A 52,854-nucleotide genomic window follows, 5' to 3' on the forward strand; every position below is an offset into this window, starting at 1 on the left:
GTGTTGCAGCGTCTTACCCGGGGGAAAGCGGCATGAGCGCCGAACTGCCGTTTCTGCCCGAGACGACGATCAAGCCGCGCGTGCCGGCCAATATCATCCTCTGGATCATCGCCGCATTCTTCCTGATCTTCCTGGTCTGGGCCTGGCTGACCGAGATTGACCGGACCGTCCGTGCCGTCGGCAAGGTCATCCCCAGTTCGCAACTCCAGGTCATTTCCAATCTGGAGGGCGGGGTGGTCGAGTCGATCCTGGTCCGCACCGGGCAGGAGGTGAAGCGCAATGCGCCTCTGGTCCGCCTCAGTCCGGTCCAACCCGGCGCCGAACTGGAAAGCAACCGCGCCGGTAGCGATGCGCTTCAGTTCAAGATCGCCCGGCTGGAGGCGGAGATCGCTGGCCGCACGCCCATTTTCACGCAGGCGCGCAATCCCCTGATGGCCAGCCAGATTGCGGTGGAGCAGAGCCTTTACCGATCGCGCATGGCCGAACTGGCGAGCATCAACAATGTCGCTGCGGCTCGCGTTGCCCAGGCCCAGCGCGCCATCGCAGAGGCAAGTGCGGCCGAAGACGCGCGCATTTCGGCCCGCGAAACCGCACGCGCCGACCTCGACCTCATCCGACCATTGGTGCAGGAGGGGATCGAGCCGCGTCGATCGCTCCTCCAGGCACAGAACAGCTTCGCCGTGTCGAGCAGTGAGGCGGCGGGCGCTGCGGCGGCGCTTGGTCGGGCACGTTCGGTACTCGCAGAATCGCAGGCCAGCGCGCAGCAGCAGAAGCGCGACTGGCTGGCGCGCGCCGCCGATGACCTGACCGCCGCGCGCGCCGACATGTCGGTGCGTCAGGCGACGATGCCCGCCTATGAATATAAGCTCACCCGAACCGTGGTGCGTGCGCCGGTCGATGGGCGCATCAACCGCGTATTCGTGACGACCGTGGGCGGCAGTGTGCGTCCCGGTGATCCGCTGCTCGAAATGGTGCCCGGTCGCGACAGCCTGTTGATCGAAGCGGCCGTCGCCGCCAAGGACATCGCCTCGGTCAAGCTGGGGCAGAAGGCGAAGGTGCAGATCTCCGCCTATGACAGTGCAATCTATGGTTCGATGGAAGGCAATGTCGTAGCCATCTCACCCGACGCAGTCGTGAACGAGCGTACCGGCGACAGTCATTATCTCGTCCGGGTACGCACGAAGGCCGATGCCATCACGGACGATTCGGGACGACGATTGGCGATCGGTCCCGGCATGGGCGCCGATGTCAGCCTGCTAGGCGATAAGCGGTCGATCCTCGCCTATATCCTGACGCCCTTGACTCGCCTGAGCGAGACGGCGTTCCGGGAATAGATGCCCGGCAGGATCATAGTTTTCGTCATGTCGATGGCGAATATTGCCTCTGGCTCTGTCGAATCGTTAGGGGAGGCAATCATATATTCCGAGTATATGGTGAGTGATCCATGAACTGATCGAATATAAACTGGTTTATAATTTTAATTTAAACGAACGTTTTCAAATATATGGCGACATAGAATTTTCTGCGATATTGAAAATATTGCCGCATGTGGCGCTTGGCAGCCTGATGAAATGATGCCATTACATCGCCCATAGCGGTCGCCAAAGGCACAATGAACGTGTCATCCCAAGCTTAAAGCAGGAGGATGTATGCTCAAGGTCACAGGGGCTGGACCGACTAAGGTTCTGTTGAATCAGGACGACAATTCCCAATCCAACAACTCGCTTGCCTATTCGCTCGGCACCGCGTCCGATCTTTGGTCGCTCGTCGGCAATGCCCAGGTTCGCAGCGACATATTATTGCTTTATCCGCAGGACGTGATGACACCGCCGACGACGGGGGCGAGCGCGAGCCTGCCGCAGGACAATGGCAGCGCCTCGACCACCGCGGCGCAGGGTGGCACCGGCGATGCGAAGATCGATGGCATTTTGAGCGGCGTAAAATGGGCCGGCGCCATCACCTATGCCGACACCGACTCCCCCGCTGATTATCAGGCCGGCTATTTCTCCGACGGCGACGGCGACGGCGTCAGTGCGCAGAATGAAGGTTTTTCGCAGTTTTCCGCGTTGCAGATGCTGGCCATGCACACGGCGCTCAATCAGGCGGCTTACACGCAGCCCTTGGCAGCGACGGCCTTTTCGATCGAGGCGTTCACCAATCTCGACATTACCTATGCCGGCGCGGGCGTGAGTACGGCGACCATTCGCGGCGCCAATTCGGACGATCCCGGTACGGCCTACGCCTATTATCCCGACAACAGCATCTATGGCGGCGACACCTTCTTCGGCAATTATTATGATACCGTCCTGGGCGGTCTCTACTCGCTGAAGACGCCGGTGGCCGGCAACTATGCCTGGCACACGATGTTTCATGAACTGGGCCATTCGCTCGGCCTGAAGCATGGCCAGGAAACCGGTGGCCCCAGCAATGTCGCGCTACCCACGGCCTGGGATTCGATCGAATTTTCGGTCATGACCTATCGCAGCTATGTCGGTGCGCCGCTGAGCGGCTACAGCTATGAAGAATGGGGCGGTCCGCAGAGCTTCATGATGCTCGACATAGCGGCGCTGCAGACCATGTATGGCGCTGATTATTCGGTCAATGCCGGCGACACCACCTATATGTGGAGTCCGACAAGCGGCGAGACCTATATCGACGGAGCGCTGGCGATCGATCCGGGTGGCAACCGCATCTTCGCGACCATCTGGGACGGCGGCGGCGTCGATACCTATGACCTGTCCAACTATACGAGCAATCTGACGCTGGATCTCAACCCCGGCGGCTATTCGGTCTTCAGCACCGCTCAGTTGGCCTATCTCGGCAACAATGGCAGCGATGTCTATGCCCGGGGCAATATTTTCAATGCGCTGCTGTTCGGCGGCGATAGCGCATCGCTGATCGAAAATGCCACGGGTGGCACGGGTAGCGACACGATCACCGGCAATGACGCGAACAATGTGCTGCGCGGCAACGGCGGCAGTGACCTCATCAACGGCGGCTACGGCGACGACACGCTGTATGGCGGTGACGGCAATGACGTGCTGGACGGCGGCTACGGGACCGACACCATTTATGGCGGCAACGGAAACGACATCATCTATGGCAGCTGGACGACGGATACCGTCTATGGCGAGGGCGGCAATGATGTGTTCGTCATCCGCCAGGATGGTTCGGGCACGGAATTTGGCGACAATACAGATGGTGGCAGCGGGACGGACCGGCTCGACCTCAGCCTGATCGCTACCACCTATGGCGCGATCGTCGATCTGGCTGCCGGAACCTGGCAGTATAACCCCCTCTATGGTGGCCCGTGGACGATCACGGCGGTCGAGAATGTCGATGGTACCCAGCTTGCGGACGTCATCACCGGCAGCAACGCCAATAATGTGCTGAATGGCAATAGCGGCGACGATCTGATTCTCGGCGGGGCCGGCAACGACACGATCAACGGCGGCGACGGCAATGACCAGTTGCGTGGCGGCGCCGGCAATGATGTCTTCGACGGCGGCAGCGGCCAGGATCTCTTTTATGGGGAGGATGGCAATGACACGCTGAAGATCGTCAACGGCTGGAATGGCGGATATGGCGAGGTGTTCATTGGTGGCGCCGGCATCGATACGTTTGATTTCACGGGTACGTCTGGACTGAATGCCACGGTGAACCTTGCTGATGGACTGTTCGAGGACAGCAACTTTCCAGGCTATGGCATTTCGCTGGCCAGCGTGGAAAATGTGACGGCTGGTGCCGGGGCCGACAGCATTACCGGCTCCGGTGAGGTCAACGTTATTAACGGTAACAACGGCAATGATGCCCTTTACGGCCTTGCCGGAAATGATTCTCTGTTCGGCGGAGAAGGCAATGACGTGCTGGATGGCGGCGAAGGCGTCGACATCATGAACGGCGGCAACGGTAACGACGTCTATTACGTTAATACACAAAGTGACAATGTTGTGGAGAGTTCCTCCACCGGCGGCAATGACACGGTCTATTCGTCCGTGACCTATGGCTTGGGCGGCCGTAACGTCGAAACCCTGACGCTAACGGGTACGTCGAACTCCTCTGCGACTGGCAATGGTGTGGCGCAGACTTTGAATGGCAATAGCGGCAATAACAAACTGGTCGGTCTTCAAGGTAATGATGTGCTCAACGGCAACGATGGAGCGGATATTCTGCAAGGTGGTGCTGGCAACGATACGTTGAACGGGGGGGCAGGCGTTGATACGGCGGATTATACAGACGCGACAGCCGGCGTGACCGTCAGTCTGTCAGCCTCTGGCGCGCAGGCGACCGGAGGCTCGGGTAGCGATACGCTCAGCGGCATTGAAAATGTAACTGGGTCTGGCTTCAACGACGTGTTTACCGGCAGTTCTGCGAACAATGTGATGAAAAGCGGCGCTGGCAACGACAATCTGAATGGCGGTGGTGGTGACGATACGCTTGATGCTGGAGGCGGTAACGACTTCCTGAATGGCGGATCGGGATCAGACACTCTAACCGGTGGTCTGGGTAATGATATTTTCGCTTTCTTTAATGGATTGGGAGCGACGAACGTCGACACCATCGTTGATTATGCTGTCGCCAACGACGTGATCGAACTGGCCTCGGCTGCATTTGGTGGATTGCCGGTAGGTACGCTTGCCGCCGCGGCTTTCCAGATCGGCGCGGCCGCGGCGGATGCTAGCGACCGCATCATCTACAATAGCGCGACCGGCGCACTGCTGTTCGATGCGGACGGTACAGGCGCCACGGCCGCTGTGCAGTTCGCAAGCATCTCGACGGGTCTTGCGATGACCAATGCGGAATTTGTGATCGTCTAAAAGGGGAAGGGCGGTTTCCGTCCAGGAGAAGGCGCCCGGTACCCGCCGGGCGTCCTTTTCATGCCAGCCGCAATGCGACCTCGTTCATGAAGCGGGCGTCGTCATTCTTCGCCAGCCATTCCGCCTCCGCGCCGATTGCGCCCAGCATGTCGGCCAGTGCGTCCATTTCGGCTTTGGCGTAATTGCCCAGCACATAGCCATGGACCTTATCCTTGTGCCCCGGATGACCGATGCCGATCCGCACCCGACGGAAGGCCGCGCCGATATGTGCGTCGGTCGATCGCAGTCCATTGTGCCCCGCATTGCCCCCGCCGCGCTTCACCTTCACCTTCATCGGCGCGAGGTCGAGTTCGTCGTGGAAGACGGTCACATCCTGCGGCGTCAGCTTGTAGAAGCGCATGGCTTCGCCGATCGATCGGCCGCTTTCGTTCATGAAGGTCGCTGGCTTCACCAGCAGGATTTTCTCCGGCCCAATCCGGCCTTCCTGCACCCAGCCCTGAAACTGCTTCTTCGGCGGGGAGAAGCGATACATGTCGGCGATCAGGTCCGCGACCATGAAGCCGACATTGTGCCGGTGCATCGCATATTGCTGCCCCGGATTGCCCAGGCCGGCCCAGATCTGCATGAACATCCTCCAGAAACGCAAAACCCCGCCCGAGCGTGGCTCGAACGGGGTTGAGCAAAAACCTTGCGGCTGGAAAAGGCTTATTCGCCTTCGGCCGGGGTTTCGGTGTCGCCTTCGGCGCTCTTGAGAGCCGAGGGAGCAACGATGGTGGCGATGGTGAAGTCGCGATCGTCGATCGCGGTCTTCGCGCCCTTGGGCAGCGTCACCGCGCTGATGTGGATCGAATCGCCCACTTCGAAGCCCGACAGGTCGACAACGACGTCTTCGGGAATCTTGGCGGCGTCGACGACCAGTTCGATGTCGTGACGGACGACGTTCAGCACGCCACCCTTCTTCAGGCCCGGCGAAGCGTCTTCATTCTCGAAGCGCACGGGGACCGCGACGGTCACGGTGGCATGTTCCGAAACGCGCAGGAAGTCGGCGTGCAGCGGACGGTCGGAGACGGGGTGGAACGCCACGTCCTTGGCCAGAGTGCGGACGGTCTTGCCGCCGACTTCGACCATGATGACCGAATTGAAGAAGTGGCCGGTGCCGAGCTGCTTGTTGAGGAGCTTTTCCTCGACGTGGATCGACAGGGGTTCTTCATTGTTACCGTAGATGACGGCGGGTACGCGGCCCTCGCGGCGGAGAGCGCGGGAGGCTCCCTTGCCTGCCCGATCGCGTGCCTCGGCCGACAGCGTAAGCTGCTCGCTCATTGCGTGTCTCCAAAAGCAAATTGATACAAGTTTCCCGCCACGCCTCCAGGGATGACCATCGCGGGAAGGCGGCCCTTTACCAGAAAAGGACGGAAAGGCAAGGGGCAGGCTGTTCACTGCACCCGCGTGATCGTGAATCCCTGCGCCTTCAGCAGGTCGATCAGATTCTGCCGCCCGGTCAGATGGCCCGCGCCCACAGCGATGAAGGGCCGTCCCTTCATCGGCTCGATCGCCTTCGCCCAATCGCGGTTGCGCGCGACCAGCACGGCTTCCTCGACCACAGGGTCGGGCTGTTCGCCATTCTGGTCTTCCTTCGCGATCGCGTCCATGTCGCCATGGACCCAGGCCTTGAGGATGCGGTCATACAGCGCCTTCATATCCTTGGCCTCATGCACCGTCTGCACCAGCAGCTTGGCTTGCGCCGCCTCGGGCAGGGTGTCGAAGGCACTGAATTGCCGCTCCACCGTCTCCAGCCCTTCGATCGGCTTGCCTGCCTTCTTGAAGGTCGAGATCAGTACCGGTTCCACGCCGTCATCCTGGCTGACGCCCAGACCCTGCTGGTTCGCAGCGGACAGGAGCATCGCCGCCGCCCAGCTTTCATAGCCCGACAGCAGTTGCGAACTGGTCCCGCCGTCACTCAACGCCTTGAGCAGCGGGGCCTTCTCCGCCTCCGGCACGCGCGCTTCCAGCGGCGGCAGGTCCGGGCTGCGACCCATCTGCTCGAACAGGCCCAGCGTCTTCTGCTCGTCCTGCAAGTCCGCCGCCTCCAATACCAGCCGGTCGGCCTGTCCCATGGCGTCCTTGATCGCCGGCGTGTCCCAGGCGATGCCGCTCGGCAGGACATGGATCGTCCCGAACAGCCAGCCGTTCAACTCGCCGCGCTGCACCTGCCACAGGGCCGGGCCGCCCTGCGCCGGCGGCTGTTCAGGCGCTTTGCTACAGGCCGCGACCAGAGTAAGCGCGAAGAAGGCGAGGAAGCGCGTCATCAACCGCATCGCGTCACTCCTTCACCCGGCGCGACGCGACGCCCAGCGCCTTCAACTGATCCTGCACGCTGCCCTTGCCCGCCAGATGTCCCGCGCCCACCGCGACGAAGACGGTGCCCGGCTGGTCCAGCCGCGCCTTGATCCACTTGGCCCAATTGGCGTTGCGCCCGCTCAGCAGCACCTGCGCCAGCTCCAGCGTCGCCTCCAGCGATTCGTTCATGGATTTGGCCAGCTTGTCCGGCTGACCCGCCTTCCAATAGGTCAGCAGGTCGCCAAATTCCTTCTCCATCTCCGGCAGGCCGTTGACGGTCGCGTTCAGGAACTGCACCTGCTGCGCCATCGGCAGGCTGGCGAAGAAGCCCACCTGCTGCTCCACCGTCTCCAGCGCGTCGACCTTCTTGCCCGCGGCCGTCGCCGCGCTGCGCAGGATCTTCTCCGCGCCCAGATCATTCTTGTAGCCCAGCCGCTCCAGTGGCGCGACCGACAGGGCCATGCCCGCCATCCACGGGTTGAACATGTCGAAGGCCCGCCATGGCATGCCGTTGGCCTCCATCGCCGCCTGATAGGTCGTGCGCGCATCGGGGCTGAGCCGGTCGGACAGCTTCACCCCGTCCTTCGCCATCGCCATGCCCGCCATGGTCGCGCCCAGCTGGCTGGGATCGTCCGGCTCGATAATCTCCAGCACCAGCTGGTCGGACTTATCGAACGCCTTCTTCACGCCGCCGTTGAACCAGTCGATCCCCGGCTTCATTACATGGACCGTGCCGAACAGATAGATGGTCGTGTCCTCATCCTTCACCTGCCAGAGGGCAGGGGTGGCGGTGGTGCGGGCAGGCTGGGCGTTGCGGGCCTGCGCGGCCCCTCCGATCAGCAGCAGCGCGGCGGACAATGTGCGGAGCAGGGCAGGGATCATCTTCATGCCTCCCTCCATGGGGAGCGCGCGGCGCAAGGGCAAGCCGCTTAACCCTGTTTGCCGCCGCTTTTCCTTGACCGTTCCGGCCCCATGCGCCAAGGCGCGGACCACGTAAAACAGCTGTTTCCAGCTATTCGACAAGGGACCATCCGTGGCCGAAGGCAAAGTGCTTTCCTTCCAGGACCTGATCCTGACCCTCCATGCCTATTGGGGGAAACAGGGCTGCGTCATTCTCCAACCCTATGACATGGAAGTCGGCGCGGGCACCTTCCACCCGGCGACCACGCTGCGCAGCCTTGGTCCCAACGCCTGGAACGCCGCCTATGTGCAGCCCAGCCGCCGCCCGACCGATGGCCGCTATGGCGAGAACCCCAACCGGCTCCAGCATTATTACCAGTATCAGGTAATCATGAAGCCCAGCCCAGCGAACCTGCAGGAACTCTATCTGGGGTCGCTCAAGGAAATCGGCATCGATCCGCTGGTCCATGACATCCGCTTCGTCGAGGATGACTGGGAAAGCCCGACGCTGGGCGCCTGGGGGCTTGGCTGGGAAGTCTGGTGCGACGGCATGGAAGTCACCCAGTTCACCTATTTCCAGCAGATGGGCGGCTTCGACTGCAAGCCTGTCTCGGGCGAGCTGACCTACGGCCTCGAACGCCTCGCCATGTATATTCAGGGCGTCGACAGCGTCTACGACCTGAAGTTCAACGATGCCGGTGTCACCTATGGCGACGTCTTCCTCGAAAACGAGAAGCAGATGTCGAAATGGAATTTCGAGATCGCCGATACCGAAAAGCTGTTCCGCTGGTTCAGGGATGCCGAGGCCGAGTGCAAGGCGTCGCTGGAAGCGGGCGTCCCGCTCGCCGCCTATGACCAGGCGATCAAGGCCAGCCATGTGTTCAACCTGCTCCAGGCGCGTGGCGTCATCTCGGTGCAGGAACGCGCCAGCTATATCGGCCGCGTCCGCGACCTTGCTAAGGGCGCGTGTGAAAAGTGGATGGAAGTGAACGGGTGGGCCGCGTGATGCAACCGGCCGTCTCCCCACCGCCTTTCGTGTCGAGCGAAGTCGAGACACGTTCGCACCACCTGTCCTTCACGTCTCTCGACTTCGCTCGAGACGAACGGAATATTTGAGCATGACCGATTTCCTCCTCGAACTGCGCTGTGAAGAAATTCCGGCCCGGATGCAGCTCAAGGCCTCCGACGACCTCGCCCGCCTCTTCACCGAGGAACTGGCGAAGGCTGGCCTCAAGCCCGAAGCCATCGACAGCTTCGTCACGCCGCGCCGTCTGGCGCTGATCGCCCGCAACCTGCCGCTCGAAACGGCGGCGGTGAGCGAGGAGTTTAAAGGCCCGCGCACCAGCGCCCCCGCGCAGGCGCTTGACGGTTTTTTGCGCAAGACCGGCCTGACGCAGGACCAGCTGGAAGACCGCGACGGCGTGTGGTTCGCCGTCGTGAACAAGCCCGGCCGCGCCACCGCAGACGTGCTGGCCGAAGCCGTTCCCGCCGTGGTCCGCGCCTTCCCCTGGCCCAAGTCGATGCGTTGGGGCGTCGCCAGCCAGACGACCGAAAGCCTGCGCTGGGTCCGTCCGTTGCAGGGCATCGTCGCGATCCTGGGCGAAGATCTGGTAGACCTTGAGATTGAGGGTATCCGGTCGGGTTATGCCACGCTCGGCCACCGCTTCCATCATCCGGGTGAGATCACCATCGGCAGCGCACACGACTATGTCGAAAAGCTGCGCGCCTGCCATGTTATCGCCAGCCATCACGAACGCCAGTCGATCATCGAGGCGAAGGCCGCGCAGGCCGCCGCCGCGCAGGGCTATAGCGTGATCGAGGACAAGGGGCTGGTGGCGGAGAATGCGGGCCTCACCGAATGGCCGGTGCCGCTGCTCGGCGATTTCGACCCGGCCTTCCTGGAAGTGCCCCCCGAAGTCATCCAGCTGACGCTGCGCATCAACCAGAAATATTTCGTGCTGCGCGACGCGGCCGGAAAGCTGGCCCCCGCTTTCATCTGTACCGCCAATATCGAGGCGAAGGATGGCGGCGCGGCGATCATCGCGGGCAACCGCAAGGTGCTGGCCGCGCGCCTCAGCGACGCCCGTTTCTTCTGGGAACAGGACCGCAAGACCAGCCTAGCGGACCACGCGCAGAAGCTGGAACGCATCACCTTCCACGAAAAGCTGGGTACCGTCGCCGACAAGGTCGATCGCGTCGCGAAGCTGGCGCGTTGGCTGGTGGAAGAGGGAATCGTTGGCTCTGCCACAACCGTCACCCCAGCGAAGGCTGGGGTCTCAGGCGGCAGTGCGCCAACGCCTGAGATGCCAGCCTTCGCTGGCATGACGAAGGAAGAACTGGCCGATCTAGCCGAACAGTCCGCGCGCCTTGCCAAGGCCGACCTCGTCACCGAAATGGTCGGCGAGTTCCCCGAATTGCAGGGCGTGATGGGCGGCTATTATGCCCGCGCCGAAGGTTTACCCGATGCTGTCGCCGACGCCATTCGCGACCATTACAGGCCTGTCGGGCAGGGCGATGACGTGCCGACAGCGCCGGTGACGGTTGCCGTTTCGTTGGCAGATAAGCTGGATACGCTGGTTGGCTTTTTCGGAATTGAGCAGGGGCCAACTGGCTCCAAAGATCCGTTTGCCTTACGTAGGGCAGCATTAGCTATTTTGCGTTTATTGGACGCAAATGGATCGAGACTGAATTTGTTGAAACTCCATGCATTTGCTGTGGGTGATCACGTCTATCGCCATGTATTCGCCAATACAAAGCCGTTGGCTGACGTGGATGCGCAAACGCTGACAAAGTTTGGATTGGATTCTAAGAAGGTTACGGAAATTGAGTGGCACAAAGCCAACTTAGTTCGTCCTGTCATTAAGGATTTTGTTGGAGGATTTGCTTCCTCTGATCGCCCCTTTCTCGACTTCTTCGCCGACCGCCTCAAGGTCCAGCAGAAGGAAGCTGGCGTCCGTCACGACCTGATCGATGCGGTGTTCGCTCTCGGTGGCGAGGATGATCTCGTCCGCCTGCTCGCTCGCGTGAAAGCGCTTCAGTCCTTCGTCGCTACCGACGATGGCGCCAACCTGCTCGCCGGCTACAAGCGCGCCGCCAACATCCTCAAGAAGGAAGGCGTCGAAAAGGCTGAGAAGATTTCGCTTTCCTACGAACCGGAAAAGGCGGAATCTGACCTCCTCGTCGCGCTAGATGCGGCGGAACCGCGGGCGGCGCAGGCTGTGGCGGCGGAGGATTTCGAGGGGGCCATGGCCGCGCTCGCGACGCTCCGCGCGCCGATCGATGCCTTCTTTGATGCCGTCACGGTCAATGATGCCGATCCGGCCAAACGCACGACTCGCCTCGCGCTGCTGGCGCGGGTGCGTGACGCAGTGCACAATGTCGCCGACTTTTCGAAAATTACGGGATAGGGAAACGATATTCCAAAATTTACGGAAAATATGCGAAGCTAAGCGGGATATTTCCTATCCCATCAAGCATTAAGACGCTAATTGCGACAACATTGTTGCAACGCACAACTCGGCAATCAGTGCAGGGAGAGCCGGTACTATGGTAATGACGGAAGAGGCCCAGATGAGCAGCACTTCGACCCGCTATGTCTATCGTTTTGGCGGTGGCGTGAATGACGGGGGGAAGGGCGACAAGAACTTGCTGGGCGGCAAGGGCGCCAACCTCGATGGCATGGCCGCGATCGGCCTGCCGGTGCCTCCGGGTTTCACCATCACCACCGAAATGTGCACCCGCTATTATACCGATGGCGGCGTCTATCCCGAAAGCCTGAAGGCGCAGGTTGCGAACGGCATCGCCCATATCGAGGGCGTCACCGGCAAAAAATTCGGTGACAAGGCCGACCCGCTGCTGGTGTCGGTCCGGTCTGGCGCGCGCATCTCCATGCCGGGCATGATGGACACCGTCCTCAACCTCGGCCTCAACGACGAAACCGTGCTCGGCCTTGCCGCCGCGAGCGGTGACGAGCGTTTCGCCTGGGACAGCTATCGCCGCTTCATCCAGATGTATTCGGACGTTGTTCTGGAACTCGACCATGGCGCGTTCGAGGAAGCCCTTGAAATCGCCAAGGAAGATAATGGCTACACGCTCGACACCGAACTGAGCGCCGACGACTGGAAGGCGCTGGTCGGCGAATATAAGGCGCTCGTCCAGAAGCTCTGGAACAAGCCTTTCCCGCAGGACGTCCATGACCAGCTCTGGGGTGCGATCAGCGCCGTGTTCGGTTCCTGGCAGGCTGATCGCGCCAAGGTCTATCGTCGCCTGAACTCGATCCCGGGCGACTGGGGCACTGCCGTCAACGTGCAGGCGATGGTGTTCGGCAATATGGGCGACACCTCGGCCACGGGCGTCGCCTTCACCCGCGATCCCGCCACCGGCGAGAATGCCTATTATGGCGAATATCTGATCAACGCCCAGGGCGAGGACGTGGTCGCGGGCATCCGCACGCCGCAATATCTGACCAAGCAGGCGCGCGAGCGGGCAGGGGCCAAGCCGCTGTCGATGGAAGAGGCGATGCCTGAAACCTATGCCGAACTGGCGCGGGTGTTCGAAATCCTCGAAAAACATTATCGCGACATGCAGGACATCGAGTTCACTGTGCAGCAGGGCAAGCTCTGGATGCTCCAGACGCGATCGGGCAAGCGCACCGCCAAGGCCGCGCTCAAGATCGCGGTCGAAATGGCGAGCGAAGGCCTGATCTCGGAAGAAGAAGCCGTCGCCCGCGTCGATCCCGCCGCGCTCGATCAGCTGCTCCACCCGACCCTCGATCCCAAGGCGCCGCGCGACGTGCTGACCAAGGGCCTGCCCGCCTCGCCGGGCGCGGCCAGCGGCCTCATCGTCTTCGATGCCGACACGGCCGAGCGTCGCAACGAACTGGGCGATGCCGTCATCCTCGTTCGTGTCGAAACCAGCCCCGAAGACATTCACGGCATGCACGCGGCCAAGGGCATCCTGACCGCGAGGGGTGGCATGACCAGCCACGCCGCCGTGGTGGCGCGCGGCATGGGCCGTCCCTGCGTCTCCGGCGCGGGTAGCCTGTCGATCGACAATGCCAACAAGATCCTGCGCATCGGCAGCCGCGAACTGAAGGAAGGTGATATCCTGACCATCGACGGCGCCACCGGCGAAGTCATGGCAGGCGAGGTTCCGACCGTGCAGCCTGAACTGGCCGGCGACTTCGGCATCCTGATGGCCTGGGCCGACAAGGTTCGTCGCCTCAAGGTCCGTGCCAATGCCGAAACGCCACAGGACTGCAAGGTCGCGCGCGAATTCGGCGCCGAGGGCGTGGGTCTCTGCCGCACCGAACATATGTTCTTCGACGCTGCCCGCATCACCGCCGTGCGCGAAATGATCTTGGCCGACAGCGAGAAGGGCCGCCGCGCGGCGCTCGACAAGCTCCTGCCCGAACAGCGTGACGATTTCGCGCAGATCTTCATGGTGATGGCCGGCCTGCCCGTGACCATCCGCTTGCTCGATCCCCCGCTTCACGAATTCCTGCCGCATGGCGAAGCGGAGTTCGAGGAAGTGGCCAAGGGCGCGGGCGTCAGTGTCGACACGCTCAAGCGTCGCGCCGCTGAGCTACATGAATTCAACCCGATGCTCGGCCATCGCGGTTGCCGTCTGGGCGTCACCTATCCCGAAATCTACGAGATGCAGGCCCGCGCCATCTTCGAAGCCGCGCTGATCGTGAAAGAGCGGAGCGGTGAAGCGCCGATCCCCGAAGTCATGATCCCGCTCGTTGCCACGAAGAAGGAACTGGAACTGATGAAGGCGATCGTCGATCAGGTCGCCAAGGACGTCTTTGCGGAGAAGGGCGCATCGGTCGACTATCTGGTCGGCACCATGATCGAACTGCCCCGCGCGGCGCTGAAGGCGGGCGAGATCGCCGAAGTCGGCGAATTCTTCTCCTTCGGCACCAATGACCTGACCCAGACCACGATCGGCATCAGCCGCGACGACGCCGGTCGCTTCCTGACGCAATATGTCGACAAGGGCATCTTCGCCCGCGACCCGTTCGTCAGCATCGATGTGGAGGGCGTCGGCCAGCTCATCGAACTGGCTGCCGAACGTGGCCGTGCGAGCCGTCCCGGCATCAAACTCGGGATTTGCGGTGAGCATGGTGGCGATCCGGCCTCGATCGCCTTCTGCGAGCAGACTGGCCTCGATTATGTCTCGGCCTCGCCCTATCGCGTGCCGATCGCGCGTCTCGCTGCGGCGCAGGCCGCGTTGGCAAACAAATAAAAGGAAAGGGCGGGAGGCAACTCCCGCCCTTCTTCGTTTAGGGGTGTTTCGAGGTTTAGGCCGATCCGGGATTCAGTTCGATCCGGTCAGGCGGCTGAACAGGCCGGGCTTTTCGCCGCGATCCAGTTCCACCGCCTGCCCGCGCCAGTCCTCATGTGCGATGGTACCCGGCTTCAGCCCCAACCGCGCCTCCAGGGTCGCCTCCTGCTCGGCATTGATCGCGGCGATCTGCCCGAAGCGATGATAGCCTGCCTCGTTGAGCGCGACTTCCTGCGCCTGACTGACTCCTCTGATCCGGCTGAGGTCGTCCCGGCCATGCACCGCGCCCGCAACCGCCGTGGCGGTGCCGGGGCCGATCGGACCGGCCGACTGCCGCTCCAGTTCTGTGATCCGCGTGTTGGCCGCCTCGATTCGCGCATCGCGTTCCTTTATGGCGGTGCGATGGGCAATCTGCTCGTCGCGCCAGAGTTGCCGATATTTGCCGCGCCCGCTCATCATCAGGCCGAGCAGCCAGCCTACGGCCAGCGCAATCAGCAGCAGCGCCAGTTCGTTCATGGTGAAGCTCATATTTGGCATCCTTTCCTGCGTTCTGAACGGAGGAAAGGGGCAAAAGTTGCCGTGCGGACGGGGTGGTCAAATTAACCGTACGAAAAGTGTAAAAAGGGGCTTGCCCAATCCTCCGGTCGCTTCTATCAGCGCCACTCCAACGCACCCGTAGCTCAGCTGGATAGAGCATCAGACTACGAATCTGAGGGTCGGACGTTCGAATCGTTCCGGGTGCACCATTGGAAAAATATTGCAGGGTCAGGCTTCAAGCCGTTGCTCTTGCAGGAAACAAGCACCCGTAGCTCAGCTGGATAGAGCATCAGACTACGAATCTGAGGGTCGGACGTTCGAATCGTTCCGGGTGCACCATTTTTCAGAAACAGGCGGCTTTTCAGTCGCCTTTTTCTTTGCCTTCAACCCGTGGTCAGCGCGATCATGGCGTCGATGTCGGCATGGGTTTCCAGCAGCGCCGCGATCTCGTCGAGCGCATCCTCCACCGACCGATCATAATCTTCACCCGCCGATTGCCCACCCAGCCGCCGCAGCAGCGCGTCGCGCAACTCGGTGCTGGAGAGCAACCCATGGACATAACTGCCAATGACCCGGTCATCCCGGCTGATGGCGCCGTCGGGCCGCCCATCCAGCAGCGCGAAGGGGCGATCACAGTCCGGGCCATGGGTGCGCCCCATATGCATCTCATAGCCCCTGAAAGCCGTCTCCAGCGCTTGCCCGCGCACGGCCTCCAGCGTCTTGGCTCCGCTCAGGACCGTGTCCACGTCCAGCAGGCCCAGGCCGTCAATTGCACCGACCGGCCCTTCCACCCCATCCGGGTCGCTAATCGTCTTTCCAAGCATCTGATAACCACCGCAAATGCCCAGCACCGCGCCGCCACGCCGGTGATGCGCGCGGATGTCGATGTCCCATCCCTGCGCCACCATCGCCCGCATGTCGGCGATCGTCGCCTTGGAGCCGGGCAGAATGACCAGTAAGGCTTCGGCCGGGATCGGCTGGCCCGGCCCGATCATGCGCAGGTCGACGGTCGGTTCCAGCTTCAGCGGGTCGAGATCATCGAAGTTGGAGATGCGCGGCAGCACCGGGCAGGCGATCACAAGTGGCGCCTCGGCGGAGAAAGAACGCCGCTCCAGCACCACCGCATCCTCGCTCGGCAGCCGCGCCACGGCGTCAAGCCACGGCACCACGCCCATGCCGCGCCAGCCGGACAGCGATTCGATCTGGGCGTAGCCATCCGCGAACAGCGTGGGATCGCCGCGGAATTTGTTGATGAGGAAGCCCTGGATCATCGCGGCATCCTCCGGATCGATCACCGCCCGCGTGCCGACTACGGCCGCGATCACGCCGCCACGATCGATATCGCCGACCAGTATCACTGGGACATTGGCGGCGCGGGCAAAGCCCATATTGGCAATGTCGCCCGCGCGCAGGTTAATTTCGGCGGGCGACCCTGCGCCTTCGACGACGACGATGTCGCACTGCGCTTTGAGCCGCTCATAGCTTTCCAGCACGGCATCCAGCAATTGCGCCCGCGCCGTGCGATAATTGCCCGAACCGAGCGTGCCGCGTACCTTTCCATGGACGATGAGCTGCGAGGTCCGGTCGGCCTGCGGTTTCAGCAGTACCGGGTTCATGTCGGTATGGAGCGGCACGCCGCAAGCGATCGCTTGCAAGGCCTGCGCCCTCCCGATCTCGCCTCCGTCGGTCGTCACGGCGGCATTGTTGGACATATTCTGCGGCTTGAATGGCCTGACCCGATAGCCCCGCCGCACCAGCGCCCGGCACAATCCGGCGACCAGCACCGACTTGCCGACGTCCGACCCGGTTCCCTGCAACATGATAGCGCCCATGGCTCCCTCCTGCCGTCAGGCGGCAGGCAGGGCAAGGGCGTCGATGCGGTTCAGATGCCCCGTTTATATTCCAGCGCGTCGATGATCATCCCGCCCGCCATGAACACGGCTCCCGAACAGGCGAGCGCCAGTAACTGGCCGCCGGTACCGGGATATTGCTGCATATAGGCGACCCCGCGCTCCGCAGCGCCCAGAGCCAGGGCATAGATGACCAGAAACGCCTCGAATTTGGTCTTGATGATGAAGAGGCTCTTGATCCGTTCCATGGTCATCCCGTCCGGCTCCGGTCCCCTTACGCTCAGGGGGCAAGGTCGCCTGAAAGCTGCAAATGGTCAACAAGTGCTAACCATGATTGCTCGATCCGCGCAATCAGGCGGGTGTCGCTCAAATCGTCCGGCGCGATGGATTCTGGCCAATAATTGGACACTATGCCCGCAATGGCATCCAGCTTCGCCTCATCGACCAGGAAGCGCGGGTCGATGGTGGCGGGATCGGCCACGATTCGCAGGCGCAGGCAGGCGGGGCCGCCGCCATTGGCCATGGACTGGCGCACATCGACCGGCACCAGCCGACGGATCGGACCATTGCCCGCGACCATCTGTTGCAGCCAGGTCCAGACCGACGGCGTGTCCTGCGCTTCCGTCGGCAGAATCAGCGCCATGCCGCCATCGGGCAACGTCACCAGTTGCGCGTTGAACAGATAGCTCTTGATCGCATCGGACAGGCTGACTGCGCTCGCCGGGACTTCGACGATCTCGACGCAGGGCAGGGCGGCCCGCAGATCGGCGTAGAAACGGGCCTTGTCGGCAAAGGCAAGTTCATGGGTGAAGAGCACCCGTTCATTGGCCACGGCGACCACGTCATTGTGGAAGGCGCCGGCCGCGATCGCTTCTTCCGACTGCTGCACGAACAGAGCCTTGGCCGGATCGAGGCCATGGATGCGCGCGACCGCCTTGCTCGCCTCGACATGCTGGCGGGCGGGGAAGGGGCCGCCGGACTGGCCGTAGACGAACACCTCGACGCCGGGCAAGTCGTGCCGTTCGGTCAGGCGCATATGGTTGGCCGCGCCTTCGTCACCGAAGGGCGGGGGCACAGGATCATGCACCGCAAAGGCGCGCTCGTCCGAAAAGGCAATCCGCAACTGCGCCAGCGTCTGGGGCCATTCATGGCTGCGATGCGCCATAGTGACGAGGTTCGCGACGGTCAGGTGCGTCCGCCCATCCTGCGTATCGGCGGCCGGCGATACGGTGGCCGCATTGGCGGCCCACATGGAGGAGGCGGACATGGCGGCGGCGCGGATATGCGGCTCGGCTGCGCCGACATCCGTGCCCAGTCGCGTCAGCCATGCGCCATCGGGGCGCCATTGCGGCAGGAAGATGCCTTGCTTCAGCCCCAGCCGGATATTGCCGCGCATCTTCTCGATGCCCTGCAAGGCAGCTGCGCGTGGCTGTGACACCGCCCCCGCATTGCGAGCCGACGCCAGATTACCCAGGCTGAGGCCCGCATAATTATGGCTCGGCCCGATCAGCCCGTCGAAATTGATCTCGGTAACGTTCATGCCCGACCCGCCATCGTGAAAATGTCGCCAATCTCCAGTCCCAACCGCTTGGCGCTGGCCGCGTCCAGAGAGATTGCGCCGTCCGCACTTTCCTGCACGTGGCCCCAGGTGCAGCGATAATCGGCGAGGCGGCCGATGGCGATCAGCATCCGATCGCCGCCCTTGTCATGCGTGGCGGACAGGGCGACATCGCGCGCCGCTGCGATCGTCTTCAACTGGTCGATTTGCCCGACCATGGTAGGTCCGCCGTCGAAAATATCGACATAGCCGGCATTGTCGAAGCCCTCCGTCTCGAGCATCCGCATCGCCGCACGGCCGTTGGGATGGGGCAGGCCGATGACGGCGCGCGCGCTGTCGGTCAGCATCGCGGTGTAGATGGGCGTCTTGGGCATCAGGTCGGCGATGAACTGGTTGCCGTTCACCGCATTGAACTCGTCTGCCTCCTGAAAGCTCATGCCGAAGAAGCGCCCGGCAAGCCCGTCCCAGAAGGGTGATCCGCCCGCTTCGTCGATGACGCCGCGCAATTCCGCAATCACCCGGTCGCCGAAGCGCGCGCGATGATTGCGGATATAGAGATAGCGACTGCGCGCCAGCAGCAGGCCCAGTCCTTCGGCCCGCTCGCGCGGGTGGAGGAACAGCCCGCCGACCTCCACCGACCCTTCCAGGTCGGTGGTAAGCGACAGCATCTGCGCACGGAAGGTCCGTCCCAGTTCCCGGCTATGCTGGGTCAGCACGCCGAGGCGATAGGAATAGAAGGGCCAGCTTTGCCCCACGGTCGAGAAAATCTGGCAGGTGCCGCGCACTTGCCCGGTTTCGACATTCTCCAGCACCATGACGATCAGTTCGTCTTCAATGCCTTCGCCCGGACCTTCGTCCTGCCGCGCCAGCGCCTTTTCGGTGCGGTCCAGCTTTGCGGCGAGCGCCGTGCGGTCGGGCGGGAGGTTGGTGAAGCCCCCGCCTGTCAGCTTCGCCATTTCATACAGCGTCTGCAAATCGTCCGCGCGCGCGATGCGCATGATGAAGCTCAAGCGGTCATCCCCTTTCTTATATCCTGTCCCGGCTGAAATCGTCCCTGCGCGATCCGCCACAGGGCCAGCGCCGACAGCCGCGCGCGTTCGCCCAGGCTGTCGACCAGCAGAAATTCGGCATCGCTATGGATGCTGCCGCCGCGCACGCCCATCGTGTCGACCACGGGCACGCCGCAGGCGGCGATATTGTTGCCGTCGCATACGCCGCCAGTGTCACGCCAGCCGATGCTCAGGCCGAGATCAGCGCCACATTGCCGGACCAGTCCGAACAGTCGTTCAGCCTTCTCGTCCATCGGCTTTGGCGGGCGCCCGAAGCCGCCGTGCAGATGCAGGCTGACACCATGCTCCCGCGCGACGGCCGCCATCGCGGTGTCGATCAGGGCGCGCGCCGCCAGTTCATCTTCCGGCGTCCTGGGACGGAAATTGACGCGCAGCACGGCATGATCGGGCACAACATTGTTGGGGCCACCGCCATCGATCTTCGCCGGGTTGCAGGAAAAGCCGCCGCCGCTTCCTGCCTTTAACCGCAATGCAAGGTCCGCCGCCGCAAGCAGGGCGTTACGTCCATCATCCGGATTGCGCCCGGCATGTGCACTGAGGCCCGTCACGACGATCGAGAAATTGCCGCTGCCCGCTCGCGCCCCGGCGAGTGTGCCGTCGGGGAGGGCCGGTTCATAAGTGAAAGCCGCGATTTTCCCTTGCGCCGTTTCACGCAGAAGGACGGCGGAGGAGGGACTGCCGACCTCCTCGTCGCTATTGATGACGACATCATAGCCGAGCGTCGCGACGGCTTCCGTTGTCTCGATGGCGGCGAGCGCCGCCAGCATGACGGCAATGCCGCCCTTCATGTCAGCGACGCCAGGCCCATTGAGGATACCCGGCTCCAGCCAGCTTTGATGCTGAAACGCATGATCCGCAGGGAATACCGTGTCCATATGGCCGGTCAGCAGCAACCGGATTGGCGCGTCGGGGCGCACGGACAGATGCAGGTGCCGGCCATGCGATATCGTCTGTACCTTGCCGTCAGGCGCAACGCTCTCGACTGGCAGGGCGTCCACAAGCTTCAACTGCCCCGGCAAGTTGGAGAAGGCGTCAGCCAACCGATCGGCCATGTGGGTCAAGCCATCCAGATTGCGCGATCCGCTGTTGATCGACGCCCAATCCTGCACTTGATGCAGCATGGGGGCCGCCGCTGCGTGGTCCAGAAGCCTGTGTTCAGCCAGAGACAGATGGGTCATGGCAAAGGTCTATCAGACCCCGATGCGCGTCTCCACCCCCGCACGAAAATTGCGTCGGTCAGAAATCATATGTCAGGGTCAGGCGGCTGAGCGTATCGAAGTCCCGCGCCGACAGCATGGTTTCCGATTCATATTGGACATTATAGGAAAGGGCAGCCGACCAACGGGTTGCAACCTTTGTTTCCACTGATGTCAGAGAATTGAGCGTATAGACGTCGCTTTCGGCATAGCCGGCAGCGGTCTGCTTGAAGGTCAATGTGGGGGTGGCCCGCCATGCCAGCGCCATTGATCCGCGCGCGCCCAATTTGGTTTCGCGCTCTCCGGTCAGATATTTGGCGTGACGCACCGACGGACCGATATCCACCGACAGGTCGAGAGGCTTGCTCATGACCAACTTGTAGCCGACGCCCACCGATCCGGTATAGCGTTCGTCATAGCCGATCGACGTATCTCGCTCGAACTGAGCCAGGCCATAGGCGAAACCGCGCGGATCGAATTCGTAGCGCGGTTCGTAGCTGCCGAAATAGCGTTCGCGCGACGTCACGCCGTTGGCGCGGCGGTAATCGGCGCTTGCGGTCAGCTTGTGGTTCCATTGCAACCCGGTACGAGACACCGTCGCATTGGCGCTGATGCCGATTTCGCTGGTCGAACCGGTTGATCGGAAACCGCCGGCTTCGATCCGCCCCGTCCACAACTCGGTAAAGCGGGCCTCGCGTATCAATGTGTCGTGCGTCGCCTGTGTCCGTTCCTTCCAGCTTGTGACCATCCGCTGGATCTCGCCGGCTGATTCGGGATTGGTCTGGCGGGCGATCTTGGCAACGGTTGCGATCTCCGTCTCGTTGCCATTGGCAATCGCCGCTTCGAGCATTTCACGCACGGCTGGCGGCAGCAGGACGTCATCGGCAAAGGCCGGAGCAGGAATAATGAGGATGGGCAATAAGGCAAGAAAGGCGCGCATGTCGCCCTTCTACCCACCCCGCCGGGGATTTTAACCCCCCTTTTCAAAGGGGGCTTCAGATAAGCGCCCTGAACTCCTGCAAAATGTCACGGTAGAGCTTGCGCTTGAAGGGGACGATCAGTTCCGGCAGCGTTTCCGGCGCAGCCCATTTCCATTCGCGAAATTCGGGATCGTTGGTCTGGATATCGATGTCGCTATCCTGGCCGAGGAACCGGGCCAGATACCAGATCTGCTTCTGGCCACGATATTTCCCGCCCCACAGCTTACCGATCAGTTCGGTTGGCAGGTCGTAGAAATGCTCTTCCTTGGACGTGGCGATGATTTCGACATGGTCGCGGACGATGCCCGTCTCTTCGGATAGCTCGCGGAAAGCCGCAGCCTTGGGATCTTCACCTTCGTCAATCCCACCCTGCGGCATCTGCCAGGCCTCGACCTTGTTATCGAGCCGCTGGCCCACGAAAACCTTGCCATCCATGTTGACAAGCATGATGCCGACGCATGGCCGGTATCCCAATTCCTGATCGTTCGGCATTGAAGCCATGGGTCCCCTGATATTTGCTGTAGGCCGGTCCCCACCCCTGGAAACGGCTGGTGCCTAGCGCTGACGAAGGACAGAATAAGCGGCGGTGATCGCCACGTCCATTGATCGAATCGCAACTCGTCCGATTTGCTGTGGATGTTCGGCCATATGTCCCATTGGTCGGTTGGAATTTGCCGACGGGACGGGCATTGCGGGGGTATGACCGATCCCGTCCTGCTCTGGTTCCGCCAGGATCTCCGCCTTTCCGATCAGGCTGCCCTTGCCGCAGCAGTGGATCAGGGACCAGTCGTGCCCGTCTATATCCTGGACGACCACGGTCCTCGCCAATGGGCAATGGGTGGAGCTTCGCGCTGGTGGCTGCATCATAGCCTTTCCCGCTTGGACGAAAGCCTTCGGGCCAAGGGATCAAGGCTCATCCTGCGCCGCGGCAGGAGCGCGGACGTGCTGGAACAACTCGCAAGAGAGGTCGGCGCGAAATGCGTACATGCGCTTCACCATTATGAGCCCTGGTGGCGCAATGCCGAAAAAGCCGTGGCGAAACAGATCGATCTGATCCTGCATGACGGCGGCCTGTTGTTGCCGCCGGGCGCGGTCCGTACCGGAGCGGGCAGTCTGTATCGCATCTACACGCCGTTCGCGCGTGCCGTCATGGAGCATATGCCACCCGCCGCGCCGCATCCCGCGCCGGGCGCGATCGATGCGCCGCCCAAATGGCCTGTCAGCGATTCGCTCGCCGATTGGGCGTTGCTGCCGACCGAACCCGACTGGGCCAATGGCATCGCTGCGGACTGGACCCCGGGGGAGCCGGCGGCTCGGCACAATGTCGCGAACTTCATCGACGAAGTGGGCGATTATCCGACAGCGCGCAATCTGCCCTCGGTGGAAGGGACGTCGCGCCTTTCGCCACATCTCCATTTTGGGGAAGTGTCGCCTGCCTATGTCTGGCATCGGATCATCTCTTCTCGTCATGACGCAACAATCTTCCTCAAGGAATTGATCTGGCGTGATTATGCGCATGTGCAGATTTGCGAGTTTCCGGCTTACGGATCGGCCAATGCCCGCGATCCGTTCGACGCGCTGGGCTGGCGCGATTTGCGGGAGGCGGGGGCAGATTTCACCGCCTGGAAGAGGGGGCTGACCGGCTATCCCATCGTCGATGCCGGTATGCGGCAGCTCTGGGCGACAGGATGGATGCATAATCGCGTGCGCATGATTGCGGCCAGTTTCCTCATGAAGCATCTTCTGATCGATTGGCGGCATGGCGCGCGCTGGTTCTGGGACACGCTGGTTGACGCGGATTATGCGAACAACAGCGTCAACTGGCAGTGGGTGGCGGGCAGCGGGGTAGACGCCAATCTCTTCACCCGGATCATGGCGCCCCTCACCCAATCGGAAAAGTTCGATGCGGCGGGTTATATTCGCGAATGGGTGCCTGAACTGGCGGAGCTTTCCGATGAGGCGATCCATGATCCCGACGCGCATGATGTTCGTCCCACCGACTATCCGGCCAAGATCATCGGGCACAGGGAAGGGCGGGAACGCGCACTGGCTGCCTATCGCCGCATGAAGGGGTGATTGCAGCCGCGTTCACCTTGTTGCAGGATTATCTGTATGAACGCTATCGATCCCCGGCGCGGCCGGCGCGCCTTGTCTGTCCGGCATCCGCCTCGCACCGGCGCGCCTGGCCGGATTGCGCGATGGCTGGGGCCTCTTTTTCATCGCCTGCTGGATCGGATCGACCTTGGCCTGGAGAGCGGCGCGCTCGAAGCAAGCTTGCCGGACGGAACCCGTCGTCTGCTTGGCGGCCGGGCGGATGGGCCGTCTTGCATAGTCGAAGTCCATGACTGGCGCGCGTTGATCCGGCTGGCCAGCGGTGGATCGGCGGGTTGGTATCGTGCGTGGGCGGCGGGAGAATGGTCCAGCCCCGACCCGGTGCCCCTGTTCGCGCTTTTCATGCGGAATGCCCAGCTGCTTGGGCAAGTCGCGCGTGCCCAAGGGCCGGCGCGGTGGATCGGCCGCATGGCGCACTGGATACGTCGCAACAGCCGGGCCGGATCGCGCAACAATATCGCCTATCATTATGATCTCGGGAATGATTTTTACCGACTCTGGCTTGACCGGAATATGCATTATTCCAGTGGTTTGTTCCTTGATCCTGATAGCCGAATCGAAAGTCTGGAACTGGCGCAGCGGCGCAAGGTGGATGCAATCCTCGATCGCCTGGATCTAAGCGAAGGGAGCACTTTGCTTGAAATCGGCTGCGGCTGGGGCGGTCTTGCCGAACAGGCGATGGAACGACAGGCGATCAGCTATACCGGCCTGACGCTGTCGACCGAGCAGGTGGATTATGCCCGCGACCGGCTGGGATCAGGCGCCCGGATATCACTGACCGATTATCGCGACGCGCAGGGGCAATATGACGCCATTGCCAGTGTCGAAATGGTCGAGGCGGTGGGCCAACGCTATTGGCCCACCTATCTGCAGGCGATCCACCGCCTGCTGAAGCCCGGTGGCAAGGCGGCGATCCAATATATATTGATCGATGACGCTATTTTCGAAGGCTATGCACGCAGCGCGGATTTCATCCAGACCTATGTCTTCCCGGGCGGGATGCTGATTTCCGAAAGCCGATTTCGCGCGCTGGTGGAGGCGCAAGGGCTTGAATGGCGCAATGTGCGTCGTTTCGGCCTCCATTATGCGGAGACATTGCGCCGTTGGCGGGATCGCTTCGATCGGGCGATCGAAGAAGGCCAGTTGCCGGCCAGTTTCGACCAGCATTTCGTGGCCTTGTGGCGTTATTATCTGATGTATTGCGAAGGCGGATTTCGCGGTGGTGGGATCGATGTGGCGCAGGTTACGCTGGTCAAGCCCGCCTGACGCTCAGCCCTCCACCCGCATCCTGTGCCCGGTCGGCGTATCGGTCGTGACCAGTTGCAGGATAGCCTCCGCGACCACCTCCGGTCCCTTGAGGCTGGCCGGGTCTTCGCCGGGGAAAGCGCGGGCGCGCATGGCGGTGCGAGTCGCGCCCGGATCGACGATATGGGTGCGGATGGCGGAGATATTCTTCACCTCCTCACTATAGGCGCCGACCAGCGTTTCCAGCGCTGCCTTGGACGCGCCATAGGCGCCCCAATAGGCGCGCGGTGCGACGACCGACGACGTCAGCGCCACGATCCGTGCGTCGCTGCTCGCGCGCAGCATGCCGTCGAACGCGGCGATCAGCGCCTGCTGCGCGCCGACATTGAGCGTCAGCACGCGCGCGAACTCCTTGCTGTCGATCGCCTGCACCGCTGCCAGCGATCCCAGGGTGGCAGCGTTGAGCACCATGATGTCCAGCGCCTGCCAGCGTCCTCCAATCGCCTGGGCGAGGCGGCCGATGCTTTCGCCATCGGTCAGGTCCAGCGGCGCGATGGTCGCATGACCGCCAGCCTGATGGATGCGGTCTTCCACTTCCTCCAGGCCGCCGCTGGTCCGCGCGGTCAGCACGACATGCGCGCCGGCGGCGGCTAGAGCCTGCGCCGTAGCCGCGCCGATGCCGCGGCTCGCGCCCGTGACCAGAGCCAGTTTGCCGGAAAGGGGAAGGTCGGACATCCATGCTCCATTCGCCCGACAGACGGGCCGTTTCTATGAAAGGAAGAAGGGCATAAGACCGATTAGCCGATGCGGCAAATCGGTGATCCTACAGAAGGATAGGGCGGCCGCGATGGGCCGCCCTGAAAATGTCAGACCACGCGCTCGGCGAGCAGTTCCAACTGATTGGTCACGACCACATCATCCTGGTCGGTCAAGGTAGTGGGATAGTCGCCGGTAAAGCAGGCGTCGCAATATTGCGGACGGATGTCCGCGCGCTTCGCCTCGCCCAATGCCTTGTAGAGGCCGTCGATCGAGATGAAGGCCAGGCTGTCGGCGTGGATGAAATCCTGCATGCCGCCGACGTCCAGCTTGTGCGCCAGCAGCTTGGTGCGTTCGGGCGTGTCGACGCCGTAGAAGCAGCTATGCTTGGTCGGGGGTGATGCGATGCGCATATGCACTTCGGCGGCGCCGGCTTCACGCATCATTTGCACGATCTTGAGCGAGGTGGTGCCGCGCACGATCGAATCGTCGATCAGCACGATCCGCTTGCCCTCGATCAGGGCGCGGTTGGCGTTGTGCTTCAGCTTGACGCCGAGGTGACGGACCTTGTCGCCCGGCTGGATGAAGGTACGGCCGATATAATGCGACCGAATGATCCCCAGTTCGAACGGAATGCCCGATTCCTGGGCATAGCCGATCGCCGCTGGCACGCCGCTGTCGGGCACCGGGATGACATAGTCGGCCTCGACCGGATTTTCGATCGCCAGTTGCGCGCCGATCGCCTTGCGGACCGAATAGACGCTGGAATTGTCGATGATCGAATCGGGCCGGCTGAAATAGACATGTTCGAAGATGCACGGGCGCGCGTGCGTCTCGCCGAACGGGCGGTGCGATCGGATCTGGCCGTCATTGGTGACGATCACCAGTTCGCCCGGATCGATCGAGCGGACATAATCCGCACCGACGACGTCGAACGCAACGGTTTCGGAAGCGAAGATCGTCGCGTCGCCCAGCTTGCCCATGACCAGCGGCCGGATGCCCAGCGGGTCGCGGCAGGCGATCATGCCTTCTGGCGTCATGACAATCAGGGAGTAGGCGCCCTCGATCTGCTTCAGCGCATCGATGAACTTGTCGAGCAGGGTGCGATAGCTGGATGTCGCCACCAGATGGATGATGACTTCCGTATCCGACGTCGACTGGAAAATCGAGCCGCGGCGAATCAGTTCGCGACGCACCTTCATCGCGTTGGAGATATTGCCATTATGGGCAACGGCGAATCCGCCTGAGTTCAGTTCCGCGTAAAGCGGCTGGACGTTGCGCAACGAGGTTTCGCCGGTCGTCGAATAGCGCACATGGCCACAGGCGCTTTCGCCGGGCAAGGCACGAATCACCTCGTCTCGGTCGAAATTGCCCGCCACATGGCCCATCGCCCTATGGGTATGGAAATCATGCCCATCCCAGCTGGTGATGCCAGCGGCTTCCTGCCCGCGATGCTGGAGCGCATGAAGGCCGAGCGCGACTATGGCCGACGCCGTTTCCCCGCGGGAAACGCCGAAAATGCCACATTCCTCGCGCAACTTGTCGTCGTCGAAGGGATTGGTCGTAAACATGGGTGCGAACCGGTTCCGTTGCCGTTCTTTGGCGCTCCCCAATGGGCCGCCTTTCCGCGCGCATATAGTCGCTTGAGCCTCGTTTGTCGCCTCCTTGTCACAAAAAAGCAGAACCTGCCGTGCAAACGCTCCGTTTCCATGACTTTGCCGAACCGTAAAAAGTCTAATTAGCTGCTCCACTATCGGCAAAATGCCCTACTGGCGTAGCGCATCCTGCACGGCTACACACACAGGCCTGATGCACCGTTTCGCCAATCCTGCCCGCTTCCTGAAGATCGCGCGTCCGCTCACCGGCTGGCTGTTCTGGCCGGGGCTGGCGCTGCTGCTGATCGGCGCCGCGTGCGGATTGTTCGTGACGCCGGCGGATTATCTGCAAGGCGAAACCGTGCGGATACTCTATATACATGTGCCTGCCGCCTGGCTGGGCATGGGCGGCTGGACCGGCATCGCCATCGCCGCGCTAATGCAACTGGTCTGGCGCCATCCGCTCGCAGCGGTTGCAGGACGCGCTATCGCTGCGCCCGGTGCGCTTTTTACCGCCATCTGTCTGATGACCGGTTCCATCTGGGGGCGGCCGACCTGGGGCACCTGGTGGGAGTGGGATGGACGCATGACCTCCATGCTCGTGCTCTTGTTCCTCTATCTCGGCTATATCGCGCTCGCCAATGCCAGCGCACGGCAGGGGCAGACGGTCGGGCAGGGCGGGGTGAGCAACGTCACCGCCATTTTCGGTCTGGTCGGGGCGGTCAATATTCCGATCATCAACCGGTCCGTCGTGTGGTGGAACAGCCTGCACCAGGGACCGAGCATCACGCTGCGCGGGTCGAGCATCGATGGATCGCTGCTCTGGCCGCTGGGTTTGACCCTGCTCGGTTTTTCCCTCTGGTTCGGGGCGATCGTCCTGATACGGATGCGGGCGATATTGGCACAAAACAAGGTCGAGGCGCGAATGCAGCGGTTGGCCCGGGGATGAGGGCGAGAGGGTAGGATGAATCAGTGGGCTTTCGTGATGGCCGCCTATGCGGTGACGGCGATCGGGACGGCGATCGTCAGTCTGTTGAGCTGGCGTGCGATGCGCAATGCCGAGGCGACTGCCGAGCGGCTGTAGCATGAAGGCGAAGCATCAACGGCTGATCCTGGCGCTGGCTGCGCTGGCGGCGATCATCGGTGCGGGCCTGCTCGCCGTTTCCGCGCTCAAGGATGAGGCGGCCTATTTCTATGCCCCCAATGATGTGAAGACCAAGGGCGTGGAACCGGGCAAGGCCATTCGTCTGGGGGGCATGGTCGTGAAGGGCAGCCTGAAGCGCGCGGCCAATGGCGTGACGATCCGATTCGACGTGACCGACGGCAAGGCGACCGTGCCTGCGACTTTCAGCGGCATCGCGCCGGACCTGTTCAAGGAGGGCAGCGGGGTCGTCGCGGAGGGCGCGTTCGACGGCAAAGGCACGTTCGTCGCCACCAACCTGCTCGCAAAGCATGACGAACGCTACATGCCCCGCGAACTGGAGGGAATGAGCTATAACGAAACCACGCATGAGATGAAGGCGGAGCGGTGATGCAAATGATGTCCGCTCTTCCTCTGTTCAGGGCTTTTCGCGCGTGATCGCCGAAGCTGGTCTGGCCGCGCTCTGGCTCGCCGCTGCGCTAGCGCTGCTTCAGCTATTTCTTGCCTTTGCTGGCCTTAAGGGCGGCAAGTCGGAACTGCTGGCCGCCGTTCGTCCTGCCGCCGTGGCGCAGGGCGTGTTGACTGCGATCGCCTTTGGCCTGCTCATCACGCTTTTCATACGGTCCGACATGTCGGTGCTGCTGGTCGTCACCAACAGCCATTCGATGAAGCCCTGGCTCTACAAATTTGCCGGAACCTGGGGCAATCATGAAGGGTCGATGCTGCTCTGGGTGACGGTCATGGGAGTCGCCGGGGCCGCGGTGGCTCTGTTCGAGCGGGCCTTGCGACGTGATACGCATATGGCAACGCTGGGCGGGCAGGCGGCTATCAGCCTTGGCTTCTATGCCTTCCTGCTCTTCTCCTCCAATCCCTTCGCGCGGATCGATCCGCCGCCGCCGGATGGGCAGGGGCTGAACCCGCTGTTGCAGGATCCGGGCCTCGCCTTCCATCCGCCGACCCTTTATTTGGGTTATGTCGGTTTATCGGTCGCCTTTTCCTTTGCGATCGGCGCGCTGCTGACACGGCAGGTGGATGCGGCCTTCGCACGCGCCATGCGGCCTTGGGTGCTGGCGGCGTGGATATTGCTGACGCTTGGTATCACAGCCGGCAGCTATTGGGCCTATTATGAATTGGGCTGGGGCGGCTGGTGGTTCTGGGATCCGGTCGAGAACGCCTCGCTGATGCCATGGCTGGCAGCGACCGCATTGCTGCATAGCGTCACCGTGCTGGCGACCCGCGATGCGTTGCGCGCCTGGACGGTCATGCTGGCGGTGATCGCCTTCTCCATGTCGATGGTCGGCACCTTCCTTGTTCGTTCCGGCATCCTGACCAGCGTCCACGCCTTCGCCGTCGATCCTGAGCGAGGGAGCTTCATTCTCGCGTTGCTCGCTATCTATATCGGCGGTGCGCTTGCCTTGTTCGGCTGGCGGATCGGATCGGTGCGGGAAGGCGCGCCGTTCGAACTGGTTAGTCGCGAGACGCTGCTGGTCGTCAACAATCTGCTTCTGTCCGTCATTCTCGGCATTGTGTTGATCGGCACCCTCTATCCGCTGATGACCGAAGCCTTTGGCCACAAGGTGTCGGTCGGCGCGCCCTATTTCGACAGGATCGCGGGACCGATCGCTCTGACGCTGATGATTGCGCTGGCGACAGGACCGCTCGTTCGCTGGCGGCGCGATCGGGCTGCTGCCGTTGGGAAGCGGTTGATGGTGCCATTCGCCGTGGCGATCCTGGCCACTGTTTCGGTGGCGATCCTTGCTTGGGGACGGATCGGTATCCTGCCCTTTTGCGGCCTGGTCATCGCGTTCGCGGTCGGGGCGGCGAGCATCGCGCCGCTGTGGAAGCGAAATCTGCTGCGCACGCCGCTCTTCACCTGGGGCATGGTCATCGCCCATCTGGGCTGTGCGGTCAGTCTGGCAGGCATGGCCTGCAATTCGGCCTTCACCGTCGAGAAGCTGGTGGCGGCCCGTCCCGGTGATACGATCCAGACCGCCGGATGGTCGCTCCGTTTCGTTCAGATCAAGCCCATCGCTGGCGATAACTGGACGGCGCTCCAGGCCGATGTGCAGGTGGATCGCGGCGGCGCGCCGGTACTGATCCATCCGCAGTCGCGTTTCTTCGCCTCGCCGCCGACCACGACTAGCGAGGCGGCATTGCTGACCCGCTGGAATGGCCAGCTCTATGTCGTGCTGGGTGAAGAGGTTGAAGGCGGGCGTTGGCAACTTCGTATCTGGTGGAAGCCTTTCGTCACATTAATCTGGCTGGGCGGCATATTGATCGCTCTGGGCGGCGCGTTGGCGCTGGTCGGGCGGGAACGGCGCGGTTGGCTGATGAAGTGGCGGGCGCGGAGGGCCTTCGCATGAGGAAGCGGCTGATCTGGCTGCCGTTTGTGCTGTTTCTGGCCTTTGTCGGCCTGTTCGCGAGCGGCCTGTTCCAGCCCGACGACCGGATCATCCATTCGCGTCTGGTGGGGCAGCCGCTCCCGGCCTTCACCTTGCCGGCGGGGGCAAGCGACCGGGCCGCGCTGGCCAGCGCCCAATTGGCTAGCGGGAAGCCGCGCCTGCTCAACATCTTCGCCAGCTGGTGCGTCCCCTGCGCGGCTGAAGCGCCGCAACTGATGGCGCTCAAGCAGGCGGGCGTGGAGATCGACGCCATCGCCATTCGTGATGCCCGCCCCGATGTCGACGCTTTCCTCAAGCGCTATGGCAATCCTTATGCCCGGATCGGCCTCGATGCGCGGAGCGGCGTTCAGATCGCGCTTGGATCGTCAGGCGTGCCGGAAACCTTCGTGATCGATGGCAAGGGGCGGATCGCCTATCAGCATATCGGTGATATCCGTGCTGACGACGTGCCGATGATTCTCGATCTGCTGAGGCACGCGCGATGAGGATGGTGTTCGCCCTGCTGCTCGCGTTGTTCGCCACGCCGCTCGCTGCCCAGACCGCCTTGCCGCCCGCGCCCTGGGCGGACCGGCAGATCCCGAATGCGGCGCAGGAGCGAAAGGCCAAAGCGCTGATGGAAACCATCCGCTGCCTCACTTGCCAGAGCCAGTCGATTGCCGACTCGAATGCCAGCATGGCGGGCGATATGCGATCGCAGATCCGCGAGCGGATCATGGCGGGAGAGCAGCCCGAAGCGATTCGCGCCTGGCTGGTGTCGCGCTATGGCGATTGGGTCAGCTATGAACCGACCGCCGCGCCGATCCTCTGGCCGCTCTGGGCTGCGCCGCTGTTCCTGCTGGCACTCGGCCTGTTGCTGATGCGCGGACAGATAAAACGGAGGAAGGGCCGATGACGGGCTGGATAATTGCTTTCGGTCTGGCGGCACTGGTATTCCTTGCCTTGCTCTTTGCCGGCCGCATTCCGCGATCGGCGCGGGAAATCTCGGCAGCGGCATTGCTCCTGGGGCTTGCCGGCTATGCCTGGCAGGGGCATCCGGGCCTCGCTGGCGCCCCGCGCAAACTGGCTGAAACCAGGGGTGAGGCGTTCGACGAGAAACTGGCCGAAAAACGCCGTGGCCTTGCCGAGCGGTTCGGGCCGGCGGCTCAATGGATGATGCTGTCCGACGGACTCGCGCGGCAGGGCAAGACCAGGGAGGCGGCAAATGTCCTGCTGTCGGGCCTGCGTGATACGCCGGACGACGCGAATCTCTGGTTGGGGCTGGGCAATGCGCTGATCAATCATGCCGGCGGCGTGATCTCCCCCGGCGCTGAGTTCGCCTATCGCCGCGCTCTGACGCTCGATCCGGATGGGCCGGCGCCGCGTTATTTCTATGGTCTTGCGCTGGCCCGCGCCGGGCAGTTTCAGGCCGCGCGCGACCTTTGGGCGCCGCTTGCGGCCCGTGCCCCGGCCGGTAGCCAGGTGAAGGCGGAACTGGAAGCCAATATCGCGCGTATCGATTCCATGCTCGCCAATGGTGCCCCTGTCCCGCAATGACGCGCCGCAGCGCGGATGATTGCGCCCCGTCAGGAGGCGTGATAGGGCGCGGCCCCATGCAGGGTATGACATATCCTTTTGAGACCGTTGCTCGATGACCGCTCGGCTTTCCATTCATGGCTGATTCCCTTCCCAACACCGCGCCGGCGACGGCCGATGATGAGCAGGGCGGCCACGGCCATGCCCGGCAGAAGGCCACGCTGAAGCTGGTCGTCGGTGCGATCGGCATTGTGTTCGGCGACATCGGTACGAGTCCGCTCTACGCCTTTCGCGAAACCTTCGCCGGCCATCATCATCTCGATCTCGACCCGGACCATATCCTGGGCGTCATCAGCCTGATGTTCTGGTCGATGATGCTGGTGGTGACGCTGAAATATGTCAGCATCATCATGCGCGCCGACAATAAGGGCGAGGGCGGTAGCCTGGCGCTGCTGGCGCTGATCAACGGTCAGACGAAAACCCAGCGCTGGTCGCGCGGCATCATCCTGCTGGGTGTCTTCGCAACGGCGCTCTTTTACGGCGACTCGATGATCACGCCGGCGGTGTCGGTGCTGTCGGCGGTCGAAGGTCTGGCGGTCTATAATCCCGAACTGGCGCCGGCGATCCTGCCGGTCGCGATCCTGATCCTGCTGGGATTGTTTTGGATTCAGGGGCTGGGCACGAACCGCGTGGCGACGCTGTTCGGTCCGATAATGTTGCTCTATTTCGTCACCATCGCGACCCTGGGCGTTCTTTCGATCGTGAAGACGCCGGGCATTCTCTACGCCTTCAACCCCTATTGGGCGGTGATGTTCTTCGTCACCGACCCGTTGCCGGCCTTCCTCGCGCTGGGGTCCGTCGTGCTGGCCGTGACCGGCGCGGAGGCGCTCTATGCCGATATGGGGCATTTTGGCCGCAGCCCGATCCGCGTGTCCTGGCTCTTCTTCGTGCTGCCCGCGCTGATGCTCAACTATATGGGGCAGGGCGCGCTGCTGTTCCGCGAAGGCGCGGCGGCGCTGCACAGCCCCTTCTACAATCTTGCGCCGCAATGGGGACAGTTGCCGCTGGTGGTGCTGGCCACGCTGGCAGCGATCATCGCGTCGCAGGCGGTGATTTCGGGCGCCTTCTCCGTCACGCAGCAGGCTATCCAGCTTGGCTTCATGCCGCGCCTGCGGATTTCGCACACCAGCGCGTCCGCCGCCGGGCAGATTTACATTCCCCTGATCAACTGGGGGCTGATGACGATGGTCATCCTGCTGGTGCTGGTATTCCAGACATCGTCCAACCTGACGGCGGCCTATGGCATCGCGGTCACGGGCGCGATGTTCATCGACAATTTGTTGCTGACCGTGTTGCTCTACCGTCTGTGGCACTGGAAATGGTATTATTCCGCGCCGCTGCTGTCGGTCTTCTTCCTGGTCGACGGCGCCTATCTGGCGGCCAACCTGACCAAGGTGCCGGACGGCGGCTGGTTCCCGCTGCTGATCGGCTTCGTCGTCTTCACGCTGCTGACCACATGGTCGCGCGGTCGGCGGCTGGTGCAGGATCGTCTGCGCGAAGCGGCCATGCCGATCCCGGTGTTCGTGGCGTCCGCCGCCAACAGTGCGGTACGGGTGCCCGGCACGGCGGTCTTCATGACATCGACGCCCGATGGCGTGCCCCATGCGCTGCTGCATAATTTGAAGCACAACAAGGTGCTGCACGAGCGGGTGATCCTGCTGACGGTGAAGATCAAGGATGTGCCGGTCGTCGAGGATGACGGTCGGTGCAAGCTGGAGGATCTGGGCCGGGGCTTCTTCCGCGTGGTGCTCCATTATGGCTTCATGCAGGAGCCGGACGTGCCGGCCGCGCTCAAGAATATCAGCGGCTGCGGGCAGGCGTTCAAGATGATGGACACCAGCTTCTTCCTTGCCCGCCAGACGCTGCTGCCGTCGGCCAAGCCGGGCATGCCGCTGTGGCGGGAGAAGATCTTCGCTTGGATGCTGCGCAACGCGGAAAGCGCGATGGAGTTCTTCCGCCTGCCCACCAACCGGGTCGTGGAACTGGGCAGCCAGGTAGAAATCTGATTTCCGCTTTTCATATGTGGAAGTTCACACCGTTCAGACAAATACGATCATCTCTGATCGTTTCCAGATAGGACAGCAAAAAGGGCGCGGCCTTGCGGTCGCGCCCTCGTCTTTTTCATCGATCGGGATCAGGCGGCGTCGCGGTCCTTGACGCTGATGTCCACCAACTGACCGCCATTGATGGCGATCTTCTTGGGCTTCATCGCTTCGGGAACTTCGCGGACCAGTTCGATCACCAGCAGGCCGTCGGTCAGATCGGCCTTTTCGACGCGGACGAAGTCGGCGAGTTCGAAGCGGCGCTCGAAGCTGCGGTTGGCGATACCGACATGCAGGAATTTGGAGCGGTCGGCAGCCGATGCTTCATCCTTGCGACCGATCACCTGGAGCAGATTCTGCTGTGCGGTGATGTCGATCTCTTCGGGGCGGAAGCCGGCGACGGCGAGCGTCACGCGATAGCGATCTTCCGACAGGCGTTCGATATTGAAGGGGGGATAATTGTCGCCCTGAGCAAGGCGGGCGTTATTTTCGATCAGGTCGAACAGACGATCAAAGCCCACGGTCGAGCGACGATAGGGGGTAAGGTCAAAACCACGCATTTGTCATAATCTCCAACGAGCAATATGAACATGCCGGACCCGTCAACTGGCATCCGGCGATATGATGTCCGGCCCCATCAGGCGGCTGAACAGGTTTGATATGGTTCGCGTCTTCTGGCTTTCAAGATGCGATATAAGCATGCTGCCTAGATATGCGGCGGCGTTTGGCGGAGGTGGCATTGACCCGATTCATCCTGCATGTCGGTGACGGCAAATGCGGCAGTTCTTCCATCCAGACCGCTCTGTTCCACGCCCGCGCCGATTTGCGGGCGCAGGGCATCATCTATGAATCGCACCATTCATCGAGCGGCAATTTCTGCCTAAGCACGCTTGTCGGCGGAACCACGCGCGGAGACGATGCCGGTCAGAGGCGCATTGCGACCGACACCGTCGCGGCGATCCGGGCGGGCCTCGCGACGGCCGACCATGTGATCCTGTCCTCGGAATCCTTTCTGCGCCAGTCACCGGCGAACATCATGGCCATCCTGCATATGATCACGCCGGATATCAGCGGGATCGACGTGATCGCCTATGTGCGGCATCCGGTCGCGATGTACCTGTCGCTGGCGCAGCAGGCGATCAAGGCAAGCACGCGCTTCACTTCGCCTGCCTCCTATCGGCGGCCATTGGACGAGGCGCTAGTGCGATGGGAATCCTGCTCCGGCGTCGAGTCCCTGACTGTCAGGCTGTTTGACAGGGCAGCTATGGTTGGTGGCGACGTCGTGCCGGACTTTCAGGCGATACTGGAACGCTTGACGGAGCGGACGATCCCGTTGGCCCCGGTGCGGGAAAACCAGTCCCTTTCAGCTGAGCAGATGGTCGCGCTGCAACATTATCGCCACCATCATTGCCTGCAGGAGCAAGGGAAGGAAACGGCCGGCAGCGTAGCGTTGATCGATTGCTTCGAACGAATGAACCGGGATGGGTTGGTGGGGACGCGGCCGGTGCTGAAAGCGCGGGCAGCCGCGCTCGTCCTTCGGAACAATCGCGACATCATGCAGGCATTGTCCGACCGCTATGGTCTTACCGGCATGGCAGCCCCTGCGGAACCGCCTGAAACGGATGACGGACAGGGCAATTGGTCGAGCATCGCGTCGATCATGGCACAGGTCGACCGGCAGCAGATCGACGCGCTGAAGCGGATCTTGCCCGATAGTAAAAGCGGAAGCCCCGGTCGCGACGCGGCGGCATTGGCGCAGTTGATGGCAGCTTCACCTGACAAGGCCGAAGCGATCGAGAATGCCGTGCGCCGATACTGGACGGACGCAACGGGATGAAAGTCATCGGCATGAAATCGTTCGAATAAAAAACACCCGGATCATGTTTTCACGATCCGGGTGTTTAATGGACGATTGCTCGTCTCCCCCTTGGCCTGCCTCAACCGCTTCTTAGCCCCCTAAGCTCGAAGCGGGATGCAGTATCCCTGAACCACGGCCTTTCACCTGTGCTTCGATTGTCTTGCTATGACTGGCGCAGGCCGGAGTCACGGGCTAAATCGGGCTGCTGTGATTTTCGGTCCGCCCCTGTGGCGGCAATGCAACAATCCGGCAATGCTTGCCGTTAAGCATGTCGATGCCTAAGCCATCATCCAGATCCATATTCGAAGGGCCGTTCGCGCCACATGATTCTATCCCGTTACGAACGCATGATCGCCAAGCGCTACCTGCTGCCGGGCAAGGGAGAAGGCTTCATCTTCCTTGTCGCCGGCATCAGCCTGGTCGCGGTCATGCTGGGCGTTGCCGCGCTCATCATCGTCATGAGCGTGATGAATGGTTTCCGTGCGGAGCTGTTCGACAAGATCGTCGGCCTTAACGGCCATGCCGTGGTGCAGGGCTATGGCGGGCGGCTGCCCGACTGGCAGTCGGTGCTGAAGCAGGCCAAGGCGACGCCGGGCGTCACCAGCGCGACGCCGATGATCGAGCAGCCTTTGGGCGCCATCTATCAGGGGCGGTTCGAGTTCGCGCTGGTACGCGGCATGACGGTGGAGGACATTCGGTCCAGCCCGACCCTCAGCAAGAATGTGAAGGCCGGCAGCCTGAGCGACCTGAAGCCCGACAGCGGCAATGTGGCGATCGGGTCGCGGCTGGCCGAAAATCTGGGCATTCAGGTCGGCGACACGATCACCATCTTCAATCCAGCGGGCCGGACCACGCCCTTCGGCACCGTACCCCGCCAGATCGCCTATCGGGTGGCGGCGATCGTCGAGATCGGCGTCTATGACTATGACAAGGCGTTCGTGATCATGCCGATCCAGGATGCGCAGACCCTGCTGCTGCTGGGCGATGTCGTGAGCATGATCGAAGTGCAGACGATCAATGCCGACAAGGTGGGGCAGATATTGGAGCCGCTCGCCGCGAAGGTGGCGGGTCGGGCGGTTATCACCGACTGGCGGCAGATGAACGCGTCGCTGTTCGAGGCGCTGGCGGTCGAGCGCGTGGCGATGTTCGTCGTACTGTCGATCATCGTGCTGGTCGCGGTGTTCAACATCCTCTCCTCGCTCATCATGCTGGTGCGCGCCAAGACGCGCGACATCGCGATATTGCGGACGATGGGGGCGAGCCGGGTCGGACTGGTCAAGATCTTCATGACCGTGGGCGTGACCATCGGCGCGCTGGGGACGGGGGCCGGCATGGTGCTGGGCTTCGTGTTTCTTTTCTTCCGCCAGGGGATGGTCGATGCGATCCAGTTCGTGACCGGCCAGAATCTCTGGGATCCATCCGTGCGATTCCTGAGCGAATTGCCGTCCAAGTCGGACCCGATCGAGGTGACGGTCATCTGCGTCATGGCGTTGCTGTTCAGCTTCCTCGCCACCCTCTATCCGGCCTTCAAGGCCGCCAATACCGATCCCGTGCAGGTGCTGCGCTATGAATGATGTTCTGAAAGTCAGCGGCCTGACCCGCAGCTTCACCCAGGGCGAGGTGACGATCGAGGTGTTGCGCGGCGTCGACCTGTCGGTTGGGCCGGGCGAGATCGTTGCGCTGCTGGGGCCGTCGGGGTCGGGCAAGTCGACCCTGTTGCAGGCGGTAGGTCTGCTGGAGGGTGGTTTCGAGGGATCGATCCGCATCGATGGCGAGGAAGCCGCGAAGCTGGATAATGACGGGCGGACGCGGCTGCGGCGCGATGCGCTGGGCTTCGTCTACCAGTTCCACCATCTGCTGCCCGACTTCAACGCGACCGAGAATGTGGTGCTGCCGCAGGTGATCCGCGACGTGGGAATGGATGCGGCGCGCAAGCGGGCTGAATCGCTGCTGACGTCGCTGGGTCTGGGGCACCGGCTGGACCATCGGCCGAGCCAATTGTCGGGCGGCGAGCAGCAGCGCGTAGCGGTCGCCCGCGCGCTGGCCAATCGGCCGGCGCTGGTGCTGGCGGACGAGCCGACCGGCAATCTGGACGAGCGGACGGCCGACGTGGTGCTGGCCGAGTTCCTGAGGCTGGTGCGCGGCGAAGGTTCCGCTGCGCTGGTCGCCACCCATAATGAGCGGCTGGCTGAGAAGATGGACCGGGTGGTCCGCCTGCATGAAGGCAAGCTGGAAAGGGTTTAGGCCGCTGCCGAAGCGCCGTCCCGCACGGTCGCGACCAATATGCGGTCGCGGCCTTCGGTCTTGGCGCGCAGCAGGGCGGCGTCGGCGGTCTGGAGCAGCCGGTCTGCGCGGCCATGGTCGGGGAATGTGGCGAGGCCGAAGCTGGCGGTAATCGCGCCCAGTTCCTTGCCGCGATGTTCGATCCGCAGATCCTGGATGCGGCGCTGGATCTGCATCGCGCGGCCGAGCGCCTGGTCGAGGCTGAAGCCGGGCATCAGCACGACGAACTCCTCCCCGCCCAGGCGGAAGGCATGGCCGTTCTCACGCAGGGAGTCGGCCAGCACAGTGCCGACCGCACGCAGCACCGCGTCGCCGGCATCATGGCCGAAACTGTCGTTGAATCGCTTGAAATGGTCGATATCGACCATCAGGCAGGTGAGCGGCGTGGCGTTGCGCTCGGCTTCCCCCACCAGGGTCTGTAGCATGACGTCGAACTGGCGGCGATTGGGCAGTCCGGTCAGCGCGTCGGCCATCGCCATTTCGCGCAGCACGTCGCGCAGGCGCAGATTGGCGAGGGCGAGTCCGATATTCTCCGCCAGCATTTCCAGATATTTGCCTGTCCGTTCCAGTTGGTCTGCCGGGACGTCCACCGGTTCCTCATAATAGAGCATGCCGATGCTTTCGCCCTGTGCCGCCAGCGGAATACAGATCGTGCTGATCGGCGCGGTCGCGTCCAGATGCTCGCATGGAATGTCGACCATCTCTCCTATGGGCCGGTGGGTCTGGCCACGACGCAGTGCCCAACAGGCGGAAGCGGGAAATTCGGTCCGGGAGTGGGTCGGGGAAAGCCAGTCGCAGGCCTGCACCATCACATTGCGGCGATTGTCATGAATGTAGAGGCGGCCGGGGAAAGCCGGCGCGATTTCGGGGGCGAACCGGCGGACGACCTCCACCAGGTCGGACGTGTTGTCGCAACCCTGCAGGCGCTGGGTCAGGCGCGAGAGAAGATCGCGCATCGTCCGGTCGGCGTCGCGTTCCTGCTCTAGCCGCTGCCGTTCCAGCCCGTTCTCGCGGAAGATGCGGATGGCCTGCGCCATGTCGCCAATCTCATCGACATGGGCGGAGTCCGGTGGGATGGCGTCCCAATCCTGCGCGGCGAGGCGCGTCACGACATCGCTGAGGCGCACGACTGGGCGCAGGATACGCTGTTTCAGTACGAAATAGAGGACGCACAGGAACAGGAAGGCGGTCATGCCCAGCATGATTTCCGACATGGTGCGCCATTGCCGGGCCGTGTCTGTCGCGCTGGCGACGGCATGTTCGGTGCGCTGATCCAGCATATATTGGAACTTGCCGACTTGCGCCGCGACACGGTCCAGTTCCCGGCCATATTCATCCCCGAACAGGATCGTGCGGCCGGTCTTGTCATCCCCTGCCTGAGCGGCGCGGATGGCGGCATCCTGCTCGTCGGAAAGAGCGTCCGACCAGTGCAGCGCCTGACGCAGCGCCCCGAGTTCGCTTTCATTGGCGCCGACGTCGCGCAGATGGGTGACACGCTGCTCGACCGACCGGAGAGCTTCCTTTTCGCGGCGATAGGCGATCAGATGGCTGGGGTCGCCGCTGACGACGAAGCCGCGCGCCTGTTCGGTGAGGCGATAGACGTCCTCCTCCAGCGTGGCGGTCGCCTGATCGAAGGTCGAGCGCTGCGTCACGGCAGCGCGTTCGCGCTCCTCCGCGCCCGATGCCATCAGCATCGTGGCGCCCGAGGCGAGGGTCAGGGCGACGGTGGCCCCATAGGCCCAGTTGGTGATCGTGGACAGACGCATGATCGGCGCAGGATAGCCGCCACTGGTTGGCAATCTCTTAAGGATGGCGCCGAAGCGGCTGGTTTCGAATTTGGTCCACAGATTTCCTCGTCGGGGGGGTGTGCCGAATCGATTGCGATGCCTAGATTGGCGGGATGCCTCACGCCGCTTTCGTACCTCTTCGCGTTTTCTCCTCCTTTACGATGCTCGAAGGAGCGATCGATCCCAAGATGATCGCCAAGCAGGCCAGGGCGCTGGGCTTTCCGGCCGCGGCGATCACGGACCGCAACGGCCTTTATGGATCGATGGCTTTTTCCGATGCGTGCAAGGGTGAAGGCGTGCAGCCGGTCATCGGTGCGATGCTGGGCGTGCAGCGGCCGGGACGGCCGGCCAATGCGGCGCCGGTGCATGACTGGATCGCGCTCTATGCGCAGGACGCGGGCGGTTACGACAATATCTGCGCGCTGGTGTCGATGGCGCATCTCGACCGGCCGGTCGAGGAAGTGCCGCATGTGACGCTCGACATGCTGGAAGGGCGGACCGACGGCGTCATCGCGCTGACGGCGGGCGGCGAGGGCGCGCTGGCGCGGCTCTTTGCGGAGGATCAGCCCGACGCTGCGATCGCCTATGTGAAGCGGCTGGAGGCGCTGTTCCCGGACCGGCTCTATGTCGAAATCTGCCGACGGCTGGACCCGGTCGAGGGTAAGGCGGAGCCGCAACTGCTCGACCTTGCCTATGACCGCAACCTGCCGCTGGTCGCGACCAACCCGACCTGCTTTGCCGAGCCGCATTTCCATGAGGCGCATGACGTGATGCTCTGCATCGCCGACAGCGCCTATGTCGAGACGCCTGATCGCCGCACCAGCTCGCCCGACGCCTGGATGAAACCGGTGGGCGAGATGAAGCGGCTGTTCGAAGATCTGCCCGAGGCGTTGGCGAACACGCTGGTTGTCGCGCAGCGCTGCGCCATTGCGGCGCCCAAGCGCAAGCCCATCCTGCCGAGCCTGGCCGGCGATATCGAGGGCGAAGGCGTGATGTTGCGCGAGCAGGCGGCGGCGGGGCTGGAGGCGCGGCTGGAGAAGGCGGGGATCATCGGCCCGGAAGCGCGCCAGCCCTATTTCGACCGGCTGAAGTTCGAGACGGATATCATCATCCAGATGGGGTTCCCCGGTTATTTCCTGATCGTGGCCGACTTCATCAAATGGGCCAAGGATCATGATATTCCGGTTGGACCAGGCCGTGGTTCGGGCGCGGGGTCGCTGGTCGCCTGGGCGCTGACCATCACTGATCTCGATCCACTGCAACTGGGCCTGCTGTTCGAGCGCTTCCTGAACCCGGAACGCGTGTCGATGCCCGACTTCGATATCGACTTTTGCGAAACGCGGCGCGGCGAGGTGATCCGCTACGTCCAGCAGAAATATGGTGCGGACCATGTGGCGCAGATCATCACCTTCGGTAAGCTGAAGGCGCGCGCGGTGCTGAAAGATACCGGCCGCGTGCTCCAGATGAGCTATGGCCAGGTGGACCGGCTCGCCAAGCTGGTGCCCAACCATCCTACCGATCCCTGGACGCTGGAACGATCGCTGAACGGCGTCAGCGAGTTCAAGGCGGAATATGACAATGACAATCAGGTCAAGCGCCTGATCGACTATGCGATGAAGCTGGAAGGCTTTCCGCGCCACAGTTCCACCCATGCGGCGGGCGTGGTGATCGGCGACCGGCCGTTGCAGCAACTGGTGCCGCTCTATCGCGATCCGCGGTCCGACATGCCGGTGACGCAGTTCGACATGAAATATGTCGAGGGTGCGGGGCTGGTGAAGTTCGACTTCCTCGGCCTCAAGACGCTGTCGGTGTTGCAGAAGGCGGTGCAGCTGCTGGCGGCGCGGGGCGTGACGGTCGATCTCGATACGCTCGCCTGGGACGATCCGGCGGTTTACGAACTGCTCCAGCGCGGCGATACTGTTGGCGTGTTCCAGCTGGAATCCGAAGGCATGCGCAAGACGCTGGCCGCGGTGCGCCCCACCAATTTCGGCGACATCATCGCGCTGGTGTCGCTCTACCGCCCCGGCCCGATGGACAATATCCCGATGTTCGGGCGTCGCAAGAATGGCCAGGAAGATATTGAATATCCCCATATTCTCCTGAAGCCGATCCTCGAAGAGACCTATGGCATCTTCGTCTATCAGGAACAGGTGATGCAGGCCGCGCAGATCCTGGCGGGCTATTCGCTGGGAGACGCCGACCTTCTGCGCCGCGCGATGGGCAAGAAGGTGAAGGCGGAGATGGATGCGCAGCGCTCGCGCTTCGTCGAGGGCTGCGCGCAGAGCGATATCAAGCCGGCCAAGGCGAACGAACTGTTCGATTTGATCGACAAGTTCGCTGGCTATGGTTTCAATAAATCGCACGCAGCTGCCTATGCGCTGCTCGCCTATCAGACGGCTTGGCTGAAGGCGCATTATCCGGCGGAATTCTATGCCGGGTCGATGGCCTTCGATATCCATCTGACCGAAAAGCTGACTGTCTTCGTCGACGATATGCGGCGCATGGGGCTGACCTGCCTGCCGACAGACCTGAACCGCAGCGAGGCGGACTTCACCGTCGAGGCTGTACCGCATGAGGGCGAGGACAAGCGGCTGGGTTTTGCCGTGCGCTATGCTCTGGGCGGCCTGAAAGGCGTGGGCGAGAAGGCGATGGAGCAGCTTGTCGAGGAGCGCGACAAGGGCGGGCCGTTCAAGTCATTGGACGATTTCGCCGACCGGATCGAGCCGCGATTGCTCAACCGGCGACAACTGGAAAGCCTCGCGGCGGCGGGCGCGTTCGACGGCATCCATGCTGATCGGGCGGGCGTCCATGCTGCGGCGGAGGTCATCCTTTCGGTCGCGTCCAGCAATGCGGAGGCGCGCGAGAGCGGGCAGGGCGGCCTGTTCGGCGATGTCGAAACGCCCCATGCCGACGTGCGCATCCCGCCGCATCAGGCCTGGACCGTGGCGGATCGCATGGCGCAGGAAAAGGAGGCGTTCGGCTTCTATTTCTCGGCCCACCCGGTCGATCGCTACCGGCATCTGGCCGACGCGCGCGGGGCGAAAAGCTACGGCCTTGTCTGCCAGTCGCCCATGCCCGCGCCCAATGCCGAAGGGCGCGCCATGACCATCATGGCGGCGATGGTCGAGGATGTGCGCTGGCGCGAGACGAAGCGCGGGGCGCGCTACGCCAATGCGACCTTCTCCGACCAGAGCGGGCAGTTTCAGGCGAGCTGCTTCGATGAGGAGGCATGCAAGGCGATCGAGCTGCTGGCGGCAGACGGCGATTGCGCGCTACTGGTCGTGGAGCTGGACCGGTTGCCCGGCGAGGAAACGCCGCGCGTCACCGTGCGCGGTGTAGAGCCGTTCCGCGCGATCGCGAGCGCGTCGCGAATGGAACTGACGGTCGATATCGAGACGGTACAGGCGGTCGAGGCGCTGGCCGCGCTGCTGGCGGGCGCTGGCGGCGGACGGAGCGAGGTGTTCCTGCGTGCGCCGCTGGGTGACGGGCAGGCGGCGCGGATTTTCCTGGGCGACCGCTATAGTCTGGGCGCGGATCAGGTGGATGCGATCGCGACGATCGCGGGGCTGAGCATCCATCGGTTCGAGCGGATGGATGTGAAGGCGGATGGGTACAAGACACGCACGCGGCGGTCAGGGATGAGGTTGGTGGGGTAAGGTTGGGTGACGGCTTACGACCATTCGCAGCCTTACTCGGTTAAAGTCGCGGCATCTGAAACCGGACGTAAGTTGATTACCTTATCGACGATTATCTCATAGTCGAAGGCGCTCATGTGCCCGTAGCTTCCCTTGTGAGCCGTCTGCCGTCCCACAAACGCAACTTCGTAGAGGCCTTCGTCGCTAGTCGAAGAGGTTAGAGCCTGCCCCGACAACCAGATGCGGTCGCCAGCAGTTTGATAGGAGCAGGAACCAGCGGGCGATGGACAAAAGCGGGAATTCTCGAATTCTCTTCTCCATAGGCCTTCCCACTGACGGGCTGGTGTCATTTCGAAGCATTCATCTGTGCTCGACGGCATCGCTTCGAGACCACCATATTTAATCTTGTTAAGGCATCCCTCGGTGATGCCCGGCATTCCTTCTCGAAACTCTTGAATAGCGTTATCCGAGAGCCGCTGTGGTTGCTGTTCACACCCTTGCGTCACCAACAGTATCAAAGGAGCGAGGTTCAGAAAGCGGCATTGCATGGTGCGATGATGGCCAGATCGGCCCCGCTCTGCAACGTCTGACTTGAGTGATGCTGATCCAATATCAGTCCGTCCGCAAACCACCCTGTTTCCGTCATTCCCGCCCGTGCGAAAATGACCGTGAAAATTGAGATGGCCGATGATTTTCTCGGCCCTTGCAGACTTCTCCCATCCACCTCAAAACAACCGCATTTGCGCACCTTCAGGCGGGCGGAACAGGTCCGAGCGTAGCACCAGCCGCTCGCCGCCCAGTCCGGCGCGGCGACGGGCCTTGACGAAGCGGGCGCGGATCAGGTCGGCCCAGACGCCCCGGCCCTTCATCCGGCTGCCGAAATCGGGATCATTGTCGCGGCCGCCGCGCAGGTCGCGGATCATGGCCATGACCTTGCCGGCGCGATCGGGATAATGTTCGTCCAGCCAGGCGCGGAAGAGCGGGGCGACCTCGTGCGGCAGACGGACGAGGATATAGTTGACGTCGCGCGCGCCTGCGGCAGCCACGCGGGCGACGACGCTTTCGATTTCATGATCGTTAATGGCGGGGATGATCGGGGACATGTTCGCCGATACCGGCACCCCCGCCTCCGCAAGGCGTGCGATCGCGGCGATGCGGCGGTCGGGGTGCGGCGCGCGCGGTTCGAGGGTGCGGGCGATCTTCGGATCGAGGGAGGTGACGGATATCATCACCGCCACCAGATTGTCGCGCGCCAGATCGGCGAGCAGGTCGATATCGCGCAGGATGCGGTCGGACTTGGTGGTGATGAAGATCGGATGACGGGTTTCGGCCAGCACTTCCAGCACCTGCCGTGTGATGCGCCAGTCCTTTTCGATCGGCTGGTAGGGATCGGTGTTGGTCCCCATGGCGATGGGGCTGGCGACATGGCCCTTTTTCATCAGTTCGGCGCGCAGCAGTTTTGCGGCGTCGGGCTTGGCGAAGAGCTTTGTTTCGAAATCAAGACCTGGCGACAGGTCGTGATAGGCGTGCGTGGGTCGGGCAAAACAATAGATGCAGCCATGCTCGCAACCGCGATAGGCATTGATCGATTGGCTGAAGGCGATGTCGGGGGAATTGTTGCGCGCGATGATGGTGCGGGGATGTTCGACCGTGACTTCAGTGCGGAGCCGGGGCGCTTCCCCGTCAATGGCTTCCAGTACGTCCAGCCAATCGCCATCGGCCTGTCGCTCGGGCATGTTGAAGCGCCGGCTTTCGCCGTTCAGTGTCGCTCCTCTGCCCTTGTGCGCAGTCATCGCGCATCATTAGAACAAAATAGGAACATTGGCAAGGTGCCGGATCGCTTACTCGGCCGCCTCCTCCTGCAACCCCGACATATAGCCGCCAATGTCCGGCGCCAGATAGCCGACATTCTGCTCGCGAATGCGGGCGGCGGCGTCATCATAGAAGAAGGGCAGGAAGGCGTAGCGCCGGCCGCTGGTGACGGGCAGAGCTTCGTGCAGAAGCGAGCAGGAGAAGATCAGCGCCCCACCGGTGGGGGGGCGGTAGCTGCGGGCGCCAAATTCGGGAAAACGCAATTCTCCGCCTTCGAAATCCTCTGCATTGAGGTTGATCGTGCAGGCGAAGCGGCGGTGCGCGGTGCCCTTGGTCGTATTGTCGCGATGGGGACGGAAATAGCCGCCCTGGTCGGCGTCATAGCAGGCGATCAGGAAGCGCTCCACGCGTGTGACGTCAAACTGAAAAGCACGCTGGATCATCGGCCGCAGCGTTTGCGCCATGCGAGCCTTGAGCTGATCGATCAGGGGCCTGTCCTGAATGACATGGTCCTGCCGCTTCTTGTGCGAATGATCGAGTTTCAGGACGGTGATGCCATTTTCTTCGCGCATGAAGCCGGAATCCTCCCCGCCACTTTGCGTGTGGAGCGTGATCAGGTGACGGCACATGGCGGGCGGAAAAATATCCGGGACGATGAGGACGGGCGCATCGATGTCGGGCAGCGGCGGAGGCTGGGTCCGCAACATGGCGAACAGCGCCTCACCCTCGGCAAGGGGCGCGACCCGGCGAACGCGCATCATCGGGTCGATCAGCAGCCAGTGCGGATGGTAGCGGTCCTGACCGGCCTGCCGCCGCAACGCGCCATATTGCCGCGAAACCGCGCCATCATAGTCCAGGAACCAACGCATGCCGGGCAGCCTCTGCGCAATCCTGCCGTGCGCGGCGTCCTGCGGGTCGGTCGTCACCCCGAAGAAACAGGCATGATTGTCGTCGAACATATCCCGATGGCGGGCGAGAAGGTCGAGCGCATCCTGGCCGCCGGCCGTCGTTCCGCTGCCAAGCATCAGCAGGACGATCCATCGCCCGCCTACGCTGTTGAAGGCGTAGTTGGGATTGCTGTCCAGCGCCGCGGCATGGAACCATGGCGCCACCTCTCCGGGGGTGAGCAGACGTGTCATGGCGGGAGAGTGCTTCGGTCGGCGTGCGTCCGCAAGGGGACTCTGTTGGCGAATAATGGCTACCACTGGCGGATTGGCATCCCTATACCCGGTCCATGGCATCCACCGAGAAACAGAAAAAATCCGCCAAGGTCCGGCCCGCCGGCTTTCCCTCAAAAGATCAGGTCATGGCGTTCATCGCCGAGTCCGATACGCCCGCCGGCAAGCGGGAGATCGCCAAGGCGTTCGGCCTGAAGGGGCAGGAGAAGATCGCGCTCAAGGCGCTGCTCAAGGACATGGCGGACGAGGGGCTGATCGACATCGGCCCGGCGCGCGCCTTCCACAAGATGGGCGGCGTGCCCAAGGTGACGGTGCTGCGGATCATCGATGTGGATGATACGACTTTGATCGCCACGCCCGAGCGCTGGGAGGCGGAGGGGCAACCCGCGCCGCGGCTGCGCGTGGTGGAGCGGGGGAAAAGGGGCGCGCTGACGATCGGCGACCGTATCCTGGCCCGCACCGAGGAGGCCGGGCGCGGCTGGGTCGCCCATCCGATGAAGAAGCTCGCCAAGGCAAGCGAGGAATTGCTGGGCGTGATCGAGGAGATGGCCGACGGCAAGCTGTGGTTGCGCCCGGTCGACAAGCGCATCCGCAAGGACACGCCGATCAGCGATGTCGGCACGGCCAAGCCCGGCGATCTGGTGCTGGCAGAGCCGCATGGGCGGCCGCCGCGCATTTCGGCGCGGGTCACGGACATATTGGGCGATCCCTTTGCCCCGCGCAGCTTCAGTCTGATCGCGATCCACAAACATGGCATCCCCCATGTCTTCCCCGAACGGGTGGAGGAGGAGGCGGTGAAGGCGTCCGCCCTGCCGCTGCATGAGGACAAGCGCGAGGATCTGCGCCATCTGCCGATCGTGGCGATCGACCCGGTCGATGCGCGCGACCATGACGATGCGGTCTGGGCCGCACCGGACGAGGATGAGAATAATCCCGGCGGTTTCAAGGCGATCGTCGCCATTGCTGACGTCAGCTATTATGTCCGCCCCGGCAGCGGGCTGGACAAGGAAGCGCGCAAGCGCGGCAACAGCGTCTATTTCCCCGATCTGGTCGTGCCGATGCTGCCGCACCAGCTGTCGTCCGACATGTGCTCGCTGCGCGCGGGGCAGGATCGGGCGGCGATGGCCTGCCATCTTACCATCAACGCGCAGGGCAAGGTGACGGCATGGCGCTTCACCCGCGCGGTGATCCGGGTGGCCGCGGTGCTGGCCTATGAGGATGCGCAGGCGGCGATCGATGGGCAGAAGGATCATGACCTGCTGGAGCCGGCACTGAAGCCGCTCTGGGCCTGCTGGGCGCTGTTGCAGAAGGCGCGGAAGGCGCGCGATCCGCTGGCGCTGGACCTGCCGGAGCGGCGGGTGGTGCTGGACGAATTTGGGGAGATCGTCAGCGTGGCCGTTCGGGAACGGCTCGACGCGCATATGCTGATCGAGGATTATATGATCGCGGCCAATGTCGCCGCGGCCAAGGCGCTTGAAGCAAAGAAGGCGCCGGTCATGTATCGCGTCCATGAAGCGCCAAGCCGCGACAAGCTGGTGGCGCTCAAGGAATATCTGGCCACTTTCGACATCGCTTTCGCGCTGGGGCAGGTGGTCAAGCCGTCGACCTTCAACCAACTCATCAGGAAGATCGAGGGGTCGGAGGAGAAGGAGCAGATCATGACCCAGATCCTGCGCAGCCAGACGCAGGCCTATTACAGCCCGCAGAATATGGGGCATTTCGGGCTGGCGCTGGGCAGCTATGCGCATTTCACCTCGCCGATCCGTCGCTATTCGGACCTGTTGGTGCATCGCGCGCTGGTGGGGGCTTATGGGTTGGAACTACCCGCGCCCAAGGGGAGCGACATTCCGGATCGTTCGTCGCTCAGCCAGGATGATTATGAGAATATGGGACGGGTCGGCGAGATGATCTCCGGCCATGAACGGCGCGCGATGGAGGCGGAGCGGGAGACGATCGATCGCTATGTCGCGGCCTATCTGGCGGCCCATGTCGGCGAAATCGTGAAGGCGCGGATCACCGGGGTGCAGAATTTCGGCTTTTTCGCGACGGTCGAGGGGCTGGGCGGCGACGGGCTGGTGCCGGTGTCGACGCTGGGCCGGGAGCGCTTCTTCTATGACGAGGCGGGCAAGGCGCTGGAGGGGGTCGAGACCGGCGAGCGCTACACGGTCGGGCAGCGGCTGGAATTGCGGCTGGCGGAAGCCGACCCGATCAACGGGTCATTGCGCTTCGAACTGCCGGATGCGCCAAGCCCGCGCGGCGGGCCGATCAAGCGGGACCGGACACGGCCGGGGATCAAGCGCGGGCGGCCGGCGAATGTCCGGCATATCGGGTCGAAGCGGGGGAAGCACAGGAAGTAACTTCCATTCGTTTCGATCGAAGTCGGATGAAACTGCTCTGCCTTGTTTCTCGACACGCTCGAAACGAACGGATTTTCTGCTTAAACTCAGCTCAACCGGTCGATCGCGTCGGCGTCGAGGCCGCCGGGAATGACCATGATCGGGCAGGGCAGCTTGCCCGCGTCCGCGCCGGCGAAGTGCGAGACGAGCTTGCCGGGATTGCCGCTTGCCGCCGCGCCGAGGACCAGCGCGGCGACATCGTCCATTTCTTCCAACGTCTTGCGCACGACCGTTACTGCGTCGCCCTGACGGACGGTGATGCTGGGGCGGATGCCGGATTCGTCGCTCAGCGTGCCCGCAGCGCTCGTCACCAGCGCTTCGGCGCGTTGCAGCGCCTCATCCTCCATCGTCGCCTGAACGCCGCCCCACTGGACGAATTCGGCGGGCGGGATCAGCGCCAGGATGCGCACGGCGCCTCCGGTCTTGGCGGCGCGGCGCGCGGCGAAGCGCAACGCGGTTTCGGCCTCCGGCGATTCGTCCACGACTACCAGATATGTCCGCACTTCTTATCATCCCCGCACTGAACTTATGGCCTTGATGTCCCGAGAAACGAGCCAACGAACCATTGCGGTGAAATGTGGGGCATAAATCCCCTTGAAGCAAGCGGTCGCTTGACCGATCCGGAGAATGGGTGGAAACGGGGCACCAAATGGCGCGAGCCGATAAACCAGAAGAGGCCCCGAACGCATGAGCAAGACGATCCAGATGCCCGCCCTTTCCCCGACGATGGAGGAAGGCACTTTGGCCAAGTGGCTGGTCAAGGAGGGCGACACGGTGTCGTCGGGCGACCTGCTGGCCGAAATCGAGACCGACAAGGCGACGATGGAATTCGAGGCCGTGGATGAAGGCATTGTCGCCAAGATCCTGGTCGCCGAAGGTTCGGAAGGCGTCAAGGTCGGCACCGTCATCGCCATCATCGCCGAAGAAGGTGAAGACGTCGCGATTGCGGCGGCTGGCGGTGCTAAGGCAGACGTCGCACCGAAGGCCGATCCGGTTCCGGTCAAGGCGGAAGGCGCCGCGCCGGCGCCCAAGGCGGATGCCGTTCCGGCCGGGGCGGCTGCTCCCGCCGCTTCGGGCGATCGCGTAAAGGCCAGCCCGCTGGCGCGCCGCCTGGCGGAGGCCAAGGGCATCGACCTCGCCGCCGTCACCGGCACCGGCACCAATGGCCGTATCGTCAAGGCGGATATCGACGGCGCGAAGCCGGGTGCGGCTGCGCCCGCTGCTGCCCCTGTGGCTGCCCCGACGCCTGCCGCCGCGCCTGCTCCGGTCGCTGCCGCGGCGCAGGACTTCGGCATTCCGCACGAGGTCATCAAGCTGAGCGGTATGCGCAAGACGATCGCGCGTCGCCTGACCGAATCCAAGCAGCAGGTGCCGCACATCTACCTCACCGTCGACGTCCAGCTCGACAAGCTGCTGAAGCTGCGCGGCGAACTCAACGCCGGCCTCGCCAACCGCAACGTGAAGCTGTCGGTCAACGACCTGCTGATCAAGGCACTGGGCGTGGCGCTGATCGAAGTGCCGGAATGCAATGTGCAGTTCGCCGGCGACCAGATGCTCCAGTTCAAGCGTGCGGATATCAGCGTCGCCGTGTCGATCCCCGGTGGCCTGATCACCCCGATCGTGACCGATGCCGCCGGCAAGGGCGTTGCTGCGATTTCGAACGCGATGAAGGATCTGGCCAGCCGCGCCAAGGACGGCAAGCTGAAGCCGGAGGAATATCAGGGCGGCACCGCATCGCTGTCCAACATGGGCATGTTCGGCATCAAGCAGTTCGAAGCTGTCATCAACCCGCCGCAGGGCATGATCATGGCGATCGGCGCGGGCGACAAGCGTCCCTATGTCGTTGATGACTCGCTCCAGATCGCGACCGTCATGTCGGCGACCGGCAGTTTCGACCATCGCGCGATCGATGGCGCCGACGGCGCCCGCCTGATGAAGGCGTTCAAGGAACTGGTCGAAAACCCGATGGGCCTGCTGGCCTGATGGCGTTTACCGATGAGCAGCCGCCGGTCGAAAGCCCGGCGGTGCGCGTCATCGCCATGCCCGCCGACACCAATCCCTATGGGGATATTTTCGGTGGCTGGCTGATGAGCCTGATGGATTCGGCGGCGGGCAGCGTTGCTGCCCGGCATAGCCATGGCCGCGCCGTGACCATCGCGGTGGAGGGCATGACCTTCCTCCGCCCGGTCGTGGTCGGCGACGAAGTGTCGGTATTCGCAACCCTCAAATCCGTCGGGCGCACGTCGATGAAGATCGACGTGGAAGCGTGGCGTCGTGCGCGCCATGACGACCGCAGCTATCGCGTTACCCGCGCGACCTTCACCTTCGTGGCGATCGGAGAGGATCGCCAGCCCCGTTCCGTGCCGCCGCTGGCGGAATAAGATTAGAGAGACTGATCATGGCTGAGAATTACGATGTCATCGTTCTGGGCTCCGGCCCTGGCGGTTATGTGGCCGCGATCCGCGCAGCCCAACTGGGTCTGAAGACCGCGATCGTGGAGCGCGAGAATCTGGGCGGCATCTGCCTTAACTGGGGCTGCATCCCGACCAAGGCGCTGCTGCGGTCTGCGGAAATCTTCCACTATATGCAGCATGCGGGCGACTATGGCCTGGCCGCCGAGAAGATCAGCGCCGATATCGAGGCGGTGGTGAAGCGCTCGCGCGGCGTCGCCAAGCAGCTCAATCAGGGCGTCACGCACCTGATGAAGAAGAACAAGATCAGCGTCCACATGGGCGACGGCAAGCTGGTGGCGAAGGGCAAGCTCAGCGTCACCAAGGACGGCAAGACCGAGGAACTGACCGCCAAGCATATCATCATCGCGACCGGCGCCCGCGCTCGCGACCTGCCGAACCTGAAGGCGGATGGCAAGCGGGTGTGGACCTATCGCCATGCCATGACGCCGCCGGAAATGCCGACGAAGCTGCTGGTTGTCGGTTCGGGCGCGATCGGTATCGAATTCGCCAGCTTCTACAACGACATGGGCGCTGACGTGACCGTGGTCGAGATGATGGACCGCATCGTCCCGGTCGAGGATGCGGACGTTTCCGCCTTCCTCGAAAAGGCGGTGAAGAAGCAGGGCATGACCGTCATGACCGGTGCGAAGATCGAAAAGATCGCCGCGAGCGACAAGGGCGTGACCGCCACGATCAAGGGCAAGGACGGCAAGGACGTCACGGTCGAATATAGCCATGTGATCGTCGCCATCGGCATTGTCCCCAATGTCGAGAATCTGGGTCTGGAAGATGTCGGCATCGAGCCGGATCAGCGCTATCACATCAAGACCGACGCCTATGGCCGCACCAATGTCGACGGCATGTGGGCGATCGGCGATGTCACCGCGCCGCCATGGCTGGCGCACAAGGCGAGCCATGAGGGCGTGATCGTCGCCGAGACGATCGCGCAGGCGCTGGGCAACAAGGATGTGCATCCGCACGCCATGGATGTGCGCAACATTCCGGGCTGCACCTATTGCCATCCGCAGATCGCCAGCGTCGGCCTGACCGAAGCCAA

43 protein-coding genes and 2 tRNA genes (1 of these 45 cut by a window edge) are annotated in these 52,854 nt (G+C 62.9%); 25 read left to right on the forward strand and 20 right to left on the reverse strand.

Annotated elements, in window-relative coordinates; all coding sequences use genetic code 11:
• The 3 genes from DM806_RS06180 to DM806_RS06190 form a co-directional block, all read left to right on the forward strand.
• Positions 1-36, forward strand: partial view of an ATP-binding cassette domain-containing protein gene (locus tag DM806_RS06180; RefSeq protein ID WP_179042348.1) — the end only. 1,692 nt of this gene lie to the left of the window's left edge; only the last 36 of its 1,728 coding nucleotides appear in the window; the start codon falls outside the window, past its left edge; the stop codon is at positions 34-36.
• Entirely contained in the window at positions 33-1,334 is a 1,302-nt protein-coding gene (locus tag DM806_RS06185; protein ID WP_179042349.1) for an HlyD family type I secretion periplasmic adaptor subunit, read from the forward strand. Before DM806_RS06180 ends, DM806_RS06185 begins: the two co-directional genes overlap by 4 nt.
• 315 nt (positions 1,335-1,649) lie before the next feature.
• Positions 1,650-4,817, forward strand: a complete 3,168-nt coding sequence (locus tag DM806_RS06190) for a M10 family metallopeptidase (protein ID WP_179042350.1) — start codon at positions 1,650-1,652, stop codon at positions 4,815-4,817.
• Between the two features lie 58 nt (positions 4,818-4,875).
• On the opposite strand, the gene pth is transcribed toward DM806_RS06190, so the two are convergent.
• The 4 genes from pth to DM806_RS06210 all read right to left on the reverse strand — a co-directional run bounded on the left by pth (position 4,876) and on the right by DM806_RS06210 (position 8,042).
• Positions 4,876-5,442: an aminoacyl-tRNA hydrolase gene (gene pth / locus DM806_RS06195; protein ID WP_179042351.1), complete on the reverse strand. Its 567-nt coding sequence runs from the start codon at positions 5,440-5,442 to the stop codon at positions 4,876-4,878.
• 80 nt (positions 5,443-5,522) lie between these two features.
• Positions 5,523-6,137 (reverse strand): 50S ribosomal protein L25/general stress protein Ctc, encoded by a 615-nt coding sequence (locus DM806_RS06200; RefSeq protein WP_179042352.1) that lies wholly within the window; start codon positions 6,135-6,137, stop codon positions 5,523-5,525.
• Positions 6,138-6,250: 113 nt separating this feature from the next.
• Positions 6,251-7,132, reverse strand: coding sequence for a TraB/GumN family protein (locus DM806_RS06205; RefSeq protein WP_179042353.1), 882 nt, complete (start codon positions 7,130-7,132; stop codon positions 6,251-6,253).
• Positions 7,133-7,136: 4 nt separating this feature from the next.
• The gene (locus DM806_RS06210; RefSeq protein ID WP_179042354.1) at positions 7,137-8,042 is read right to left on the reverse strand and encodes a TraB/GumN family protein; all 906 of its coding nucleotides are present in this window, start codon (positions 8,040-8,042) and stop codon (positions 7,137-7,139) included.
• Positions 8,043-8,187: 145 nt separating this feature from the next.
• Here DM806_RS06210 and DM806_RS06215 point away from each other — a divergent pair, with 145 nt between their 5' ends.
• The 3 genes from DM806_RS06215 to ppdK all read left to right on the forward strand — a co-directional run bounded on the left by DM806_RS06215 (position 8,188) and on the right by ppdK (position 14,300).
• On the forward strand, positions 8,188-9,060 hold the full coding sequence (locus DM806_RS06215) for a glycine--tRNA ligase subunit alpha (protein ID WP_179042355.1): 873 nt from the start codon (positions 8,188-8,190) through the stop codon (positions 9,058-9,060).
• A gap of 112 nt (positions 9,061-9,172) precedes the next feature.
• Positions 9,173-11,461 (forward strand): glycine--tRNA ligase subunit beta, encoded by a 2,289-nt coding sequence (gene glyS / locus DM806_RS06220; protein ID WP_179042356.1) that lies wholly within the window; start codon positions 9,173-9,175, stop codon positions 11,459-11,461.
• Between the two features lie 139 nt (positions 11,462-11,600).
• On the forward strand, positions 11,601-14,300 hold the full coding sequence (gene ppdK, locus DM806_RS06225) for a pyruvate, phosphate dikinase (protein WP_179042357.1): 2,700 nt from the start codon (positions 11,601-11,603) through the stop codon (positions 14,298-14,300).
• A 72-nt stretch (positions 14,301-14,372) separates the two neighbouring features.
• On the opposite strand, the gene DM806_RS06230 is transcribed toward ppdK, so the two are convergent.
• Positions 14,373-14,867 (reverse strand): hypothetical protein, encoded by a 495-nt coding sequence (locus DM806_RS06230; protein ID WP_179042358.1) that lies wholly within the window; start codon positions 14,865-14,867, stop codon positions 14,373-14,375.
• Positions 14,868-15,008: 141 nt separating this feature from the next.
• Between DM806_RS06230 and DM806_RS06235 the strand changes: the two genes are divergently transcribed.
• Both DM806_RS06235 and DM806_RS06240 read left to right on the forward strand, forming a co-directional pair.
• Positions 15,009-15,085, forward strand: a tRNA-Arg gene (locus tag DM806_RS06235).
• 53 nt (positions 15,086-15,138) lie between these two features.
• Positions 15,139-15,215 (forward strand) — tRNA-Arg (locus DM806_RS06240).
• A 44-nt stretch (positions 15,216-15,259) separates the two neighbouring features.
• On the opposite strand, the gene DM806_RS06245 is transcribed toward DM806_RS06240, so the two are convergent.
• From DM806_RS06245 to DM806_RS06275, 7 genes are read right to left on the reverse strand one after another with little or no spacing between them, the layout of a single operon-like run.
• The gene (locus tag DM806_RS06245; RefSeq protein ID WP_179042359.1) at positions 15,260-16,708 is read right to left on the reverse strand and encodes a cobyric acid synthase; all 1,449 of its coding nucleotides are present in this window, start codon (positions 16,706-16,708) and stop codon (positions 15,260-15,262) included.
• A 50-nt stretch (positions 16,709-16,758) separates the two neighbouring features.
• Positions 16,759-16,974 (reverse strand): hypothetical protein, encoded by a 216-nt coding sequence (locus DM806_RS06250; RefSeq protein WP_179042398.1) that lies wholly within the window; start codon positions 16,972-16,974, stop codon positions 16,759-16,761.
• 32 nt (positions 16,975-17,006) lie between these two features.
• Positions 17,007-18,266 (reverse strand): N-succinylarginine dihydrolase, encoded by a 1,260-nt coding sequence (locus DM806_RS06255; protein ID WP_179042360.1) that lies wholly within the window; start codon positions 18,264-18,266, stop codon positions 17,007-17,009.
• Entirely contained in the window at positions 18,263-19,294 is a 1,032-nt protein-coding gene (locus tag DM806_RS06260) for an arginine N-succinyltransferase (RefSeq protein WP_179042361.1), read from the reverse strand. The genes DM806_RS06255 and DM806_RS06260 overlap by 4 nt, the downstream gene beginning before the upstream one ends.
• Positions 19,291-20,532 (reverse strand): hydrolase, encoded by a 1,242-nt coding sequence (locus tag DM806_RS06265; RefSeq protein WP_179042362.1) that lies wholly within the window; start codon positions 20,530-20,532, stop codon positions 19,291-19,293. The genes DM806_RS06260 and DM806_RS06265 overlap by 4 nt, the downstream gene beginning before the upstream one ends.
• Positions 20,533-20,590: 58 nt before the next feature.
• On the reverse strand, positions 20,591-21,490 hold the full coding sequence (locus DM806_RS06270) for a DUF481 domain-containing protein (protein ID WP_179042363.1): 900 nt from the start codon (positions 21,488-21,490) through the stop codon (positions 20,591-20,593).
• Positions 21,491-21,545: 55 nt separating this feature from the next.
• Entirely contained in the window at positions 21,546-22,031 is a 486-nt protein-coding gene (locus DM806_RS06275) for an RNA pyrophosphohydrolase (RefSeq protein WP_179042364.1), read from the reverse strand.
• Positions 22,032-22,229: 198 nt separating this feature from the next.
• On the opposite strand from DM806_RS06275, the gene DM806_RS06280 reads away from it, so the two are divergent.
• Positions 22,230-23,606, forward strand: coding sequence for a cryptochrome/photolyase family protein (locus DM806_RS06280; protein ID WP_179042365.1), 1,377 nt, complete (start codon positions 22,230-22,232; stop codon positions 23,604-23,606).
• Between the two features lie 36 nt (positions 23,607-23,642).
• Entirely contained in the window at positions 23,643-24,908 is a 1,266-nt protein-coding gene (locus tag DM806_RS06285) for an SAM-dependent methyltransferase (RefSeq protein WP_179042366.1), read from the forward strand.
• A gap of 3 nt (positions 24,909-24,911) precedes the next feature.
• Here the strand turns inward: DM806_RS06285 and DM806_RS06290 are convergent, their stop codons facing one another.
• Positions 24,912-25,622, reverse strand: coding sequence for an SDR family NAD(P)-dependent oxidoreductase (locus DM806_RS06290; RefSeq protein ID WP_179042367.1), 711 nt, complete (start codon positions 25,620-25,622; stop codon positions 24,912-24,914).
• Positions 25,623-25,753: 131 nt separating this feature from the next.
• Positions 25,754-27,214: an amidophosphoribosyltransferase gene (gene purF, locus DM806_RS06295; RefSeq protein ID WP_179042368.1), complete on the reverse strand. Its 1,461-nt coding sequence runs from the start codon at positions 27,212-27,214 to the stop codon at positions 25,754-25,756.
• Between the two features lie 238 nt (positions 27,215-27,452).
• Here purF and ccmC point away from each other — a divergent pair, with 238 nt between their 5' ends.
• The 7 genes from ccmC to DM806_RS06330 all read left to right on the forward strand — a co-directional run bounded on the left by ccmC (position 27,453) and on the right by DM806_RS06330 (position 34,359).
• On the forward strand, positions 27,453-28,187 hold the full coding sequence (ccmC, locus tag DM806_RS06300) for a heme ABC transporter permease CcmC (RefSeq protein WP_179042369.1): 735 nt from the start codon (positions 27,453-27,455) through the stop codon (positions 28,185-28,187).
• A gap of 136 nt (positions 28,188-28,323) precedes the next feature.
• Entirely contained in the window at positions 28,324-28,770 is a 447-nt protein-coding gene (gene ccmE / locus DM806_RS06305) for a cytochrome c maturation protein CcmE (protein WP_179042370.1), read from the forward strand.
• Between the two features lie 43 nt (positions 28,771-28,813).
• Complete coding sequence (locus tag DM806_RS06310; protein ID WP_179042371.1) at positions 28,814-30,742, forward strand: heme lyase CcmF/NrfE family subunit; 1,929 nt, start codon at positions 28,814-28,816, stop codon at positions 30,740-30,742.
• Entirely contained in the window at positions 30,739-31,266 is a 528-nt protein-coding gene (locus DM806_RS06315; protein WP_179042372.1) for a redoxin family protein, read from the forward strand. Before DM806_RS06310 ends, DM806_RS06315 begins: the two co-directional genes overlap by 4 nt.
• Positions 31,263-31,673, forward strand: coding sequence for a cytochrome c-type biogenesis protein (locus DM806_RS06320; RefSeq protein ID WP_179042373.1), 411 nt, complete (start codon positions 31,263-31,265; stop codon positions 31,671-31,673). The genes DM806_RS06315 and DM806_RS06320 overlap by 4 nt, the downstream gene beginning before the upstream one ends.
• Positions 31,670-32,314 carry a tetratricopeptide repeat protein gene (locus tag DM806_RS06325; RefSeq protein WP_179042374.1) on the forward strand — a complete coding sequence of 215 codons (645 nt, stop codon included), beginning with the start codon at positions 31,670-31,672 and terminating at the stop codon, positions 32,312-32,314. The genes DM806_RS06320 and DM806_RS06325 overlap by 4 nt, the downstream gene beginning before the upstream one ends.
• Before the next feature lie 116 nt (positions 32,315-32,430).
• Complete coding sequence (locus tag DM806_RS06330; RefSeq protein ID WP_179042375.1) at positions 32,431-34,359, forward strand: potassium transporter Kup; 1,929 nt, start codon at positions 32,431-32,433, stop codon at positions 34,357-34,359.
• 128 nt (positions 34,360-34,487) lie between these two features.
• On the opposite strand, the gene DM806_RS06335 is transcribed toward DM806_RS06330, so the two are convergent.
• Entirely contained in the window at positions 34,488-34,955 is a 468-nt protein-coding gene (locus tag DM806_RS06335) for an Hsp20 family protein (RefSeq protein ID WP_179042376.1), read from the reverse strand.
• A 179-nt stretch (positions 34,956-35,134) separates the two neighbouring features.
• On the opposite strand from DM806_RS06335, the gene DM806_RS06340 reads away from it, so the two are divergent.
• The 3 genes from DM806_RS06340 (at position 35,135) to DM806_RS06350 (ending at position 38,497) form a co-directional block, all read left to right on the forward strand.
• Positions 35,135-36,232, forward strand: coding sequence for a hypothetical protein (locus tag DM806_RS06340; protein ID WP_179042377.1), 1,098 nt, complete (start codon positions 35,135-35,137; stop codon positions 36,230-36,232).
• A gap of 344 nt (positions 36,233-36,576) precedes the next feature.
• A complete protein-coding gene (locus DM806_RS06345; protein ID WP_179042378.1) occupies positions 36,577-37,827 on the forward strand; it encodes a lipoprotein-releasing ABC transporter permease subunit in 1,251 nt (416 codons plus the stop codon).
• On the forward strand, positions 37,820-38,497 hold the full coding sequence (locus DM806_RS06350) for an ABC transporter ATP-binding protein (protein WP_179042379.1): 678 nt from the start codon (positions 37,820-37,822) through the stop codon (positions 38,495-38,497). Before DM806_RS06345 ends, DM806_RS06350 begins: the two co-directional genes overlap by 8 nt.
• Here DM806_RS06350 and DM806_RS06355 read toward each other — a convergent pair.
• Positions 38,494-40,302 carry a sensor domain-containing diguanylate cyclase gene (locus DM806_RS06355; RefSeq protein WP_179042380.1) on the reverse strand — a complete coding sequence of 603 codons (1,809 nt, stop codon included), beginning with the start codon at positions 40,300-40,302 and terminating at the stop codon, positions 38,494-38,496. The genes DM806_RS06350 and DM806_RS06355 overlap by 4 nt on opposite strands.
• 134 nt (positions 40,303-40,436) lie before the next feature.
• Here DM806_RS06355 and dnaE point away from each other — a divergent pair, with 134 nt between their 5' ends.
• Positions 40,437-43,979, forward strand: coding sequence for a DNA polymerase III subunit alpha (gene dnaE / locus DM806_RS06360; protein WP_179042381.1), 3,543 nt, complete (start codon positions 40,437-40,439; stop codon positions 43,977-43,979).
• Between the two features lie 32 nt (positions 43,980-44,011).
• Here dnaE and DM806_RS06365 read toward each other — a convergent pair whose 3' ends face one another.
• The 3 genes from DM806_RS06365 to DM806_RS06375 all read right to left on the reverse strand — a co-directional run bounded on the left by DM806_RS06365 (position 44,012) and on the right by DM806_RS06375 (position 46,909).
• Entirely contained in the window at positions 44,012-44,395 is a 384-nt protein-coding gene (locus DM806_RS06365) for a hypothetical protein (protein ID WP_179042382.1), read from the reverse strand.
• Between the two features lie 288 nt (positions 44,396-44,683).
• Complete coding sequence (locus tag DM806_RS06370; protein WP_179042383.1) at positions 44,684-45,751, reverse strand: PA0069 family radical SAM protein; 1,068 nt, start codon at positions 45,749-45,751, stop codon at positions 44,684-44,686.
• Between the two features lie 48 nt (positions 45,752-45,799).
• Positions 45,800-46,909, reverse strand: coding sequence for a 2OG-Fe(II) oxygenase family protein (locus tag DM806_RS06375; protein ID WP_179042384.1), 1,110 nt, complete (start codon positions 46,907-46,909; stop codon positions 45,800-45,802).
• Positions 46,910-47,004: 95 nt separating this feature from the next.
• Here DM806_RS06375 and rnr point away from each other — a divergent pair, with 95 nt between their 5' ends.
• Positions 47,005-49,305, forward strand: coding sequence for a ribonuclease R (rnr, locus tag DM806_RS06380; protein ID WP_179042385.1), 2,301 nt, complete (start codon positions 47,005-47,007; stop codon positions 49,303-49,305).
• 86 nt (positions 49,306-49,391) lie between these two features.
• On the opposite strand, the gene DM806_RS06385 is transcribed toward rnr, so the two are convergent.
• On the reverse strand, positions 49,392-49,847 hold the full coding sequence (locus DM806_RS06385; RefSeq protein WP_179042386.1) for a universal stress protein: 456 nt from the start codon (positions 49,845-49,847) through the stop codon (positions 49,392-49,394).
• 184 nt (positions 49,848-50,031) lie between these two features.
• Here DM806_RS06385 and DM806_RS06390 point away from each other — a divergent pair, with 184 nt between their 5' ends.
• The 3 genes from DM806_RS06390 to lpdA all read left to right on the forward strand — a co-directional run.
• The gene (locus DM806_RS06390) at positions 50,032-51,327 is read left to right on the forward strand and encodes a pyruvate dehydrogenase complex dihydrolipoamide acetyltransferase (protein ID WP_179042387.1); all 1,296 of its coding nucleotides are present in this window, start codon (positions 50,032-50,034) and stop codon (positions 51,325-51,327) included.
• Entirely contained in the window at positions 51,327-51,725 is a 399-nt protein-coding gene (locus tag DM806_RS06395) for an acyl-CoA thioesterase (RefSeq protein ID WP_179042388.1), read from the forward strand. The genes DM806_RS06390 and DM806_RS06395 overlap by 1 nt, the downstream gene beginning before the upstream one ends.
• Positions 51,726-51,742: 17 nt before the next feature.
• Positions 51,743-52,854: dihydrolipoyl dehydrogenase (gene lpdA, locus DM806_RS06400; RefSeq protein ID WP_179042389.1), on the forward strand; the 1,112-nt coding region annotated here is incomplete at its 3' end.

This window comes from Sphingobium lactosutens, assembly GCF_013393185.1.
GTDB classification, from domain to species: Bacteria; Pseudomonadota; Alphaproteobacteria; order Sphingomonadales; family Sphingomonadaceae; genus Sphingobium; species Sphingobium lactosutens_A.

Coding starts and splice junctions, on each gene's coding strand:
- DM806_RS06185 (WP_179042349.1), top strand. CDS start 33: ATGAGCGCCGAACTGCCGTTTCTGCCCGAGACGACGATCAAGCCGCGC.
- DM806_RS06190 (WP_179042350.1), top strand. CDS start 1,650: ATGCTCAAGGTCACAGGGGCTGGACCGACTAAGGTTCTGTTGAATCAG.
- pth (WP_179042351.1), bottom strand. CDS start 5,442: ATGCAGATCTGGGCCGGCCTGGGCAATCCGGGGCAGCAATATGCGATG.
- DM806_RS06200 (WP_179042352.1), bottom strand. CDS start 6,137: ATGAGCGAGCAGCTTACGCTGTCGGCCGAGGCACGCGATCGGGCAGGC.
- DM806_RS06205 (WP_179042353.1), bottom strand. CDS start 7,132: ATGCGGTTGATGACGCGCTTCCTCGCCTTCTTCGCGCTTACTCTGGTC.
- DM806_RS06210 (WP_179042354.1), bottom strand. CDS start 8,042: ATGAAGATGATCCCTGCCCTGCTCCGCACATTGTCCGCCGCGCTGCTG.
- glyS (WP_179042356.1), top strand. CDS start 9,173: ATGACCGATTTCCTCCTCGAACTGCGCTGTGAAGAAATTCCGGCCCGG.
- ppdK (WP_179042357.1), top strand. CDS start 11,601: ATGGTAATGACGGAAGAGGCCCAGATGAGCAGCACTTCGACCCGCTAT.
- DM806_RS06230 (WP_179042358.1), bottom strand. CDS start 14,867: ATGAGCTTCACCATGAACGAACTGGCGCTGCTGCTGATTGCGCTGGCC.
- DM806_RS06245 (WP_179042359.1), bottom strand. CDS start 16,708: ATGGGCGCTATCATGTTGCAGGGAACCGGGTCGGACGTCGGCAAGTCG.
- DM806_RS06250 (WP_179042398.1), bottom strand. CDS start 16,974: ATGGAACGGATCAAGAGCCTCTTCATCATCAAGACCAAATTCGAGGCG.
- DM806_RS06255 (WP_179042360.1), bottom strand. CDS start 18,266: ATGAACGTTACCGAGATCAATTTCGACGGGCTGATCGGGCCGAGCCAT.
- DM806_RS06265 (WP_179042362.1), bottom strand. CDS start 20,532: ATGACCCATCTGTCTCTGGCTGAACACAGGCTTCTGGACCACGCAGCG.
- DM806_RS06270 (WP_179042363.1), bottom strand. CDS start 21,490: ATGCGCGCCTTTCTTGCCTTATTGCCCATCCTCATTATTCCTGCTCCG.
- DM806_RS06275 (WP_179042364.1), bottom strand. CDS start 22,031: ATGGCTTCAATGCCGAACGATCAGGAATTGGGATACCGGCCATGCGTC.
- DM806_RS06280 (WP_179042365.1), top strand. CDS start 22,230: ATGACCGATCCCGTCCTGCTCTGGTTCCGCCAGGATCTCCGCCTTTCC.
- DM806_RS06285 (WP_179042366.1), top strand. CDS start 23,643: ATGAACGCTATCGATCCCCGGCGCGGCCGGCGCGCCTTGTCTGTCCGG.
- DM806_RS06290 (WP_179042367.1), bottom strand. CDS start 25,622: ATGTCCGACCTTCCCCTTTCCGGCAAACTGGCTCTGGTCACGGGCGCG.
- purF (WP_179042368.1), bottom strand. CDS start 27,214: ATGTTTACGACCAATCCCTTCGACGACGACAAGTTGCGCGAGGAATGT.
- ccmC (WP_179042369.1), top strand. CDS start 27,453: ATGCACCGTTTCGCCAATCCTGCCCGCTTCCTGAAGATCGCGCGTCCG.
- ccmE (WP_179042370.1), top strand. CDS start 28,324: ATGAAGGCGAAGCATCAACGGCTGATCCTGGCGCTGGCTGCGCTGGCG.
- DM806_RS06315 (WP_179042372.1), top strand. CDS start 30,739: ATGAGGAAGCGGCTGATCTGGCTGCCGTTTGTGCTGTTTCTGGCCTTT.
- DM806_RS06320 (WP_179042373.1), top strand. CDS start 31,263: ATGAGGATGGTGTTCGCCCTGCTGCTCGCGTTGTTCGCCACGCCGCTC.
- DM806_RS06325 (WP_179042374.1), top strand. CDS start 31,670: ATGACGGGCTGGATAATTGCTTTCGGTCTGGCGGCACTGGTATTCCTT.
- DM806_RS06330 (WP_179042375.1), top strand. CDS start 32,431: ATGGCTGATTCCCTTCCCAACACCGCGCCGGCGACGGCCGATGATGAG.
- DM806_RS06335 (WP_179042376.1), bottom strand. CDS start 34,955: ATGCGTGGTTTTGACCTTACCCCCTATCGTCGCTCGACCGTGGGCTTT.
- DM806_RS06345 (WP_179042378.1), top strand. CDS start 36,577: ATGATTCTATCCCGTTACGAACGCATGATCGCCAAGCGCTACCTGCTG.
- DM806_RS06350 (WP_179042379.1), top strand. CDS start 37,820: ATGAATGATGTTCTGAAAGTCAGCGGCCTGACCCGCAGCTTCACCCAG.
- DM806_RS06355 (WP_179042380.1), bottom strand. CDS start 40,302: ATGCGTCTGTCCACGATCACCAACTGGGCCTATGGGGCCACCGTCGCC.
- dnaE (WP_179042381.1), top strand. CDS start 40,437: ATGCCTCACGCCGCTTTCGTACCTCTTCGCGTTTTCTCCTCCTTTACG.
- DM806_RS06365 (WP_179042382.1), bottom strand. CDS start 44,395: ATGCCGGGCATCACCGAGGGATGCCTTAACAAGATTAAATATGGTGGT.
- DM806_RS06370 (WP_179042383.1), bottom strand. CDS start 45,751: ATGACTGCGCACAAGGGCAGAGGAGCGACACTGAACGGCGAAAGCCGG.
- DM806_RS06375 (WP_179042384.1), bottom strand. CDS start 46,909: ATGACACGTCTGCTCACCCCCGGAGAGGTGGCGCCATGGTTCCATGCC.
- rnr (WP_179042385.1), top strand. CDS start 47,005: ATGGCATCCACCGAGAAACAGAAAAAATCCGCCAAGGTCCGGCCCGCC.
- DM806_RS06390 (WP_179042387.1), top strand. CDS start 50,032: ATGAGCAAGACGATCCAGATGCCCGCCCTTTCCCCGACGATGGAGGAA.
- DM806_RS06395 (WP_179042388.1), top strand. CDS start 51,327: ATGGCGTTTACCGATGAGCAGCCGCCGGTCGAAAGCCCGGCGGTGCGC.